Origin of the sequence: Novosphingobium sp., from assembly GCF_965229225.1 — a bacterium.
GTDB lineage: Bacteria > Pseudomonadota > Alphaproteobacteria > Sphingomonadales > Sphingomonadaceae > Novosphingobium.
On sequence record NZ_OZ245867.1, the window covers coordinates 4,242,568 to 4,298,711 of the forward strand.

Annotated in this window: 51 protein-coding genes, 1 tRNA gene and 1 pseudogene (1 of these 53 running past the window's edge); 22 read left to right on the forward strand and 31 right to left on the reverse strand. The window is 66.3% G+C overall.

Features of this window, described 5'->3' with window-relative positions; genetic code table 11:
* Positions 1–43: 43 nt before the first annotated feature.
* Both infC and pdeM read right to left on the reverse strand, forming a co-directional pair.
* A complete protein-coding gene (gene infC, locus ACO06X_RS19905; protein WP_421837856.1) occupies positions 44–565 on the reverse strand; it encodes a translation initiation factor IF-3 in 522 nt (173 codons plus the stop codon).
* Positions 566–997: 432 nt separating this feature from the next.
* The gene (gene pdeM, locus ACO06X_RS19910) at positions 998–1,684 is read right to left on the reverse strand and encodes a ligase-associated DNA damage response endonuclease PdeM (RefSeq protein WP_421837857.1); all 687 of its coding nucleotides are present in this window, start codon (positions 1,682–1,684) and stop codon (positions 998–1,000) included.
* Positions 1,685–1,729: 45 nt separating this feature from the next.
* Between pdeM and hemF the strand changes: the two genes are divergently transcribed.
* Positions 1,730–2,629: an oxygen-dependent coproporphyrinogen oxidase gene (gene hemF, locus ACO06X_RS19915; protein WP_421837858.1), complete on the forward strand. Its 900-nt coding sequence runs from the start codon at positions 1,730–1,732 to the stop codon at positions 2,627–2,629.
* A gap of 113 nt (positions 2,630–2,742) precedes the next feature.
* On the opposite strand, the gene ACO06X_RS19920 is transcribed toward hemF, so the two are convergent.
* Positions 2,743–3,987, reverse strand: coding sequence for a glycosyltransferase family 87 protein (locus tag ACO06X_RS19920; RefSeq protein WP_421837859.1), 1,245 nt, complete (start codon positions 3,985–3,987; stop codon positions 2,743–2,745).
* A gap of 114 nt (positions 3,988–4,101) precedes the next feature.
* On the opposite strand from ACO06X_RS19920, the gene ACO06X_RS19925 reads away from it, so the two are divergent.
* Positions 4,102–6,192 (forward strand): RelA/SpoT family protein, encoded by a 2,091-nt coding sequence (locus tag ACO06X_RS19925; protein ID WP_421839957.1) that lies wholly within the window; start codon positions 4,102–4,104, stop codon positions 6,190–6,192.
* 10 nt (positions 6,193–6,202) lie between these two features.
* Entirely contained in the window at positions 6,203–7,729 is a 1,527-nt protein-coding gene (locus ACO06X_RS19930; protein ID WP_421837860.1) for a M28 family peptidase, read from the forward strand.
* Between the two features lie 21 nt (positions 7,730–7,750).
* On the opposite strand, the gene ACO06X_RS19935 is transcribed toward ACO06X_RS19930, so the two are convergent.
* A complete protein-coding gene (locus tag ACO06X_RS19935) occupies positions 7,751–8,866 on the reverse strand; it encodes an RcnB family protein (protein ID WP_421837861.1) in 1,116 nt (371 codons plus the stop codon).
* 144 nt (positions 8,867–9,010) lie between these two features.
* Complete coding sequence (gene ettA, locus ACO06X_RS19940) at positions 9,011–10,684, reverse strand: energy-dependent translational throttle protein EttA (RefSeq protein ID WP_421837862.1); 1,674 nt, start codon at positions 10,682–10,684, stop codon at positions 9,011–9,013.
* A 162-nt stretch (positions 10,685–10,846) separates the two neighbouring features.
* On the opposite strand from ettA, the gene ACO06X_RS19945 reads away from it, so the two are divergent.
* Complete coding sequence (locus ACO06X_RS19945) at positions 10,847–12,187, forward strand: M28 family peptidase (RefSeq protein ID WP_421837863.1); 1,341 nt, start codon at positions 10,847–10,849, stop codon at positions 12,185–12,187.
* Between the two features lie 3 nt (positions 12,188–12,190).
* On the opposite strand, the gene ACO06X_RS19950 is transcribed toward ACO06X_RS19945, so the two are convergent.
* Positions 12,191–12,982, reverse strand: a complete 792-nt coding sequence (locus ACO06X_RS19950; protein WP_421837864.1) for a dienelactone hydrolase family protein — start codon at positions 12,980–12,982, stop codon at positions 12,191–12,193.
* 56 nt (positions 12,983–13,038) lie between these two features.
* Positions 13,039–14,289 (reverse strand): acetyl-CoA C-acetyltransferase, encoded by a 1,251-nt coding sequence (locus tag ACO06X_RS19955; RefSeq protein WP_421837865.1) that lies wholly within the window; start codon positions 14,287–14,289, stop codon positions 13,039–13,041.
* Between the two features lie 126 nt (positions 14,290–14,415).
* On the opposite strand from ACO06X_RS19955, the gene ACO06X_RS19960 reads away from it, so the two are divergent.
* The 3 genes from ACO06X_RS19960 to ACO06X_RS19970 all read left to right on the forward strand — a co-directional run bounded on the left by ACO06X_RS19960 (position 14,416) and on the right by ACO06X_RS19970 (position 16,711).
* Entirely contained in the window at positions 14,416–15,615 is a 1,200-nt protein-coding gene (locus ACO06X_RS19960) for a M20 metallopeptidase family protein (RefSeq protein WP_421837866.1), read from the forward strand.
* A 62-nt stretch (positions 15,616–15,677) separates the two neighbouring features.
* On the forward strand, positions 15,678–16,460 hold the full coding sequence (locus ACO06X_RS19965; protein ID WP_421837867.1) for a tyrosine-protein phosphatase: 783 nt from the start codon (positions 15,678–15,680) through the stop codon (positions 16,458–16,460).
* Between the two features lie 8 nt (positions 16,461–16,468).
* Entirely contained in the window at positions 16,469–16,711 is a 243-nt protein-coding gene (locus ACO06X_RS19970; RefSeq protein ID WP_421837868.1) for a hypothetical protein, read from the forward strand.
* Between the two features lie 138 nt (positions 16,712–16,849).
* Here the strand turns inward: ACO06X_RS19970 and ACO06X_RS19975 are convergent, their stop codons facing one another.
* On the reverse strand, positions 16,850–18,379 hold the full coding sequence (locus ACO06X_RS19975; protein ID WP_421837869.1) for a DUF1963 domain-containing protein: 1,530 nt from the start codon (positions 18,377–18,379) through the stop codon (positions 16,850–16,852).
* 220 nt (positions 18,380–18,599) lie between these two features.
* Entirely contained in the window at positions 18,600–19,823 is a 1,224-nt protein-coding gene (locus ACO06X_RS19980) for an NADP-dependent isocitrate dehydrogenase (protein WP_421837870.1), read from the reverse strand.
* Between the two features lie 199 nt (positions 19,824–20,022).
* On the opposite strand from ACO06X_RS19980, the gene ACO06X_RS19985 reads away from it, so the two are divergent.
* The gene (locus tag ACO06X_RS19985; protein ID WP_421837871.1) at positions 20,023–20,790 is read left to right on the forward strand and encodes a crotonase/enoyl-CoA hydratase family protein; all 768 of its coding nucleotides are present in this window, start codon (positions 20,023–20,025) and stop codon (positions 20,788–20,790) included.
* Between the two features lie 174 nt (positions 20,791–20,964).
* On the opposite strand, the gene ACO06X_RS19990 is transcribed toward ACO06X_RS19985, so the two are convergent.
* Positions 20,965–21,039, reverse strand: a tRNA-Val gene (locus ACO06X_RS19990).
* Positions 21,040–21,227: 188 nt separating this feature from the next.
* The gene (gene cpdR / locus ACO06X_RS19995) at positions 21,228–21,608 is read right to left on the reverse strand and encodes a cell cycle two-component system response regulator CpdR (protein WP_421837872.1); all 381 of its coding nucleotides are present in this window, start codon (positions 21,606–21,608) and stop codon (positions 21,228–21,230) included.
* A gap of 259 nt (positions 21,609–21,867) precedes the next feature.
* Between cpdR and ACO06X_RS20000 the strand changes: the two genes are divergently transcribed.
* Complete coding sequence (locus ACO06X_RS20000) at positions 21,868–22,863, forward strand: N-formylglutamate amidohydrolase (protein WP_421837873.1); 996 nt, start codon at positions 21,868–21,870, stop codon at positions 22,861–22,863.
* 215 nt (positions 22,864–23,078) lie between these two features.
* On the opposite strand, the gene ACO06X_RS20005 is transcribed toward ACO06X_RS20000, so the two are convergent.
* Together ACO06X_RS20005 and ACO06X_RS20010 are read right to left on the reverse strand one after the other, a co-directional pair.
* Positions 23,079–23,852: a SapC family protein gene (locus tag ACO06X_RS20005; RefSeq protein ID WP_421837874.1), complete on the reverse strand. Its 774-nt coding sequence runs from the start codon at positions 23,850–23,852 to the stop codon at positions 23,079–23,081.
* A 139-nt stretch (positions 23,853–23,991) separates the two neighbouring features.
* Entirely contained in the window at positions 23,992–25,422 is a 1,431-nt protein-coding gene (locus ACO06X_RS20010) for an FAD-binding oxidoreductase (protein WP_421837875.1), read from the reverse strand.
* Positions 25,423–25,605: 183 nt separating this feature from the next.
* On the opposite strand from ACO06X_RS20010, the gene ACO06X_RS20015 reads away from it, so the two are divergent.
* Both ACO06X_RS20015 and ACO06X_RS20020 read left to right on the forward strand, forming a co-directional pair.
* Positions 25,606–26,253: a hypothetical protein gene (locus tag ACO06X_RS20015; protein ID WP_421837876.1), complete on the forward strand. Its 648-nt coding sequence runs from the start codon at positions 25,606–25,608 to the stop codon at positions 26,251–26,253.
* 149 nt (positions 26,254–26,402) lie between these two features.
* On the forward strand, positions 26,403–27,827 hold the full coding sequence (locus ACO06X_RS20020) for a DEAD/DEAH box helicase (RefSeq protein ID WP_421837877.1): 1,425 nt from the start codon (positions 26,403–26,405) through the stop codon (positions 27,825–27,827).
* Here the strand turns inward: ACO06X_RS20020 and ACO06X_RS20025 are convergent.
* Positions 27,824–28,459, reverse strand: coding sequence for a hypothetical protein (locus ACO06X_RS20025; RefSeq protein ID WP_421837878.1), 636 nt, complete (start codon positions 28,457–28,459; stop codon positions 27,824–27,826). The two genes, ACO06X_RS20020 and ACO06X_RS20025, sit on opposite strands and share 4 nt — an antisense overlap.
* Positions 28,460–28,491: 32 nt before the next feature.
* Positions 28,492–30,774, reverse strand: a complete 2,283-nt coding sequence (locus tag ACO06X_RS20030) for an ATP-dependent helicase (RefSeq protein ID WP_421837879.1) — start codon at positions 30,772–30,774, stop codon at positions 28,492–28,494.
* Between the two features lie 111 nt (positions 30,775–30,885).
* Between ACO06X_RS20030 and ACO06X_RS20035 the strand changes: the two genes are divergently transcribed.
* Positions 30,886–32,151 carry an MFS transporter gene (locus ACO06X_RS20035; RefSeq protein ID WP_421837880.1) on the forward strand — a complete coding sequence of 422 codons (1,266 nt, stop codon included), beginning with the start codon at positions 30,886–30,888 and terminating at the stop codon, positions 32,149–32,151.
* A gap of 91 nt (positions 32,152–32,242) precedes the next feature.
* Here the strand turns inward: ACO06X_RS20035 and rsmD are convergent, their stop codons facing one another.
* The 3 genes and pseudogenes from rsmD to ACO06X_RS20050 all read right to left on the reverse strand — a co-directional run bounded on the left by rsmD (position 32,243) and on the right by ACO06X_RS20050 (position 35,245).
* On the reverse strand, positions 32,243–32,794 hold the full coding sequence (gene rsmD, locus ACO06X_RS20040; RefSeq protein WP_421837881.1) for a 16S rRNA (guanine(966)-N(2))-methyltransferase RsmD: 552 nt from the start codon (positions 32,792–32,794) through the stop codon (positions 32,243–32,245).
* A 353-nt stretch (positions 32,795–33,147) separates the two neighbouring features.
* Positions 33,148–34,059 (reverse strand): annotated as a pseudogene (locus ACO06X_RS20045) (pseudouridine synthase); the annotation flags it as partial.
* A 31-nt stretch (positions 34,060–34,090) separates the two neighbouring features.
* Positions 34,091–35,245: an aromatic ring-hydroxylating oxygenase subunit alpha gene (locus tag ACO06X_RS20050; RefSeq protein ID WP_421837882.1), complete on the reverse strand. Its 1,155-nt coding sequence runs from the start codon at positions 35,243–35,245 to the stop codon at positions 34,091–34,093.
* 101 nt (positions 35,246–35,346) lie between these two features.
* On the opposite strand from ACO06X_RS20050, the gene ACO06X_RS20055 reads away from it, so the two are divergent.
* Complete coding sequence (locus ACO06X_RS20055; RefSeq protein ID WP_421837883.1) at positions 35,347–37,053, forward strand: AmpG family muropeptide MFS transporter; 1,707 nt, start codon at positions 35,347–35,349, stop codon at positions 37,051–37,053.
* Positions 37,054–37,069: 16 nt separating this feature from the next.
* On the opposite strand, the gene ACO06X_RS20060 is transcribed toward ACO06X_RS20055, so the two are convergent.
* The 13 genes from ACO06X_RS20060 to radC form a co-directional block, all read right to left on the reverse strand.
* Entirely contained in the window at positions 37,070–38,377 is a 1,308-nt protein-coding gene (locus ACO06X_RS20060; RefSeq protein ID WP_421837884.1) for a bifunctional folylpolyglutamate synthase/dihydrofolate synthase, read from the reverse strand.
* Positions 38,378–38,477: 100 nt separating this feature from the next.
* The gene (gene accD, locus ACO06X_RS20065; RefSeq protein ID WP_421837885.1) at positions 38,478–39,326 is read right to left on the reverse strand and encodes an acetyl-CoA carboxylase, carboxyltransferase subunit beta; all 849 of its coding nucleotides are present in this window, start codon (positions 39,324–39,326) and stop codon (positions 38,478–38,480) included.
* Positions 39,323–40,123 carry a tryptophan synthase subunit alpha gene (trpA, locus tag ACO06X_RS20070; RefSeq protein ID WP_421837886.1) on the reverse strand — a complete coding sequence of 267 codons (801 nt, stop codon included), beginning with the start codon at positions 40,121–40,123 and terminating at the stop codon, positions 39,323–39,325. The genes accD and trpA overlap by 4 nt, the downstream gene beginning before the upstream one ends.
* Positions 40,120–40,431, reverse strand: coding sequence for a cupin domain-containing protein (locus ACO06X_RS20075; protein WP_421837887.1), 312 nt, complete (start codon positions 40,429–40,431; stop codon positions 40,120–40,122). The genes trpA and ACO06X_RS20075 overlap by 4 nt, the downstream gene beginning before the upstream one ends.
* The gene (gene trpB / locus ACO06X_RS20080; RefSeq protein ID WP_421837888.1) at positions 40,428–41,642 is read right to left on the reverse strand and encodes a tryptophan synthase subunit beta; all 1,215 of its coding nucleotides are present in this window, start codon (positions 41,640–41,642) and stop codon (positions 40,428–40,430) included. The genes ACO06X_RS20075 and trpB overlap by 4 nt, the downstream gene beginning before the upstream one ends.
* A 59-nt stretch (positions 41,643–41,701) precedes the next feature.
* Positions 41,702–42,346, reverse strand: a complete 645-nt coding sequence (locus tag ACO06X_RS20085; protein ID WP_421837889.1) for a phosphoribosylanthranilate isomerase — start codon at positions 42,344–42,346, stop codon at positions 41,702–41,704.
* 164 nt (positions 42,347–42,510) lie between these two features.
* A complete protein-coding gene (locus tag ACO06X_RS20090) occupies positions 42,511–43,281 on the reverse strand; it encodes an SIMPL domain-containing protein (protein WP_421837890.1) in 771 nt (256 codons plus the stop codon).
* A gap of 80 nt (positions 43,282–43,361) precedes the next feature.
* Positions 43,362–43,865: a GNAT family N-acetyltransferase gene (locus ACO06X_RS20095; RefSeq protein WP_421837891.1), complete on the reverse strand. Its 504-nt coding sequence runs from the start codon at positions 43,863–43,865 to the stop codon at positions 43,362–43,364.
* An 11-nt stretch (positions 43,866–43,876) separates the two neighbouring features.
* Positions 43,877–44,551 carry an orotidine-5'-phosphate decarboxylase gene (gene pyrF, locus ACO06X_RS20100; RefSeq protein ID WP_292941178.1) on the reverse strand — a complete coding sequence of 225 codons (675 nt, stop codon included), beginning with the start codon at positions 44,549–44,551 and terminating at the stop codon, positions 43,877–43,879.
* Positions 44,548–44,844 carry a DUF1049 domain-containing protein gene (locus tag ACO06X_RS20105; protein ID WP_421837892.1) on the reverse strand — a complete coding sequence of 99 codons (297 nt, stop codon included), beginning with the start codon at positions 44,842–44,844 and terminating at the stop codon, positions 44,548–44,550. The genes pyrF and ACO06X_RS20105 overlap by 4 nt, the downstream gene beginning before the upstream one ends.
* A 72-nt stretch (positions 44,845–44,916) precedes the next feature.
* Positions 44,917–46,230: an adenylosuccinate lyase gene (gene purB / locus ACO06X_RS20110; protein ID WP_421837893.1), complete on the reverse strand. Its 1,314-nt coding sequence runs from the start codon at positions 46,228–46,230 to the stop codon at positions 44,917–44,919.
* Between the two features lie 73 nt (positions 46,231–46,303).
* A complete protein-coding gene (locus ACO06X_RS20115; RefSeq protein WP_421837894.1) occupies positions 46,304–47,008 on the reverse strand; it encodes an NRDE family protein in 705 nt (234 codons plus the stop codon).
* A complete protein-coding gene (gene radC, locus ACO06X_RS20120) occupies positions 47,008–47,751 on the reverse strand; it encodes a RadC family protein (protein WP_421837895.1) in 744 nt (247 codons plus the stop codon). Before radC ends, ACO06X_RS20115 begins: the two co-directional genes overlap by 1 nt.
* 83 nt (positions 47,752–47,834) lie before the next feature.
* Between radC and ACO06X_RS20125 the strand changes: the two genes are divergently transcribed.
* The 9 genes from ACO06X_RS20125 to ACO06X_RS20165 form a co-directional block, all read left to right on the forward strand.
* Positions 47,835–51,053, forward strand: a complete 3,219-nt coding sequence (locus tag ACO06X_RS20125) for an intermembrane phospholipid transport protein YdbH family protein (RefSeq protein ID WP_421837896.1) — start codon at positions 47,835–47,837, stop codon at positions 51,051–51,053.
* Positions 51,054–51,208: 155 nt separating this feature from the next.
* Complete coding sequence (locus ACO06X_RS20130) at positions 51,209–51,328, forward strand: YnbE family lipoprotein (RefSeq protein ID WP_421837897.1); 120 nt, start codon at positions 51,209–51,211, stop codon at positions 51,326–51,328.
* A gap of 1 nt (position 51,329) precedes the next feature.
* Complete coding sequence (locus tag ACO06X_RS20135) at positions 51,330–51,719, forward strand: YdbL family protein (RefSeq protein WP_421837898.1); 390 nt, start codon at positions 51,330–51,332, stop codon at positions 51,717–51,719.
* Positions 51,720–51,921: 202 nt separating this feature from the next.
* A complete protein-coding gene (locus ACO06X_RS20140; RefSeq protein ID WP_292941152.1) occupies positions 51,922–52,239 on the forward strand; it encodes an AtpZ/AtpI family protein in 318 nt (105 codons plus the stop codon).
* An 82-nt stretch (positions 52,240–52,321) separates the two neighbouring features.
* Positions 52,322–53,107, forward strand: a complete 786-nt coding sequence (locus ACO06X_RS20145; RefSeq protein ID WP_421837899.1) for a F0F1 ATP synthase subunit A — start codon at positions 52,322–52,324, stop codon at positions 53,105–53,107.
* Positions 53,108–53,163: 56 nt separating this feature from the next.
* Positions 53,164–53,391, forward strand: a complete 228-nt coding sequence (locus tag ACO06X_RS20150; protein ID WP_054122335.1) for a F0F1 ATP synthase subunit C — start codon at positions 53,164–53,166, stop codon at positions 53,389–53,391.
* Between the two features lie 87 nt (positions 53,392–53,478).
* Complete coding sequence (locus ACO06X_RS20155; protein ID WP_421837900.1) at positions 53,479–53,970, forward strand: ATPase; 492 nt, start codon at positions 53,479–53,481, stop codon at positions 53,968–53,970.
* Positions 53,963–54,520 carry a hypothetical protein gene (locus ACO06X_RS20160; RefSeq protein ID WP_421837901.1) on the forward strand — a complete coding sequence of 186 codons (558 nt, stop codon included), beginning with the start codon at positions 53,963–53,965 and terminating at the stop codon, positions 54,518–54,520. The genes ACO06X_RS20155 and ACO06X_RS20160 overlap by 8 nt, the downstream gene beginning before the upstream one ends.
* A 99-nt stretch (positions 54,521–54,619) precedes the next feature.
* Positions 54,620–56,144 carry the 5' portion of a hypothetical protein gene (locus ACO06X_RS20165; RefSeq protein ID WP_421837902.1) on the forward strand. Its footprint extends 338 nt past the window's final position, so the window shows 1,525 of its 1,863 coding nt (coding positions 1–1,525); the start codon lies at positions 54,620–54,622; its stop codon lies off the right edge, out of view.

Genomic DNA, 56,144 nt, shown 5'->3' on the forward strand with positions numbered 1-56,144 from the left:
CGCTCGCGGACCCTCTCCCCACGGGGGAGAGGGTTCGAAGCGTTTACTTGGGCGCGAGGACCATCAGCATCTGGCGGCCTTCCATGCGGGGGAAGGCTTCGACCTTGGCGATTTCGGCGACGTCGTCCTGCACCTTGCGCAGGAGGTTCATGCCGAGCTGCTGGTGCGAGAGTTCGCGGCCGCGGAAGCGGAGCGTGATCTTGACCTTGTCACCCTCTTCGATGAACTTCACGACATTGCGCATCTTGGTGTCGTAATCGTGGTCATCGATGTTCGGACGCATCTTGATCTCCTTGATCTCCTGCGTCTTCTGGCTCTTGCGGGCGAGGTTGGCCTTCTTCTGCGCTTCGTAGCGGAACTTGCCGACATCGAGGAACTTGCAGACCGGCGGATCGGCGTTGGGCGAGACTTCGACCAGATCGAGGCCGACTTCGGCAGCCTGATCAATCGCTTCGCGGGTGTACATGACGCCCAGATTTTCGCCGTTCTCATCAATCACGCGCACTTTGGGCACGGAAATGAGCTGGTTGTAGCGGGGGCCGGTCTTTACAGGGGGCGCCATCATGCGCCGGGGTGGGGGGGCTATAGTGCTTGCTCCTGATGTTTCAAAAATGGGGGAGGGCTTTGCGCCTGCCCCCGCGCGCTCATATCACAATGCGGCGGCAGATAAAGCGGGAAGGTTGGTTTGGGGTTAAGGTTTGCGGGCGCTGGTCTGATCGGCTTTCGCCTGGAGGATTTTGGTTCGCGCAGAGATCGCAGAGATCGCAGAGGGCTTTTGTTCGCACGGCGGCGCAGCGATACCAGGATGCGGCTTTGCGCCGGAGGTGATCCCTATCTCGACAAGCTTCGGCTGGAATTGAAGCGGCTTCGCCGCAAGGCTGGCCTCTTCGTGTTTTTGGATCTTTGCGCGAAATCGCCCACCTTCTTCTCTGCGTGCTCTGCGGTCTCTGCGCGAACCCTTCTTCTTGCAGCCCGTACCACTAGCCGAACAGGTGGCTTAAACTTGCCGCCACAAAGGGAAGCGGGCGAGTTTGCCGGCGGCGGGGACCAGAGCATCGATTGCGCGGGCGGGCTGGAGCGCGCCGAGAATGGCGGGATCGGCGGCGTTCATGCCGCCTGTCAGCGCGCCGAACGCGGGGAGGATAAGGCGGCGCTCGCTCGCGACGGCGCAGGGGCGCGAGACGCGGCGGCCGCGCGCGGTGACGGCGAACTTGGGGTGATAATGGCCGGAAAGCTCGAGGCCCGTCTCCCCCGGGCGGGCTTCGTGGCGCAGCGCAATGCCGCGCACGGTGAGTTCAGGGAGGCCGTTTGCTTCCACGCTCGTGTCCTGGCAATCGTGGTTGCCGGTGATCCATACCCAGTCCACCGCGCGCATCAGCGCATCGAGCATGCCGGCGGCGTGGGGTTCGAGCCGGGCGGGGCCGTGGCTGTCATGGAAATTGTCGCCGAGGCAGAACACGCGGCGCGCGCCGGTGGCGCGCAGGGCATCCGCGACTCGGCCAAGCGTCTCGCGGCTGTCGTAGGGCGGGAGCATCTGGCCGCGCTCGGCAAACCAGCTCGCCTTTTCGAGGTGGAGATCGGCGACGATCAGCGCGCGTTCCTCGGCCCAATAGAGCGCGCGCGAAGGGGCGAGCGCGAAGTCCTGCCCGGCAAATGGAAATGAGGCGAACGAAACGGGAACCATGGACAGGCCTTGCCGGATTGCGTTTGGCTTGGCAAGACTTGGCCTATGAGCATTGCACAAGAGGCCGGACAGGTCGTCGCCAAAGAGGATTGGAGCGCGGAGACTGGCCGCGCGCGGACCTGGTTCGAGAGCCTGCGGGATCGGATCTGCGCCGAGTTCGAGGCGATCGAGCGCGAGGCGGGGAGCGATGCCAGCTTTACCTACACGCCGTGGAAACGCGAGCATCACGGTGAGCCGGTTCCTGACGGCGGCGGCGGCGTGCAGGGCCTGATGAAGGGCAAAGTGTTCGAGAAGGTCGGCGTCAATGTTTCCACCGTGGGCGGCACGTTCAGCGCGGACTTTGCCAAGACGATGAACGGCGCGGACCCGGACAACCCGGCGTTCACCGCGACGGGGATCAGCCTGGTGGCGCATATGGCGAACCCGCATGTGCCCGCGGTCCACATGAACACGCGCTTCCTGACGACGCGCAAGGCGTGGTTCGGCGGCGGCGGCGATCTCAATCCGCCGATCCCCTACGATGAGGATACGGCGGATTTCCACGCGAGCTACAAAGCGGCGTGCGATGCGCATGATCCGGCCTATTACGACAAGTTCAAGGCCTGGGCGGACGATTACTTCTACATCCCCCACCGCAAGGTGCATCGGGGTGTGGGCGGGATCTTCTACGATCACCTCGAATGCGCGGACGATGCCGGGTTCGAGGCGAACTTCGCCTTTACCCGCGATGTGGGCGATGCCTTCCTCAACGTCTATCCGGCGCTAGTGCGGCGGCGGATGAACATGGATTGGACGCAGGACGACAAGCTGAAGCAGCTGACCTGGCGCGGGCGCTATGCCGAGTTCAACCTCGTCTATGACCGGGGTACGCTGTTTGGCCTCAAGACCGGCGGGAATATCGACGCGATCCTGATGAGCCTGCCGCCTGAGGCGGTGTGGGAATAGGATTTCGCGCAGAGAACGCAGAGATCGCAAAGTGAAGCAATGAAGGGAGGGAAGGCGGCTGCGCCGCAGGCTCTCTCCCGTCCTTTGCGATCTCTGCGTTCTCTGCGCGAAACTTATTCTGGCGCTGCGCCCACCTTGGCGGGGGCCCAAGTGCTCCAGACCAGCCAGAGCAGCGCCGCCGCCGGGATGGGCATCAGGTTGATCCCCAGCGGCAGCGCTGCGGCGCGGGTGGCTAGCGGCGAGAGCCAGATCAGCACCAGCAGGAACTTCTCCCACGGACGCCAGCCCTCGCGCTGGCCCATGCCGATGAGGAAGGCGATCGGCATGATCAGGAAGGGCAGATCGTAGCTGAAGAGATAGGGTGAGGCGAGCGCGGTGGCGGCGAGCAGCATGGCACCTGCGGCCTCGTCTGACGGGGCGCGGCGCCAGTAGAGGCAGGCCAGCGCGCCGGTGATGACCGTGATGACCGCCTGTCCATAGAGGGCGGCGGTCGTGCCGAAGAGGACGCGCAAGGCCGCATAGGGCGTGGACATGCGAAGGAAGAATTCGCCGGAGGTCTGCGCCATGAGGGTCTGGCTGACGGCAAAACTCTGCGGGTAGGCGCGCCAGGTGTCGATGCCGAAAACGAGTAGCGAGGCAAGGCACAGCGCGGCGGCCGAGGCAGCGGCGGCGGCAACGGCGGTCCACTTGCGCCCGGCGGCGAGCCAGAAGGGCACGAGGAGCGCGAGGTGCGGCTTGATCACCAGCAGGCCGAACAGTGCGCCGGACAGCGCCTGCGAGCGGCGCAGGGTCAGCACGGCGGCAATCAGCAGGGCGCCGGTGACGAAGCCGTTCTGCGCGTGGCTGGCGGCGAGGTAGGCGGCTGGGAAGGCGAGCACGACGAGGGTGCCCGCGCCGCCAGCGTTTGGCAGCGCGCGGCGGGCGACGAGGAACCACACGGCCCAGCCGGAAAGCGCCCAGACCAGCCACGCCGCCGCATAGGGCAGCAGCCCCAGCGGCGCGGCGAGGAACAGGTAGGGCGGCGGATTGACGTAGGCGACCATCTGGCCGGTCCCGGCGGCCATCTGCGCGGCATGTTCGGCCACGAGATCGTAGACGCGCGCTGCCGGCCCTGTCTGCAGGAGGCGGCCTGCCCCCCAGAAGGCGAGGAAATCGCTGCCCACGGAGCCGGTCGCCTCACGGAAGACCTTCACCATCATCGGCACGTAGGCGACGAGGATCATCGCGGCATAGACCCGCACGCGGCCGGCATCGAGCCAGGAGAGGGTGCGCAGGTTTGCCTTGAGCCGTGCTTCGAATGTTGCGCCTTCGCTCGACACGAACTTAGGTGGGCTGGGTGTGTCGGGCGTGTCGCTCATTGCACCCTTACGTGCCGCTGCGGTCTCGCATTGGCAACAGACGCGTGAAAGATTTGCCCGGTGGAGGCATTTTCCCTTGTCGGGAGCGCCGGGCCGGGGCCATCTATGGGTGAGATGCTGCGTCAATACGAACTTGTCGAACGTGTGCTCGCCTATGATCCGGATGCGGACGAGGCGATGCTGAACCGCGCCTATGTCTATACGGTGCAGAAACATGGCTCGCAGAAGCGCGCCTCGGGCGATCCGTACTTCTCGCATCCCGTTGAAGTTGCGGGCCTGATGACCGAGCTGAAGCTCGATCAGGAGACGATCATTACCGCGCTGCTCCACGATACGGTGGAGGATACGCTGGCCACCGTGGACGAGGTGGAGCGGCTGTTCGGCCCCGAAGTGGCGCGGCTGGTGGATGGGGTGACCAAGCTCTCGAAGATCGAGACGATGAGCGATACGGAGCGCGCGGCGGAGAACTTGCGCAAGTTCCTGCTCGCGATGTCCGAGGACTTGCGCGTGCTGCTGGTGAAGCTGGCGGACCGGCTGCACAACATGCGCACGCTGCACTACATCAAGAGCGAGGATAAGCGCCGGCGGATCGCGCGCGAGACGATGGAAATCTACGCGCCGCTGGCCGAGCGCGTGGGCATGTACGAATACATGCGCGAGATGCAGCTGCTGGCGTTCGAACAGCTGGAACCCGAAGCCTATGCCACGATCACCGGGCGGCTGACCGCGATCCGCACCGACGAGGGCGCGCAGGTCGATTCCATCGCGCTGGCGATCAAGCAGACGCTGGCGGAAGCGGGGCTGAAGGTGGAGGTTTCAGGGCGCGAGAAGCACCCGTTCTCGATCTGGCGCAAGATGGCCGAGCGCCATGTGAGCTTCGAGCAGATCACCGATATCATGGCGTTTCGCGTGCTGACCGATAGCGCGGAGGACTGCTACACCGCGCTGGGGTTGCTGCACCGCACCTGGCAGATGATCCCGGGGCGCTTCAAGGACTACATCTCGACGCCGAAGATGAACGGCTACAAGGGCCTGCACACCTCGCTGATCTACAACAACGCGATGCGCGTGGAAGTGCAGATCAAGACGCAGGAGATGCACCGGATCAACGAGTTCGGTCTTGCCGCGCACTGGGCCTACAAACAGGGCGCGCTGCCGGACGGGCAGGTGGGCTGGGTGCGCGATCTGGTCGAGATCCTGGAAGCGAGCCACGATCCGGACGAGCTGCTCGAAAACACGAAGATGGCGATCTATCAGGACCGCATCTTTGCCTTCACCCCCAAGGGCGCGCTGCACCAGCTGCCCAAGGGCGCGACGCCGATCGACTTTGCCTTTGCCGTGCACACCAATCTGGGCGCGCAGGCGGTGGGCGCGAAGATCAACGGGCGGCACGTGCCGCTGCGCACGCCGCTGGGCAACGGCGATGTGGTGGAGATCATCAAGAGCCGCAGCAGCGAGCCGCAACTTTCGTGGCTGGCCTTCGTCGTTACCGGCAAGGCGCGCGCCGCGATCCGCCGCGCAGTGCGTCAGAAGGAGCGCGCCGAGATCGCCGAGATCGGGCGCAAGCTCTATGACGAAATCGCCGAGCGGCTGCCGAGCAAGATCGGCAAGAAGGCACTGGCGGATGCGATCAAGCGGCTGAAATACGCCAATGAGGAAGAGCTGATGGTCGCCATCGGCAGCGCCAAGATCGATGACCGGCAGGTGATGGAAGCGCTGGTGCCGGGCAGCGCGAAGAACTTGCCCGCCAGCGAAGGCTGGCCGAGCCAGCAGCGCGCCATCGCGGTGCGCGGGCTGACCCCGGGCATGGCGTTCAAGCTGGCCGATTGCTGCCACCCGGTGCCCGGAGACCGCATCGTGGGCCTGCGGCGCGTGGGGCAGGGCGTGACCGTGCACGCCATCGATTGCATGAGCCTAGCCAATGGCATCGATGCCGACTGGATCGACCTTTCATGGGACGCGCGGACCGACGGCGCGGTGGGCCGCATCCGCGCGGAGCTTTATAACCGGCCGGGCACGCTCGCCGAAATGGCTGGCGTATTTGCCAAGAACCACGCCAATGTGGTTAATCTGGAGATGACCCAGCGCGAGAATCCGTTCCACACGTATGAAGTGGATCTGGAAGTGCGCGATCTGGCGCACCTGACGCGGATCGTCAGCGCGCTTCGCGCGAGCGACGCGGTGGCGCAGGCGGACCGGATCTAGGGAGAAGCTGATGCGGCGTGGAGGATGGCTGAACCGGCTGGCCGTTGTGGCTTGCGGCTTGCTGGCGCTATCGGGCACGGCGGTCCAAGCCGGCGAAGGGCTGCCCGATGCGCAGACACAGGCCTGGTGGGCGCTGACGCGCGAGCTTTCGTCTGATGCGATGGAGGGGCGCGATACGGGCTCGCCGGGGTATGACCGGGCGGCGGCGATTGTCGCGAAGCGCTTTGCGGCGGCGGGGCTGAAGCCGGTCGGCACCGATGGCGGCTGGTTCCAGCCGATCACGTTCGAGGACTTGCGGCTGAATGAGGCGGCATCGCGGCTCACCATCGGCGGGCAGCGGCTGCGCTTCAACCGCGAGGTGCAACTGGCACCCTCTGCGGCGACACCCAAGGCGCTGGCGGCACCCGCGACATTCCGGGGCTATTGCTCGGCGGAGGAGATCGGCGATGTGAGGGGGCAGCTGGTGGTCTGCCATGGCCGCCCGGCGCCGGCGCGGCTGAAGGGGTTCGACCGGGCGAAGGCGCTGCGCGCGGCGGGCGCGGCGGGCATGCTGCTGATCGCGGCGCCGGGGCTGCCGGGTGAGCCGATCCGCTGGCCCTTTGCCTATTCGCGCAGCGTCATGCCGCTGGAGGATGCGGTGAAGGTGAAGGCTGGGCCGCCGTGGCTTCAGGGCGTGCTCAATCCCAATGCACTGGCGCGGCTCACCACGCGGGCAGGCGATATCCTGAAGGCAGGCGCGGCGGGGGCGGAATTGCCGCGCGTGGAGCTGGGCGAGGCGAAAGCTGCGCTGGCGGTGCGGCGGCGGGTGACGCGTTCGGCCAATGTGCTGGGTCTGTTGCCGGGCACCGACCCGGCGCTTGCCGGAGAGGCCATCGTGATCGCGGCGCATCTCGACGGTTACGGGCGCGGCGAGCCGGTGAACGGCGATGGGCTTTACAACGGCACGCTGGATGATGCTGCCTATGTCGCGCTGCTGGAGCAATTTGCCGCGATGCGCACCGGCAAGGGGCTGAAGCGGCCGGTCCTGTTTGCGGTGTTTACCGGAGAGGAAAAGGGGCTGTGGGGCTCGCGCTGGTTCGTGCGGCATCCGACCGTGCCGCTGGCCTCGCTGGCGGCGGTGATCAACCTCGATCAGGTGCGGCCGCTCTATCCGCTGAAGCTGATGACGGTACATGGCCTCAAGGAAAGCACGCTGGGCGCACTGGTGCGGCAGGTGGCGGAGGCGCGCGGGATTGCGGTGCAGGAGGACCCCGAGCCTGAGCGCGATCTGCTGCGCCGGTCAGACAACTGGCCGCTGATGGAAGCGGGGGTGCCGGGGACGAGCTTCGTCTTTGCGACGTATAACGAGAGCTCTCGCGCGCGGTATCGGGATTGGTACGAGCGGCGCTATCACCACCCGGCGGATGACCTTTCCACGCCGGTGGACTGGCAGGCAGCGGCCGATTTCAACCGCTTCTTCACCGGGCTGACCGAGGCGGCGGCGGATGCACCGGCGCGGTTTGTGTGGACTGCGGGAAGCAAACCCGGGGAGCGCTGAGCGCTCCCCGGGCGGGCTGGATCAGTAGAAGATGTCGTAGATCACGTCGACCACTTCGCCCGAGTAGATATCCACGAGCAACGCGTCGTCGTAGTAGCGGACCCAGCGATAGGGACCATCGACCGGCGGCAGGCGATAGGCCCAGGGATCGGCGATCCAGTAGCGCTGGTCGTAGAACGGGGCGCCGATGACCACGCCGATGCTGAAGCGGTTATAGGAATAGCCCTGCCACGGCGCCGAATAGTAGCCGAGGTTGAAAACGGAGCGGTGGCTGTTGCGCCAGCCGGACCAGTTGTAGCGGTTGTCGCGCCGCCAGCCGTTGCGGTCCCACCCGCGCCCGCCGTTGTTGTAGGCCCAGGCATTGCCGCGCCAGCCGTTGTTGCCGCGCCAGCCGTCGCGATCCCGGTCCCGGTCACGGTTCCAATCGCGCGAGGCGTTGGAACCCCAGCCGCCACGATTCCACTGGCCGTTGTTGTTGCCACCGTTGTTGTTGCGGCGCCAATCGTCATTGCGGTTGCCGTCGCGGTCGCGGTTCCAGTTGCCGCGCCCATTGTTCTGCCACTGCCCGGCCGTGTTGCCCCGTCCGGCGTTGTCCCGTCCGTCGTTACCCCGTTCGGCGTTGTCGCGTCCGGCGTTGTTGCCCTGCCAGCCGTTGTTGCCGCGATTGGGATCGACATAGGTCGGGTTGCGCGTGCCCCAGGCCGGGGCCCCGGTGCGGGGCTGCTGGGCCTGACCGCCCTGCGACCATGCCGGACGACCGAAGACGGGCTGGCCGGTGGGGTTCACGCCGTTGCCGCGATCACCGCGTTCCCGGTCTCCGTTGTTGCCCTGCCATGCCTGACGACCCTGCCAGCCACCCTGGTTGGCGGGCGGCGCGGGGCGGGCGGGCTGCTGGGCATTGCTCGGCGGTGATGCCGGACGGCTCTGCCAGCCGGAAGGCGCGGCTGCCGGAGCAGGGGCGCGGTTCTGCCATGCGGGGGCCTGGGCAGGAGCAGAGCGCTCCATGCGTCCGGCACCGCGTTCACCGCGATCGGGGCGTTCCTGCGCGCTGGCGGAGGCGGGCAACAGTGCCGCCGTGCCCAGCAGGAGGGCAAGAAGTGCGGATGCGCTGCTTTTCAAAACGGACTTCGTTGCCATGGTCCCGGCTCCGGTTACATGGGGCTCCGACTCGCTCGGGGCCTCCCATGTCTCCTGAGTATAGCACGTGGGCTGTCCTATGGCTGAACCATGACAGTGGCATCCGTTCATGTTGTAGCTTTCCAATATGAACGAATCGAGCCGTCAGCGCGTCAGCTTCTTGTAGGCGAGGCGCGTCGGGCGGTCGGCGGCGTCGCCGAGGCGGCGGCGCTTGTCTTCCTCGTAGGCCTCGAAGTTGCCTTCGAACCATTCAACATGGCTGTCACCCTCGAACGCGAGGATGTGGGTGGCGAGGCGATCGAGGAAGAAGCGGTCGTGGCTGATGACCACGGCGCAGCCGGCGAAGTTCTCGATGGCTTCTTCGAGTGCGCGCAGGGTTTCGACGTCGAGGTCGTTGGTCGGTTCGTCGAGCAGGAGGACGTTGCCGCCCTGCTTGAGCATCTTGGCGATGTGGACGCGGTTGCGTTCACCGCCGGAAAGCTTGCCGACGTTCTTCTGCTGGTCCTGGCCCTTGAAGTTGAACGCGCCGACATAAGCGCGCGTGCTCATGTCCTGCTTGTTGACCTTCATGTAGTCGAGCCCGTCGGAGATTTCCTCCCAGACGTTCTTCTTCGGATCGAGGTGATCGCGGCTCTGGTCGACATAGCCAAGGCGCACCGTCTGGCCGATCTCGATCGTGCCGCTGTCGGGCGTTTCCTGACCGGTGATGAGCTTGAACAGCGTGGACTTGCCCGCGCCGTTCGGCCCGATCACGCCGACGATGCCGCCCGGCGGGAGGAGGAACGAGAGGTTCTCGAACAAGAGCTTGTCGCCATAGGCCTTGGAGATGTTCTTGGCCTCGATCACCTTGCCGCCAAGGCGTTCTGGCACCTGGATGACGATCTGGGCCTTGTTGATCACGCGGCTTTCGGTCGATTCCACCAGCTGGTCGAACGCCTTGATGCGGGCCTTGCTCTTGGTCTGGCGGCCCTTGGTGCCGGCGCGGATCCAGTCGAGCTCGTCCTTGATCGCCTTCTGCTTGGAGGTGTCCTCGCGCTCTTCCTGTTCGAGCCGCTTGGCCTTGGCTTCGAGGTAGGTCGAGTAGTTGCCCTCGTAGGGGAAGTACTTGCCGCGATCGAGTTCGAGGATCCAGCCAACGACGTTATCGAGGAAGTAGCGGTCGTGGGTGATCATCAGCACCGCGCCGGCATATTCCTTGAGGTGGTTTTCCAGCCAGTTGACGCTTTCGGCATCGAGATGGTTGGTCGGCTCGTCCAGCAGCAGGATCGAGGGCTTCTGGATCAGCAGGCGGGTGAGCGCGATGCGGCGCTTTTCACCGCCCGAGAGGTTGTCGACCGGCCAATCGCCGGGCGGGCAGCGCAGAGCCTCCATCGCGATTTCGAGCTGGTTGTCGAGTGTCCAGCCATCGACCGCGTCGATCTTGTCCTGCAGTTCGGCCATCTCGGCGCCGAGCGCATCGAAATCAGCGTCTTCCTCGCCCATTTCCATGCCGATCTGGTTGAAGCGATCGACCATGTCGGCAATCGCGCGCGCGCCGTCCTTGACGTTTTCGAGCACGGTCTTGCTGGTGTCGAGCTGCGGCTCCTGCTCGAGATAACCGACGGTGATGTTCTCGCCCGGCCAGGCTTCGCCCGTATAGTCCTTGTCGATCCCGGCCATGATCTTGATGAGCGTCGACTTGCCCGCGCCGTTGGGGCCGACGATACCGATCTTGGCACCCTGATAGAACTGCAGGTTGATGTTGCTCAGCACCGGCTTGGGCGCGCCGGGGAAGGTCTTGGTCATGTTCTTCATGACGTAGGCGTATTGGGCGGCCATCGGAGGTCCTTGATATGCGAAACTGTTGGGTTGCGGCGCGCTCTACAGGGGTGCGGGCTGGCGGGCAAGCGGGGCGAGGGCGCCTTGTCGATCCGGGCGCGGGGTTCTGATAGGGGAGGGGCCTGCTGCGCGCCGGGCCGCGCTTTGACAAGGAGCTGAGTGATGAAGAGTTTCGCGCGCAATCTGGCACTGATGGCGTTGGCCATCCCCGGTGCGGCCATGGCGGCGCCCGCTGCCGACAAGGGCGATGCGGCGTGGGATTTCATCGCGGGGCTGACGAGCGAAGTCGGCCAGCGGCTGGCGGGCAGCGAGGCCGAGGCGCGCGGGCGTGCGTGGGCGGCGGAGAAGCTGAAGGCGCTGGGGTTCCGCAATGTGGCCATCGAGCCGGCGATGACGCGCGCCTATGTGCGCGGGACGGACGCGGCGCGGCTGGTCTCGCCGGTGCCGCAGAAGCTGGCGGTGACCGCGCTGGGCTTCAGCGGGACGACACCCGATGCCGGAATCGACGGCGATGTGGTCTATTTCGCCTCGCTCGAGGCGCTGCAGGCGGTGCCGGCGGGATCGCTGAGCGGCAAGATCGTGTTCCTCGACCACGCGATGAAGGCGGCGCAGGATGGCAGCGGCTATGGTCCCTACGGGCAGGCGCGGCGCGCGGGGCCTGCGGTGGCCGCGACCAAGGGGGCGATGGGAATCGTCATTCGCTCGATCGGGACGGACAGCCACCGCAATCCGCACACCGGCGTGACCAATTGGCCAGCGGGGGTCATGCCGATCCCGGCCGCGGCGGTATCGAACCCCGATGCGGACATGCTGGTGCGGCTGGTGGGCAAGGGCAAGGCACTGCGCCTCGCGCTGACGCTGACCGGGCGGACCGCCGAGAGCCTGCCGACGGGCAACGTGATTGGCGAACTGCCCGGGCGCGATCCTTCGCTGCCGCCGATCCTCGTCGGCTGCCATCTCGATAGCTGGGATCTGGGCACCGGTGCGCTCGATGATGGCGCGGGCTGCGCGATCGTGACGGCGGCGGCGCTGAAGGCGCAGGAAGCGGGGCCGACGCTGCGCACGATCCGCGTGCTGCTGGCGGGCGCGGAGGAAATCGGCGCGGCGGGCGGCGCAGCCTATGCCAAGGCGCATCCCGAGCGGCACGGGCTTGCCATGGAGAGCGATTCGGGCGCGGACCGGGTGTGGCGCGTGGAGATGAAGTTTGCGCCGGCCAATGCCGCGCTTTCGGACAAGGTGGCCGCAGCATTAGCGCCGCTCGGCATCGTGCGCGGCAAGGGCGAGGTCGAGGGCGGGGCGGATGTCGGCCCGGTGATCAAGGCGCAGAAACTGGCGGTGATCGACCTGACGCAGGACATGACGCACTACTTCGACATTCACCACACGCCCGATGACACGCTCGACAAGATCGACCGCGCGGCGCTGACGCAGAATGTCGACGCCTGGGCGGCGGTGCTGGGCGTGGTGGCGAATGCGGCGGAGGATATCGCGCCGGCGGAGTGAAGATCAGGCGGCGGTGCGGGCCTTGAAGAAGGCGATGACGTCTTCTTCGACCTGCTTCGTGGCGCTGCCGGGTTCGTCGATAAGGTGCCAGGTGAGCACCGAATGCGGCGCAATGGGGGCTGCCGGGTTGGCATCCGCGTCGGGAAGTTCGACCGTTACGCAGCGCTCTCCGAAGGTCTCTTTCAGCATGGCGAAGCGCGCGTCGGGGACGAAGCTGTCGCTTGGGAAGCGCAGTGCCATCAGGTGCAAGTCTTCTTCCTCGAACCGGCGCTTGGCACAGGCGATTTCATCGGCGCTCGCATCGATCCGCGCGGCGCCCTTTTTGCCCAGCGGGAGCGAGGGCTGCGAGAGGACCGGGGCCACGACCGCAGGCTCGGTCATCATCGCGAGCGCGAAGCCGCCGGTGAAGCACATGCCGACCGCGCCGACCCCGCGCCCGCCGCATGTCGCGTGGGCATGCCGCGCGAGCGCGCGAAGCCAGTCGACGATGGGGCTCGACTTGCCATTGGCCCAGACGTTGAATTCGCGGCGCACGCAGATTGCCCAGAGCATCTGGCCGACGGTGTAGGCCTTTGTGGGTTTGCGCCCATCCTCGCCGAACAGGCTGGGGCAATAGACTGTCATCCCCTGCGCCGCGACGCGGTCTGCAAAGCGCAGCACTTGCGGGTGGAGGTTGGGCATTTCGTGCATGACGATGACCGCGGGGCCGCTGCCCTTGCGCCAGACGCGGCGCGTATAGGGGCCATCGTTGAAATCGAAAGCTTCGTAACCGGCGAAGGCTTCTGGATTCTTCATGCCCGATCCCCTCTCCCAACCCTCTCCCCTGAAGGGGAGAGGGCTATTTGGCTGGATCAGAGGCGTTCGATGATGATCGCCGGGGCCATGCCGCCCGCTGCGCACATCGTGACGAGGCCGTAGCGGCCGCCCGAGCGTTCGAGTTCATCGAGCGCGGTGCCGATGAGGATCGAACCGGTCGCGCCGATCGGGTGGCCGAGCGCCATGGCGCCGCCGTTGATGTTCACCTTGGCGCGGTCGAGTTCGAGATCGCGGATGAACTTTTCGGCAACGACGGCGAACGCCTCGTTGATTTCCCAGACGTCGATGTCTTCCTTGGTCAGGCCCGCCTTGGCGAGGACCTTCTTGGCAGCGGGAACCGGCGCGTTGAGCATCAGCGTGGGATCATCGCCCTGGTTGGCATAGGCGACGATGCGCGCGCGGGGCTTCAGGCCATGCTTTTCGGCATAAGCGGGCGAGGTGATGAGGAGCGCAGCGGCGCCATCGACCACGCCCGAGGAATTGCCTGCGTGGTGGACGGGCTTGATCTCCACGTCCGGATAGCGGCGGTTGATCTGCTTGCGGAAGGTAACGCCGCCGCCGAGATCGAAGTCCATCATGCCGGCGAACGCGGGCTTGAGGCTGGCGAGGCCTTCCGCAGTCGTTTCGGGGCGGGGGAATTCCTCGTGGTCGAGAGCGACCGAGCCGTCTTCGTTGTAGACCGTGATCAGCGACTTGTTGAAGCGGCCTTCCTTGATCGCGACATCGGCGCGCTGCTGGCTGACGAGCGCGAGCGCATCGAGCGCTTCACGCGAAATGCCCTCGATCGTGGCGATGGCATCGCCGCAGATGCCCTGGTGCGATTGCGGGTGGATCTCGTCGAGCGCCTTGTTGCCCGAGCCCATCAGGCGCGGCGGGAAGCCGGCGTTGGCTTCGGCAGCGGCGTTGGCGGCGGTGAAGCTCATCATCTCGGTGCCGCCCGCGATGACGCAGTCTTCCATCCCGGACATGACGGTGGCGGCCGCGAGGTTCACCGAAGTGATGCCGCCGCCGCAGAACCGATCCAGCGTGGTGCCGCTGGCGCTGATGTTGAAGCCCGCGGCCAGCGCTGCCATGCGGCCCAGATCGCCGCCCTGCTTGCCGACCTGCGAGGAGGTGGACCAGATGATGTCGTCCACCGTGCCGGTATCGAGATTGTTGCGCTCGGCAATGGCCTTCATGACCGTGGCGGCGAGGTGCTGCGGGTGCAGGTGCGACAGCGCGCCCTTGCCCGGCTTGCCCACCCCGCGCGGGGTGCGGACGGCATCGATGATATAGGCTTCGGCCATGTCAGACTCTCCCAAGTACGTTAATCGAGCGATTAAACCGCTGCGCGCGCCTGCGCAAGGGGGAACCTCGACAGCGGTGCGGGGCGCGGCTTATGGTGGGCGCACAATCACCAATAGGAGCCCACCATGCTGCACGCCGAACTGCTGGAGCAGGCCCGGAGCCTTGAGCCGCAGATCACTGCGCTGAGGCGCGCGATCCATGCCGAGCCGGAGCTTGGGCTGCACACGCCGCTGACCGCCGGCAAGGTGCGCGCGGCGCTGGCGCATCTGCCGCTGACGTGGCGCGAGGGGCCTTCGACGACAGGGCTGGTCGCGACGCTCAAAGGCGGAGCAGGCGAGGGCCGCCGCGTGCTGCTGCGCGGGGATATGGATGCGCTGGAGATGCCCGAGGAGACCGGGCTGGAATTTGCCTCGCAGTTCGCGGGGCGGATGCATGCCTGTGGGCACGATGCGCATACGGCGATGCTGGCGGGGGCGGCGGAGCTGCTCTGCGCGCGGGCAGACAAGATTGCCGGCGAAGTGCAGTTCATGTTCCAGCCGGGCGAGGAAGGGCACCACGGCGCGCGGTTCATGATCGACGACGGACTGCTGGAACCGAAGGCAGACGCTGCCTTTGCGCTCCACATCATGCCCAACAGCCCGCACGGGATCGTGGCAGGGCGCGCCGGGCCGCTGCTGGCTTCGGCAGACCGGTTCGAGATCACGGTGAAGGGCGATGGTGGCCATGCCTCCATGCCGCACGATACACTGGATCCGCTGCCGGTGGCCTGCGAGATCGTCAGCGCGATCCAGGCGATGGTGACGCGCAAGTTTTCGGTGGCGGACCCGGTGGTGGCGACGGTTTCCAAGATCGAGGCGGGGACGGCCTACAACGTGATCCCGGATGCGGCGCATCTGCTGGGCACGATCCGCACGCTTTCGCCCGCTTCGCGCGCAAAACTGCACGAGGCGCTGCCGACGCTCGCCCGGCATATCGCTGCGGCACACGGGCTGACCGCTGAGACGGCGATCATTCCGGGCTTTCCGGTGACGATCTGCGACGCGCGCGCGGTCGATCTGGGCGCGGCAGTGGCGGAAGAAATTGCCGGTGAAGGCAGGTTCCACCGGATGGCGCACCCGATCATGGGGGCGGAGGATTTCTCCTATGTGCTGGAGCAGATGCCGGGCGCGATGTTCTTCCTTGGCGTGGCGCCGCAGGGGGCGGACTGGAAGAGCTGCTGCTCGATCCATTCGACGCGGATGATGCTGGATGAAAGCGTGATGCCGCTCGGCGCGGCGATGCTGGCGGGCTGTGCGGAGCGGTTTCTGGCGGAAGGCTTTGCGTGAGGTGCAATGTTGCCGTCTTGAAGGGCTGGCATCGCGGGCGGTGATCTGACAGGGGCTGCCACATGCAAGACCGGGTTCTGCCGCTGAGCGGCATTCACAATTTTCGCGACTATGGCGGCTACGGCGCGCGGGGCGGCATGGTGCGTAAAGGGCATCTGTGGCGTTCGGGGCATCACTTCGATGCGACGCCGGACGATCTCGATGTGGTGCACCGCATCGGCATCGCGCGGGTGATCGACTTGCGCGGGGATAGCGAGCGCGCTTCGTTTCCGTGTCTGCGGCATGAGCAATGGGCGGGGCAGGTGGTGTTTTACCCCGGCGAGACGGCCGGAGATCATGGCAGGGCGGTGCATGATGAGGCCGCTGCTGGCGTGCGGACTGCGGACGATGCGCGGGCCGCGATGGTGAAGCTTTACGACAAGCTGCCGTTCCGCCCGGTGCTGGTGGGCACGTTCCGGCTCTACCTGCAGACCCTTGCCGAGGACCATGGGCCTAGCCTGCTGCACTGCTTTGCCGGCAAGGACCGCACCGGCGTGGGCGCGGCTATCGTCCACCGGCTGCTGGGCGTGCATGCGGACGACGTGATGGCGGACTACCTCCTGACGAACACGGCCGGCAATTCCGAGGCACGGATCGCGGCGGCGGCAACCAATGTGCGCGCGAGCTTCGGCCCGATGATGACTGATGACGCGCTGCGCACGATCATGTCGGTGCAGCCGGAGTTTCTGGAGAGCGCCTTCGCCGCGATGGAGCGCGAGCACGGGACGTTCGAGGCCTATGCGGAGGCGGTGCTGGGCGCGGATGCGGCGCTGGTGGCGCGGCTTGAGGAGCGGTTGGTGGTGTGAGGGGTGGCATGACTGACGAGGAAATCGCCGTGATCGAGCAGCGGTGCGAGCGAGCGACCGCCGGGCCGTGGGTTTCGTTCGTCGAAGGACGGGATCATTTCGGGGGCGACAGTATCATTCAGACGCCTCACAGCGATCTCAATCTTCTTGGCGGCAATGCAGCGGATCAGGATTTTGTTGCCACTTCTCGCGAGTATGTACCGGCGCTGATCGCCGAGATACGCAGGTTGCGGTCGCTGCTCGGCCTATAAGTTGCAAGAAGCCAACCCCAAGTCCGCTCACCCTGAGCTTGTCGAAGGGTGCTGGCGCAGCGGTTGCGTATGATGCTTCGACAAGCTCAGCCTGAGCGGGGTTGGTGATACAGCGCCGGGAAGGGCGGCCGGTGTGCTTCAGGCGCTCGTCCTTGTCATCACCACCGCGTCAAACCGCCGGTCCGCCAAGTCCTCCGGCGTGATCCACCATTGCAGTGCGCCGCCGCCGAAGTGATGGCCGATGGCGGGGTTGGTCGGCAGTTCGAGCAGCAGCAGGTGCGTTGGGGCCAGCTCCGCTTCGCCGCTGGCAGGAGCGAGCAGACGCGCCGGGGGCGGGGCGATCACGCCTTCGGGTGTGCGCCGGGCGAGGGCGTGCCGGTATGCGACTCGGGCGGTGATCTCTTCGGGGAACTTGGCCGCTTCCTGCGGGGAGGCGTGCAGCGTCGTCTCGATCGCGGCTTCGACGGCCTCGGGAATCACCCGTTCGGCCAGGGCGCGGTGGGTGGCGAGCCAATCCCAGAAGGCCTTGCGCACGGGCGGGGCGATGGGGGCGAGCGCGGGGTTGCCGAGCGCGTGATCGAACCAGGCCTGCGCTTCCTCGCGCACGGCCTTGAGCTGGGCGGCGCGTTCGTCCGCGTCAAGGCTGGGGTAGGGATCGTGGACGACGGTGCGCGATGCGCGGTCCGCCTCGCGCACGAGGGCGGCGGAGGTGATCTGCACGGAGATCCAGTCCTGCGGATAGCCGTACCACAGCGGTTCGAAGCCCTGACCATCAGGCCCATGAAAATCCGCGTGATCCAGCGCTGGCGCGAGTTCGTTCTGCCCTTGCGCATCGAGCAGGGCGCGCGCGGTGGCGGAATTGTGCGGCCAGCGGGGTGAGTCCGATTCGGGCAGGGCGATCGACCGCGGCACGACGGGCCAGCGGGGCAGGATCTGCGTGCCGTGCTCGGGCGTGAGTGCCCAGGGCCAGACCAGCGCGGCTTCATCGCCATAGGCCATGGCGAGGCCCGGCGGCACATCGAGTGCGTGCCACGGCATTCCCGCATAGCCCTGCGCGTGGATCACCCGGAAGGCATCGCCGGGGCCCCAATTGCAATCGAGGAACACGGCCAGCGCGCCTTCGGAAGGCAGCAGGCCGAGGCCTGCCTCGTCGGGCACTTCGGCAAGATCGATCTGGAGGAGGAAATGGAGCGGCTTGCCGGTGCCTGGATGGACCGGCCATTCCGCTGTGCCAGGAAGCACCGGGGTGCCGCCAAGCCAGCTGCGGCCTTCGGGCGCGCGGTGCGGGGGGAAGTGCTGGCGCAGCACCACGGCCTGCCGCGTGGAGGCGGCGAGCGGGGCCGGTGCTTCGGGCGATGTGGCTGCCGGTTCGGGCTCGCCCGGCTCCTCAAGCTCTGCATAGGGGGCAGCGGGCAGCGCATTGGCGGCCTCGGCCTCGGCCAGCGAAGCGGCTGAAATCATGCGGCTGCGGCCGACTTTTTGCGGCAGGGCTTCGGGTTCGGGTTCGGGCTCGGCGGCATCATCCGCGGCCTTCCGGCGCTTTGCCTGTTTCGGCTTGCGCGGCTTTGGTTCCTGCAGCGCGCGTTGGCGCAGCCAGTACCAGATCAGCGCGATGAGCCCCAGCGCGCTGGCAATGAAGATGGCGAAGATTGCGACTAGGGCGAGCACGCGTTCACCTTTCCGGTGTTACGCTGCGGCATTAGGCCCAAACCTGCAACAAATGGTTATTTTGGGGTGAAGGGGCCGGTTCGGCGTTTTTCAGTCTGGCGCTGCGCGTTGGCGCTCTGGCTTTCCGCCTGCGCAGGGATGACGAAGGGGGAGGCGGGGACGCCCAACAAAAAAGGGGCGGGAGATCGTCCCGCCCCTCTTCAACTCGGTTTGATGCCAATCAGGCTTCGACGGCCATGGCCGTTTCGAGGTTTTCGACGATGGCCTCGAAGAACTTCTCGGTGGTCATCCACGGCTGGTTGGGGCCGATGAGGATGGCGAGGTCCTTGGTCATCTTGCCGCTCTCGACCGTTTCGATGCACACGCGCTCGAGCGTTTCGGCGAATGTCACCACTTCGGGGGTCTCGTCGAACTTGCCGCGATAGATCAGGCCGCGCGTCCACGCGAAGATCGAGGCGATCGGGTTCGTCGACGTGGCCTTGCCCTGCTGGTGCTGGCGGTAGTGGCGCGTGACGGTGCCGTGCGCGGCTTCGGCTTCGATCGTCTTGCCATCGGGCGACATGAGGACCGAGGTCATCAGGCCGAGCGAGCCGAAGCCCTGCGCCACGGTGTCCGACTGCACGTCGCCATCGTAGTTCTTGCAGGCCCAGACGAACTTGCCCGACCACTTGAGCGCCGAGGCGACCATGTCGTCGATCAGGCGGTGTTCGTAGACGATATCGGCGGCGGCGAACTTTTCCTTGAAGCCTTCGGTTTCGAACACTTCCTGGAACAGATCCTTGAAGCGGCCGTCATAGGCCTTGAGAATCGTGTTCTTGGTCGAGAGGTAGACCGGCCAGCCGAGGCCGAGGCCATAGTTGAACGAGGCGCGGGCGAAATCGCGGATCGAATCGTCGAGGTTGTACATCGCCATGGCGACGCCCGCGCTCGGGAAGTCGAACACGTCGAGATCGATCTTCTGGCCGTCATCGCCGTCCCACACGAGGCGCAGCTTACCGGGGCCGGGGATGAGGGTGTCGGTCGCCTTGTACTGATCGCCGAACGCGTGGCGGCCGACGACGATGGGATCGGTCCAGCCCGGCACGAGGCGCGGCACGTTCTGGATCACGATGGGCTCGCGGAACACGACGCCGCCGAGGATGTTGCGGATCGTGCCGTTGGGCGACTTCCACATCTTCTTGAGCTTGAATTCCTCGACCCGCTGCTCGTCCGGCGTGATCGTGGCGCACTTCACGCCGACGCCATATTCCTTGATCGCGTTGGCCGAATCGATGGTGATCTGGTCGTTCGTCTCGTCACGCTTCTCGACCGAGAGATCGTAGTACTTCAGATCGATATCGAGATAGGGAAGGATCAGGCGTTCGCGGATCCACTGCCAGATGATCCGCGTCATTTCGTCGCCATCAAGCTCGACGACAGGATTCTTCACCTTGATCTTTGCCATGGTTTTGTATGCCTTCCCCGGGGAGGTGATCTAAAGAAATTTGGCGTTCCTTAGCAGGCGCTTGGCGGCGCGCAAGCGGTCCAATCTCACCAAAGGGCAAGGCGCGTCAGGATTCGCGCGGTTTGGGTCTGGACAGCAGCGGGGGGGCGGCTCTAGACATTTAACCAAGCGATTAAGCGCCGATCAAAGGAGAGATGCCGTGAGCGATGCACCCGAAGTCCTGACCGAAGTGGACGGCAACGTCCTGATCGTCACCATCAACCGGCCCGAAGCCAAGAATGCGATGACCAAGGCGGCTGCCGAAGGAATCGCTGCGGCGATGGATCGCTTCGACGCCGATGTGGACCTGCGCTGCGCGATCCTGACCGGCGCGGGCGGCACGTTCTGCTCCGGCATGGACCTCAAGGGCTTCCTGCGCGGCGAGCGGCCGAGCGTGCCGGGTCGCGGGTTTGGCGCGCTTTCGCAGTGGACGCCAAAGAAGCCGATCATCGCCGCGGTCGACGGCTATGCGCTGGCGGGCGGCATGGAGCTGGCGCTCTCGTGCGATCTGATCGTGGCAAACCGCGCGTCCAAGTTCGGCATCCCCGAAGCGAAGCGCGGCCTTGCGGCGGCGGCTGGCGGCCTGATCAAGCTGCCGCGCCAGATCCCGCCGCGCATCGCGATGGAACTCGCGCTGACCGGCGATTTCATCGATGCGGAACGCGCCTATGCGCTGGGCTTCATCAACGAGATCACCGATGGCCCCTCGCTGGAAGCCGCCAAGGCGCTGGCCGCTCGCGTCGCAGCCAATGGCCCGCTGGCGCTGATCGCGTCGAAGGCCATCGTGCGCGATTCGCACGAGTGGACCGAGGAGAACATGTGGGACAAGCAGGAGGCCTATATCGCGCCTGTATTCACCTCGTCCGATGCGCGCGAGGGCAGCCTTGCGTTCGCCGAGAAGCGCAAGCCCAACTGGCAGGGCAAGTAAGCCCGCTGGATCACCCATGACCCGCTCATGCTGAGCTTGTCGAAGCATCAGGCGCACAGGTCGCGCCTGCACCTTTCGACAGGCTCAGGGTGAGCGGTCTTGTAAGCGGGCAGCTTGGTTCACGCTGCCTGCAACCCAACAAAAAACCCCGCCGAGGCGGGGTTTTCGAAGCGATGGTGGGCGTAGCAAGGATTGAACTTGCGACCCCTACGATGTCAACATAGTGCTCTACCACTGAGCTATACGCCCGCACCATCACGCTTCCGCTGCGCCGGAGCGCTTCGGAGAGGCAGCCCATTAGCCTTGGGCGGCTGGACTGGCAAGGGGGGTTTTTCTGACTCCTCCGACCGTGCGATTGGAAGAAGTTACCCCTCCGTCAGTCCTGCGGACTGCCACCTCCCCAAATGTGCCGCGCAAAGATGGAAAGGATCAGGACGTCAGCGCAGATTGCCGGTCATCGGCGAATCGGCGAAGACGCGTTCCACTTCCATCACGAGATCGCGCAAGTGGAAGGGTTTCGACAGCACGCGCGCGCTTGGTGCCTCGCGGTTGGCCTTGAGCGTGACGGCAGCAAAGCCGGTGATGAACATGACCTTGGTGGCCGGGCTGATCTCCGCGCAGCGTTGCGCGAGTTCGATCCCGTCCATTTCGGGCATGACGATGTCCGACAGCAGCAGGTCGAAATGCTGGTGTTCCAGCAGGGGCACCGCCTCGGTGCCGCGATCGACCGACACCACTTCGTAGCCCGCGTTCTCGAGCGCGCGTGCGAGGTAGGTGCGCATCGCTTCTTCGTCTTCGGCGAGGAGGATTCGAATCATGGTCACCTTCAATCGTCTTGCCAGTCTGCCTGGACCCGGTCAGCCTGGGCTTCTGTGCCCGCGAGCCGTAGCTGACGGCATTCCTTATCCGAATGCCTAAACCCGTGCAGGTTAAGATTCCGTCCAGATCGGCTCCCGGGACTTAATCGCAATCGCAAAAGGGCAAACTCCGAACCCGCGCCGGGGATGGGCGATTTCCGGCCTGCAAAGCACCATGGAGCACTTTGACATACGCGCCAAACCCCTGCAGCTTTTGGTCATGGATCGACTTTTTGCGTCGCCGGGCGAATCGCCTGCGCACGACAGTGCCGCAAGCTTCAACGGGGCCACCGCCTCGAGTGGAGGAAGTGTCCCCGGTCTGGAGGGTTCACCTGCCTTCACCGTGTGGCAGAGCGATCCTTCGCCGGTGCCGGTGGTGATCGCGGTGCCGCATGCCGGACGCAGCTATCCGCCTGAACTGGTTTCGCGGATGCGCCAGCCTGCCTATAGCGCGCCGCGGTTGGAGGACCGGCTGGTCGATCTGGTCGGCCGCGCGGTGGCGGACCGCACCGGCGCGGCGCTGCTGGTGGCGCATGCGCCGCGCGCGATGATCGATCTCAACCGCGCCAGCGACGATATCGATTGGGACATGGTCGGCGGCGGGGCACCGGATGCCAGCTCCCTGCCGGTCGCTTCTTCAACCTGGCGCCGCGCGCGCAGCGGGCTCGGCCTCGTGCCGCGGCGGCTGCCGGGGCTGGGTGAACTGTGGAAATGGCCGATCGCGCACGATGACCTCGCCGCGCGGATCGAAGGGGTACACCAGCCTTATCACACCACGCTGGCGGCCCTGCTCGAAAACGTGCGGGGACGCTGGGGGGCGGCGCTGCTGATCGACCTGCATTCGATGCCGCCGTTGCCGGCGCGCGCGGGTGAACCGGCGGCGGAGTTCGTGGTGGGCGACCGGTTCGGCGCGGCCTGCGACGGCGTGCTGGTGGCGGAGGCCTTTGCCGCGCTGGGGCAGGCGCGGCGGCTGACGGCGCACAACCGCCCATACGCGGGCGGTTATGTACTGGAGCGGCATGCCCGCCGGCAGGCCGGTGTGCATTGCCTGCAGCTGGAAATCGACCGGCGGACCTACCTCGACGCCGCTCTGGCCGAACCGGGGCCGGGGCTCGATGAAACGATCGAGGTGGTTGCAGCGCTCGTCCAGCGCATGGCGATTGCGGTCGCCGATCTGGGCCGCGAGCGCGGCTTCTGGCGCGCGGCGGCAGAATAAATCCTTGAATCCAAGAAAAAACCGCCTGGAGCATTGCTCCAGGCGGCCAAGGTTCAGGGAGGAGGTGCACCAGGTGCACCCGCCGCGCCGAGCCATGAGGGGAGCCCGCCGCGACTTACGGAAGATAGGTTGCGTACTGCGACAGTGCAAGCAGTTTTGCCGCTTGCATTGTAGCGAATGGTAACAGCAACCGATCTGATCTGTAATACTGGCGATCAGAACGCCGGCAGCGGCGGCGTGGGGCCGACGCCCTGCTCAACCTGCTTGCCGAAAATCGTGCTCATCAGATCGAGCGAGAAGATGTGCGCATAGACCAGCGGCAGCAGACCGCTCTGCGCCCAGCCGCGCAGGACATCGCCGCGCATGTCGCGCAGCTTTTCCTGATTCACCATCTGGAAGCCGCGGTAGACGAAAGGCTGCTCGACACCGGGCTGCTGGATCGCGGCTTCGCCGTCCATCAGCAGATCATGCTTGGTGAGTTCCTCGACAAAGGCCTGCGTGCGCTGGCCGGCCTGCTCGAACTGCTCGCAGAACTGCAGGACGTTGCGGGTGGCTTCCGAAGGCTCCTCACCGCTGAACAGGGGTTCGCCTTCGGGGAAATCGCCGAGCAGGCCCGAGGAGGGATCGAAGCACAGCGAAAGATCGGTGGTTTCCTGCGTCAGCTTCGCGAGGAGGAAGGGATAACGGCGGGCATAGGCCGGCACGTAGGCACCGGGAGCCACGTTGCCTTCGGCATCGACAAACACGTTGATGCCTTCGTTGAGACCCATCAGCGCCAGCGGCACCGGATTGTCGCCCGCAGCGAAGATGATCGGGAAGTGGCGCGCGGCCTGCGGAAATTCCTCGACCGTCAGCGGCACGGCATGCTGGCCGACCATCCATGTTGCGGTCTGCGAGGCACGGGCCTTCCAGTTCGCATGATCGCGCAGGTTGAGCGGCGTGAGATCGTTGTAGAACAGGGGCAGGGATGCTTGCGGCGCGCTCGCCATGAAATTCTCTCCGTCAGACTGGTTGCCATGCACGCGCCAGAGCCGGCGGGATTGCGGCGGGAATTGGCCGTTTAGGGATTGTCCTTAGCCTGCGCAAGAGTGCCTGAAACAGCGTTGTCACACGCCGGGACTGGCCCATTCAAATCAGCTTGCCGGGATTGAGCAGTCCGTGCGGATCCAGCGCGGCCTTGATCTGGCGCAGCAGCGCCAGCGCGACCGGATCGCCAAGCCGCGCAAGCTCGTCGCGCTTGAGCTGGCCGATGCCGTGCTCGGCCGAAATCGAGCCGCCCCACTGGGTGACGAGATCGTGGACTTCGGCGCTGATCGCCTTGCCATCGCCCTGCTGCCAGGTGGCCGGATCGACCCCGGCAGGCGCGATGACATGGAAGTGGATGTTGCCATCGCCCAGGTGGCCGAAACCGACCGCGCGCGTGCCGGGCCACGCCGCCTCGACCTGCGGAACCGCCTGCTCGACGAAATCGGGCATCAGGTGCGTGGGCACGCTGATATCGTGCTGGACGGCGGGGCCCAGTGCCCGCTCTGCCGGGGCGATGCTGTCGCGCAAGGTCCAGAAGGCTTCGGCCTGCGCTTCGCTGGCGGCGATCGTGGCATCGGCGATCAGACCGGCCTCGAAGGCGGAGGCCAGCAAGGCCTCGGCGCGTTCGGGCAGGGTGGCGGCAGCGGCGTCGTCTGTCGCGACGAGTTCGATGAGCGCGTGCCAGGCGTGGGGCTCTGCCAGCGGAGGGCGGGCTGAAGGGAGGTAGGCGCAGACCGCTTCGAGCGAATGGCGCGGCATGACCTCGAACCCCTCGAGCGCGGCGCCGGCGTGGCGTTCGGCATGGAGCAGCAGCGCGCGGGCGGCGTGGAGCGAGGCAAGGCCGGCCCAGAGCACGGCGCGCCCCGCGATGCGCGGCTCGAGCCGCAGCGTGGCGGCGGTGACGATGCCCATGGTGCCTTCCGAGCCGATCAGCACCTGCTTCAGGTCAAACCCGCGGTTGTCCTTCTTGAGCGGGGTGAGGGTATCGAGCACCGAGCCATCGGCCATGACCGCCTCGAGCCCGAGCACCATCGCGCGCATCGTGCCGTGGCGCAGCACTTGCGTGCCGCCGGCATTTGTGGACACGAGGCCGCCGATGGTGGCCGAACCCTTGCCGCCGAGGGTGAGGGCAAAGCGCAGACCGGCGGTGTCCGCCGCTTCGTGGAGCGTTTGCAGGACGACCCCCGCATCGGCGGTGACCATGCGGTTTTCGGTATCGAGCACGCGGATCGTGTTCATCCGGCGCAGGCTGAGGAGCAGGGCGTGGCCGCCGCTATCGGGCGTGGCGCCGCCCGACATCCCGCTATTGCCGCCCTGCGGCACCAGGGCCACGCGGTGCTGGGCGCAAAGCTTCACCAGCGCGGCGACTTCGGCGGTGGAGGCGGGCGAGGCCATGGCGATCGCGCGGCCGGTGAAGCGCCCGCGCCAATCGGTGAGCCAGGGAGCCATGAGATCGGCATCGGCCGTGAAGCCGCGCGGGCCAAGCAGCGCGGCTGCTGCCGCAAGGAACGGGGTGTGATCGATATCAGCCATCGCCTGCCGGGCTAATCCCGCCAGGGCGTTGTGGGCAATTCATTTTTTCTGACAGGCGAGTTAAGCCGGGGTTCAATCAAAAGTGCTAACGGGGACAGGCGATTCTCCGGTGGCTTTCAGGGCCTGAAAAAGAGTCGGGGCGGGAAAAGAGTTTCGAGGGACCACACTGCTGTTGCAGTCATCATGACAACGTTATTCGATCTTTTTGCGAGCATCGCCCTGACCTTGCCGGGATTCCCGGCAGGCGAGAGCGCGTTTGCGCCGATCGATGACGCGGCGGTGGCGCAGGATGTGTGGGACGTGGCGGCGTTGCCGGCGGGCACGCTCCTGCTGGTCAACCCGCCTGCCTCCGCGCCGACTACAAGCGCTGCGGGGATCAACCCGATCGCGCCCGACGTGTGGGATCAGGTCCGCATCGAACAGCGCGTGATCATCCGCGTGACCCCGCGCGATGCCGGGCGCGATGCAGTGGCGCCGCAGATCATGCCGCTCCAGCCGATGCAGCCGATCATGCAGCCGATGCTGCCGCAGGCGCGCTCCAACGCCGTGCGCTTCCGCGAGCGCAAGACGGGCAAGTGCATGCCCGCAATGGGAATCGCCGCAGTTCAGCCGATCACCGATGGGCGGCTGATGTTCTACATGCGCGATCGGCGGATGCTGGCGGCGGGCCTCGAAAAGGCCTGCAGCGCGCGCGATTTCTACCTTGGCTTCTACATGTCGAAGACAACGGACGGCCAGCTTTGCGTGGGCCGCGATGCCATCCATTCGCGCGCAGGGACGACCTGTAAGCTCAAGGATGTGCGCGAATACGTTCCGGTTGACGGAAACTGACGTTCGGGCGGCGGCCTCCGTAACCACTTTCCTTGACTTTCTAGGCCGTTTGGGACTAGGCGCGGGGCCACGATGGCGAGCCGCGAGGCCCGGCCTTCCGCGCGCCGGACAATCTGGCACGCATCTGCTTTTCGGAAAAACCACCACCCATGAAATTTGCCGATCTCGGCCTGTCTGACGAATTGCTCCAGTCGGTTCTCGACGCGGGCTACGATACCCCGACCGCGATCCAGGCGCAGGCCATCCCCTCGGTGCTGATGATGCGCGATATCATCGGCATTGCGCAGACGGGGACGGGCAAGACGGCGAGCTTCGTGCTGCCGATGATCGACATTCTGGCGCATGGCCGCCGCCGCGCGCTGATGCCGCGCTCCTTGATCCTTGAGCCGACGCGCGAGCTTGCCGCGCAGGTGGCCGAGAACTTCGAGAAGTACGGCAAGAACCACGACCTGAAGATGGCGCTGCTGATCGGCGGCGTGCAGATGGGCGATCAGGTGAAAGCGCTGCAGGACGGCGTGGACGTGCTGATCGCGACCCCGGGCCGGCTGATGGACTTGTTCGAGCGCGGCAAGATCATGCTCAACGGTTGCAGCCTGCTGGTGATCGACGAGGCGGACCGCATGCTCGACATGGGGTTCATCCCGGACATCGAGACGATCTGTTCGAAGCTGCCCCCGCAGCGCCAGACGCTGCTGTTTTCGGCGACGATGCCGCCGGTGATCAAGAAGCTGGCGGACAAGTTCCTCAGCAATCCGAAAAGCATCGAGGTGGCGCGGCCCGCATCGAACAACACCAATATCGCCCAGCACAAGGTGCATGTCTCCACGCGCGGCAAGCGTGAAGCGCTGCGGCACTTGCTGCGTACCGACAATGTCGGCACCGCGATCATCTTTGCCAACCGCAAGACGACGGTGCGCGAGTTGGCCAAGAGCCTGCAGCAGAGCGGTTTCTCGGCCGGCGAGATCCATGGCGACATGGACCAGAACGCGCGCAATGCCGAGCTGCAGAAGTTCAAGGACGGGGTGATCTCGATCCTCGTCGCGTCCGACGTCGCCGCGCGCGGGCTCGACGTGAAGGGCGTGAGCCACGTGTTCAACTATGACACGCCGTGGCATCCCGATGACTATGTCCACCGCATCGGCCGCACGGGCCGCGCAGGCGCGACGGGCCGGGCGTTTACGTTCGTGACCGACGACGATGCCGAAGCGATCGCCAATGTCGAGAAGCTGACGGGGATGAAGATCCCGGTGTTTGCGCTCGATGGCGCGGACGCGGCGGCTGCGCCTGCGCGTGAAGAAGCTGCGCCGCGTGAGAGCGGTCGGCGCGAGCGGGCACCGCGCGGCGAGCGCGCGCCGCGCAAGGAACGCGCGCCCAAGGTTGCGGCGCCGGTGGCCGAGATCGAGGTTTCGCCGGAAGTGGTGGAGGAACCGGCAGCGGCAGCAACTCCTGCGCGGGCACCCCGCGCACGGCGCGACGAGCCGCGTCCGCCCAAGGATGTGCTGACCGAGCTGCCTTCGCAGCCGGGCGAGTGGAACGGTCCGGTTCCGGGGTTCCTGAGCGTTTCGGCGCTTTAGAGCGTTGGCTTGATCTCGAGGTCGGTGAACAGAAACTCACCGGTTGAGCAGATCACCCGAACTACCGGCTCTGCCGTCTTGAGCGGAAATCTCCGTGTTTCCTCACCGAGCGTGACTGTGACTTCGCTGCCAGAGTAGGTCAGTTTGAACGACTGGACCGTGCCTGGCTTGCTAAGCATGGAAAACGGCAGCATCTCGTCCTCCGCGCCCCGGTTGGTGAATTTCAGAGCCTGGACAACCTCCTCGCCGGTTGGCGACTTGCGCTTGTCTATTGGCAGGGCAATCATCGAGAAACCGGCGAAAGCTTCAGGGGAAGCACCGGGCTGGAAAGCAGAGCCGATATCAACGCGGCCAAGCGGGGCCCATTTCTTGACCTCTGCGATTGTGCGCAGCTGAAGATTGCCGGTGACCGTGAAGGGGCTGGACGGTGCAGGGAGTACGAGTTCGGAAAAGTGCTGGCTGGCCGTATCGCAATCGTATGTGATCCCTGCAGCTCTTGCCGATACTGGGAAGGCAGCGCCGGCAAGAGCCGCAACTGCGAGTAAGGGAAGCGCTCTCATTCCAGACTCTCCGTTTGTGCCGGCCTCGGTGCGCCGGAGGCGAACGATGGTGGGGTCGGTCTCGTTGGACAAGGGGAATTGCAGCCGGATCAGTGTTATTGGTCTCAAGCAGCCTTCACAAAACTATCAATCACCCGCTTCCGATCCCCGGTCTCGAAATCGATCTCCAGCTTGTTGCCTTCCTGCGCGGCGACGGTGCCGTAGCCGAACTTGTCGTGGAACACGCGGGTGCCCACGGTGATGTCGGTGCGGGGTTTGGCGGCGAAGCTGGCGGCGCTGCGGCTGGGTTCGGCGATGCGTTTGGGGGCGGGGTCGTAGGTGGTCGCGGCAGCGCGTTGCCAGCCGGGGCCGCGCGTGAGGTTGCGCGCGGGGTTGGCGCTTGCGACATGCGCGAAGGGGTCCGAGTGTTCGGACCACTGCGCGCGCCAGAGCGAGGCGCCGCCGCTCATCGTGGTTTCTTCCTCGATGTGGTCTGCGGGCAGTTCGCCGACGAAGCGGCTGGGGATCGAGCTGGTCCACTGGCCGTAGATGCGGCGGTTGGCGGCGTGGAGGATGGTGCAGCGTTTGCGGGCGCGGGTGATCGCGACGTAGGCGAGGCGGCGTTCTTCCTCCAGGCTCGCGAGCCCGCCTTCATCGAGCGCGCGCTGCGAGGGGAACACGCCTTCTTCCCAGCCGGGGAGGAACACGTTGTCGAACTCCAGCCCCTTGGCTGCGTGGATGGTCATCACGGTGACCTTCTCGGTGTCCGCCGCCGCGTCGTTGTCCATCACAAGGCTGACGTGCTCGAGGAAATCGCCGAGCGTCTCGTACTCCTCCATCGCGCGGGCGAGTTCGGTGAGGTTTTCTAGGCGGCCTGAGGCTTCGGTGCTCTTCTCGGCCTGAAGTGCGGCGGTGTAGCCAGATTCATCGAGCACGGTGCGCATCAGTTCTGCGGGGGTGAGCGTCGCGATCCCGTCGCGCCAGCCGATGAAGCTGCGCATCAAGCTGGATAGCGTGGCGCGGGCGCGGGCGGGGAGTTCGTCCGTATCGCACAGCTCGATGGCGGCGGCGGCCAGCGGAATGCCGCGCGCGCGGGCGTGGCGATGAAGCTTCTCCAGCGTCTTGTCACCCAGCCCGCGCTTGGGGGCGTTGTAGATGCGCTCGAAGGCGAGGTCGTCCTGCGGGGAGGCGATGACGCGCAAGTAGGCGAGCGCGTCGCGCACTTCGGCGCGTTCGTAGAAGCGGAAGCCGCCGACGATCTTGTAGGACAGGCCGATCTGGATGAAGCGGTCTTCGAACTCGCGCGTCTGGAACGAGGCGCGCACGAGGATGGCGATGCGGTTGAGCGGGGCGCCTTCGCGTTCGAGGCGCTCGATGTCTTCGCCGACACGGCGGGCTTCCTCCGGGCCATCCCACACGCCGATGACGCGGACCTTGTCGCCGCCGCCCACTTCGGTCCACAGCGTCTTGCCGAGGCGCTGGCTGTTTTCCGCGATGACCCCGCCGGCGGCCGCGAGGATGTGCGGGGTGGAGCGGTAGTTCTGCTCCAGCCGGATCACCTTGGCGCCGGGAAAATCCTTTTCGAAGCGCAGGATATTGGCGACTTCTGCGCCGCGCCATGAGTAGATCGACTGGTCGTCATCGCCCACCACGCAGATGTTCTTGCGGGTTTGCGCGAGGAGGCGGAGCCAGAGGTATTGGACGGCGTTGGTGTCCTGATACTCGTCGACCATCACGTATTTGAAGCGGGCCTGCCAGCTTTCGAGCACTTCGCGGTGCTGCTTGAAGATGGTGAGCATATGGAGCGTGAGATCGCCGAAATCGCAGGCGTTGAGCGCGCGCAGGCGGTCCTGATAGAGGGCGTAGAATTTTGCGCCTTTGCCGTTAGCGTAAGCCTCGTTGTCGAGCGCGTCCAAGTCCTTGGGGCCGAGGCCGCGGTTCTTCCAGCGGTCGATCAGGCCGGCGAGCTGGCGCGGGGGCCAGCGCTTGTCGTCGATCCCTTCGGCCTGGATGAGCTGTTTCAGCAGGCGTAGCTGGTCATCCGTGTCGATGATCGTGAAGGTGCTTTGCAGGCCGACCAGTTCGGCATGGCGACGCAGCATCTTGGCGGCGACCGAGTGGAACGTGCCGAGCCACGGCATACCTTCGACCGAAGGCCCGATCAGCTGACCGACACGCTCGCGCATTTCGCGCGCGGCCTTGTTGGTGAAGGTGACGCAGAGAATCTCGGACGGCCAAGCCAGCCGCGAGCGCAGCAAGTGCGCAAGGCGCGCGGTGAGCGCGGCGGTCTTGCCGGTGCCCGCGCCCGCGAGCATGAGCACGGGGCCCTCCGTCGTCAGCACGGCCTCGCGCTGCGGGGGATTGAGGCCTTCGAGCCAGTTTGAATCAGGTGCGGTTACAAGCGTCACACCGGAACAAGTAGGGAACTTCGCCGGCGCGTGCAAGTCTGCGGGGAGGAGGCTGGTTGCGCCAACCGAAGCGAGCGGGCATGGCACCCATGAAGCCGGGGTAGGGGATATATGAACACTGCAAATCCGTTCGTGGTCCACGCGCGTGTGCTTATGGCCAGCCTCGTCGGCACGGCGGTCGAGTTCTACGATTTCTACATCTTCGGCACCGCCGCTGCGCTGGTAATCGGGCCGCTGTTCTTCCCCGCCGAGAGCCAGGCCGCGCAGACACTGCTGGCGCTGATGACCTTCGGGATCGCATTCTTTGCCCGTCCGGTGGGCGCGGTGGCGTTCGGCCATTTCGGCGACCGGATCGGGCGCAAGTCGACGCTGGTCGTCTCGCTGCTGCTGATGGGCGTTTCCACCTTTCTGGTGGCCTTCCTGCCCGGTTATGCGGTGGCGGGCTGGTTGGCGCCGGCGCTGCTGTGCCTTTTGCGCTTTGGCCAGGGGTTCGGCCTTGGCGGTGAATGGGGCGGAGCATCGCTGCTCGCGGTCGAGAATGCGCCAAAGGGCATGGAGGCGCGGTTCGGCATTGCCGCGCCGCTCGGGGCGCCGCTGGGGTTCCTGTTTGCCAATGGGCTGTTCCTGCTGCTGGGGCTCTTCCTGTCCGAATCGGACTTCCTCAGCTGGGGTTGGCGCGTGCCCTTTCTGGCGAGTTCGCTGCTGGTGATCCTGGGGCTGTGGATCCGGCTGCGTATCGGCGAGACGCCCGCGTTCAAGGCTTCGCTCGAAGCCGCGCCGCCGCCGCGCGTGCCGCTGGGCAAGCTGCTGGCCGACCATCCCGGCGCGGTGCTGGCGGGCACGATGGGCGTGATCGCGTGCTTTTCGCTGTTCTATCTTGCGACGACCTTCGCGCTTTCATTCGCGACGACCAAGCTTGGTTACCCGCGCGAGACGGTGCTGGCGATCCAGCTGGGCGCGGACGTGGTGTTTGCGATCGGCATCGTGGTTTCGGGCTGGTGGTCCGATGCGGCCTCGCCGCGCCTGGTGATGGCGGTGGGCGCGGCGCTGACCGGGCTGGTGGGCCTTGGCTTTGGCAGCGGGCTTGCGGCGGGATCGCTGCCGGTGCTGTTTCTGACGCTCTCGGCCACGCTGTTCGTGATGGGGCTGTGCTATGGCCCGATCGGCGCGTGGCTGCCTTCGCTCTATCCGGTGGATGTGCGCTATACGGGCATTTCGTTGGCGTTCAATCTGGGCGGGATCGTCGGCGGAGCGCTGGCGCCGCTGGGCGCGGCATGGCTGGCGACCAATGGCGGCGTGGTTTGGACGGGACTTGTGCTGACAGCGGCAGGGGTGGTGACGCTGGTGGGCGTTCTGATGGCGCCGCGTGCGGGTTAAAATGGGGACAGTCCCCTTTTTTCAGGCGTCGCGGTCCGGGGTGAGCGGGGACCACCTGTGCGGGGAGGGGACAGTCCCCATCTAACCCCCCTTAACCCTGCGCCAAACGCATCAGCGTCAGCCTTGCCTTGCCGACCTTGCGCTCTGCATCGATTTCCAGCGCGCGCACGCCGGCGGGTTCGTCCGCGTGGGTTTCAAGGCTGACCCAGGTGCCGGGGCCGATCCAGCCGAGACGCAGCAGGCGATCGATGGCCACAGCGCCCGCGCCCGAGCCGTAGGGCGGATCGAGCATCACCACATCGAGCGGGGCGGGCACGGGTCCGAGCGCGAGGACCGAGGCGGCGCGCACGTCGCACTGTGCCTGTGCGTGAAGTGCGGCGATATTGGCGCGCATCGCACGGATCGCGGCGGCGTCCTGCTCCACGAACACGGCCTTGGCCGCGCCGCGCGAAAGCGCTTCTAGGCCGAGCGCGCCCGAGCCTGCGAAGAGGTCCGCAACCGTGAGCTCCTCGAAGCTGCCGAGGCGGCTGGTGAGCATCGAGAACAGCGTTTCGCGCGTACGGTCCGCGGTCGGCCGCGTGGTGTCGCCCGCCGGGGCCGAGAGTTTGCGGCCGCGCCAGGTGCCGGCAATGATCCGCAGCATCAGCGCTTGGCTCCGGGCCGCCCGCCGGGCTTTCTGGGCGAACTGCGCAGCGTCCTGCTCGGCGCGCGTTGATCGGGGCCGGGTGACGGCGCCTCGGCGGGAGCCTTGGCATAGGGCCGGTTGGGATAGGTTTTCGCGGGCTGCTTGGGTGCGGAAGGCTTGGCGACAAACTGACCAGCATCGGCGGAAGGCCGCACACGTTCGGCGCGCGCGCGCGAAGGCCGTTCGGGCTCGCGCAGCGGGCGAGCCGGCCTTGCAGGCTTGGCGGCTTCCTCAACCGGTTTCGGCGCGCGCGGCGCATAGGCCTTTCCGGCGTGGACGGCCTGCTGCACGCGGGTGGCGTGATCGCCGGCGAGGCCCTTGCGGAAGCGCTCGACCACGACCTGCGGCACTTCCTCAGCGCCGCCGCGCGGCAGTTCGCCGAGATCGAACGGGCCGTAGCGCAGGCGCAGCAGGCGCGAGACTTCGAGGCCGAGATGTTCGAGCACGCGGCGGACTTCGCGGTTTTTGCCTTCGGTGAGGGTCAGCTCGATCCACTTGTTGCGGCCGGCGCTGCGTTCGAGATTGGCGTTGATCGGGCCGTAGTGAATGCCCTCGATCTCGATCCCCTGCATGAGATCGTCGAGCTGGATCTGCGAGACATCGCCGAAGGTGCGCGCGCGGTAGGTGCGCGGCACGGCGTTGGCGGGCAGTTCCATCGCGCGCTTCAATTCGCCGTCGTTGGTGAGGAGGAGCAGCCCTTCGGTGTTGATGTCGAGCCGGCCGACCGGCATCACGCGGCCAGCGCCTTCGGGCAGGGCATTGCGCAGCGCGGTGTAGATCGTCGGGCGGCCGGTGGGATCGCGCTCGGCAGTGATCAGGCCCGAGGGCTTGTGGAACATGAACAGGCGCGGCGGTTCGGGCGCGGCGACGGGATTGCCGTCTACCGTTACACCGCGCAGGTTCTTGAGGATCGTGGCGGGGGTGGTGATCACCTCGCCGTCGAGCGCGATGCGGCCTTCGGCGACATAGCGCTCTATCTCGCGGCGGCTGGCGACGCCGGCGCGGGCGAGAAGCTTCGCGATCCGGTCGCCTTCGCGCGGGGTGCCATCTTCCGCAAGGGCCCGGGTCTGCGGCACGGCGGCGGCCTTGGGCAGGCGCGGCTTGGGGATCTTGTAGGGGGCAGGGGCTGCCGGGTTGCGGCGTGAGCCGGTGCCTTTACCAGAACCGGTAGGAGCCGCGGGCCGTCCCGGTCGGCCGCTCCTGTCTTTGGGGGGGAATGCCATCGTTTGCCCTTACGCCCGCGCGTGCGGCTCGTCACCCTTCTTCGTGTGCAGCAATTTCGCGCTGGCAGATTTCGTGGAAACGGCGGATGCCGCCTTCGAGCGTGCCGAGGGTGAGCTGGGGCACCGCGCCGGTGGCGAGGCCCTGCTGGCCGAGTTCGGCAGCGCGGAAGTCTTCGGAGCCGAAGACCTGCCCATCGAGCAGTTCCCAGCTGCGACGCCAGTGATCCTCGGCCTTTGGGGTGGCCGGGGCTTCGGCAATCAGCATGAAGTCCTCGACGAGGGTGAGATCGTGCGCCTGCGGCATGATCGTCATCAGGTTCACGTAGTCCGGGCTGATCACGATGACGGTGGCGGGGAAGAGCTGGTAGGCAAACGTGGCGACACGGCGCAACGCGGGCCAGTCGGCCAGATCCAGGCCTTCGAGTTCGGTCATGCGGCCGACCAGCGAGCGCATGTGGGGGCCGACCTCGTCGCCCGCCGTCACGCCATCCTTGAAATAGGGGCCGATGGTGCGGGCGTGGAGGCGCTGCACGTGGTAGCTTTCGAGGAACGCGTCCATGATCAGCTTCCAGTTGGAGGCGACCCGGTGCGTGCGGCGGGCGTAGAGATGGTGCGCGCCAAGGTCTGCGGCGGCGAAATCGGCGCTGATCTCGGTCGCCTGCGCGAAATCTGTCTGTTGGGGCGCGAACCAGATCAGGCCGCCGGCTTCGAGGCTGGGCAGTTCGATCAGGCCCAATGCGGGCTGGTCGAGGCCGGGGAATGTATCAGGGCGCGGGAGCGCGAGGAGCTTGCCATCGGTGCCGTAGGTCCAGGCGTGATAGGGGCAGACGAGCCGCTTGGCGCATTGCACCTCACCGCCTTCGACCAGCCGCGTGCCGCGGTGGCGGCAGACGTTCATGAACACATGGAGCTTGCCGGCGGTATCGCGGGTGAGGAGCAGCGGGCGGCCGGTGGCATCGTGGGGCACGGCCATGCCCGGCTCGGGCAGCAGGGCAGATGGCGCGAGGACTTGCGGGAAGCGATCAAACAGCGCCGCTTTCTCACGCGCCCAGTGCGCGGGATCGGTATAGACTCTGGCGGGCACGTGGCTGATTGCCGTGCCCTTGCGGCCCGCGCCTGCCGCGACAAGGCGGGCCAGTTCCAGCTGGCCATCGGTGGGCCGCTTCGCTCGTTCAGTGGTGGCCATTTCGCGGCTCTCCCCGGATTTCATCACTCTCCGCCGCTAGGCATAGCGCAATTTGCCGCTTAGCATGCAGGGTAAATTGAAAGCGGGGACAAGGGTTTCGCATGGCTTCGACCGGGGCATCGACAACAGCAGAAGCGGAGAAGCCGCCGCGCCCCAAGGGCTTTCGGCTGCTGATGATCGCGCTGGCGACGCGCAAATCCGCCACGATGCTGGGCTTCGGGTTTTCGTCCGGCCTGCCTTACGCGCTCCTGATCGGCACGCTCAATGCCTGGCTGGGCGAGGTGAAGATCGATCTGGCGACCATCGGCGTGCTTTCATGGATCGGTCTTTCCTATTCCTTCAAGTTCCTGTGGTCGCCGCTGGTGGACCGCATGGCGCTGCCGGGGCTGGAGGCGTTGGGACGGCGCAAGAGCTGGATCCTGCTGTGCCAGATCACGATGGTGTTGGGCTTTTCGGGCCTCGCCGCGACCGATCCGGCGCATGCCATCGGCACCTTTGCGTTGTTCGCCTTCCTCGCCGCGCTGGCTTCGGCGACGCAGGACGTGGCGGTGGATGCCTGGCGGATCGATGTGGCGGACGCGGATACGCCGGTCGAGCTGCTCTCTTCGATCTACCAGTTCGGCTACCGGATTGCCTCGATTGTCGGCGGTGCGCTGGCGCTCGTGCTGGCAGGGCGCATGTCGTGGCCGCTGGTCTATTGCCTGATGGCGGGGCTGATCGGGCTGATCTGCATCGTGACCCTGCGCGCGCCCGATACCCCGCGGCCGGAGCAGGGCACCTTGCACGAGGCACTGGCGCAGCCGGGTGAACTGGAACCACGCGCGCGGTGGCTGGCGCTGCTGATTGTCGGCACGAGCTGGGCCTGGGCCATCGGCACGATCATCCGCTTCATGGTGACGATGCTGAGCCCGCTGGGGCCGGGCGAGAAGCACCCTTCGGTGGGCGATTTCACGCGCGAATATGCCCCGCTGATCGTGCTGGCGACGGTGGCCGTGCCGCTGCTGGTGGCCGCGACCACCAATGTGCTGAAGCGGAATGGCCGCGCGGTGCTGACCGAACCTGACCGCAGCGTGTCCCCTGCGCGGACGGCTGCGAACCATCTCTATGTTGCTCTGATTTCGCCGCTGGCCGAACTGGTGGCGCGGCTCGGCTGGGGGGTGCTGGTGGTGATCGGCATGATCCTGACCTACACGTTGTGCTACAACGTGTGGTCGAGCTTCGCCTTCCCGTTCTACCTCGATTTCCTGCACTATTCGAAGGACGAGGTGGCCTTCGCCTCCAAGCTCTTTGGTATTTTCATGACGATCGCGGGGATCAGCCTGGGCGGCTATCTGTTCCTGCGGCTGGGGCGGATGCCGACGATCCTGATCGGCGCGATCCTGCCGATGCTGGGCAATTTCGTCTATGCCGATCTGGCCCAGGGCGCGGTGCATATCGATGCAGTGGGGCAGACGCTGGGGCTGCATTGGCTGTTCGCGCTGTTCGGCTTCGATCCGCGTATGGTGCGGCTGCTGCTGGCGATTTCGTTCGAGAACATCTCGACCGGCATCGCAGGGGCGGCCTTCGTGGCCTATCTCTCGGGCATCGTCTCGAAGCGCTACACGGCGGTGCAATATGCGCTGATGTCGTCGCTGACGTTCCTGATCGGCTCATTGGGGCGCGGGATCGCGGGGGAGGCGTTCGATCTCTACGGCTATGCGACGGTGTTCCGCTGGACGGCGGCGGCGGGGCTGGTGGCGGTGCTGTTCGTGTGCGCGGAATGGATGCGGGTGGCGCGGGAGAAGGCGGCGCCCGAACCGGAAAAATAGGGACAGTCCCCTTTTTTCAGTCCGGCGCTTCGTCGTTGCGCTTCAGCACATCGCCCGCGAGGTAGAGCGAACCCGCGATCAGTACGTCGCCTTCAGGCGGCAGCGCGGCGAGGGCTTCGGCCACATTGGCGAAACTTGCCACGGGAAGCGCAGTGAAAGGCGCGAAATCCTCCGGCGTGTGTGCTTCGTGGCCGGGGGCGGGGATGATGGAGACCGAAGCCAAGCGGCCTTCGAGCGGGCGAAGGATGGCGCTGGGGTCTTTGCTGGTGAGCATGCCCATCACGAGGTGGAGCGGCGCTGAGTCCGTGAAGTGGCGGGCGATGGCCTGGCCTGCATCGGGATTGTGCCCGCCGTCTAGCCAGACGGTGCGCTGACCGGCGAGCGCGGTGAGCGGTCCTGAGCCAAGGCGCTGGAGGCGGGCGGGCCAGCGGGCGGCGCGGATGCCTTGGGCCATGGCTTCGGGGGTGACCGGTACGACGCTCTGGTGGCGCAGCATGGCGATAGCGAGCGCGGCGTTATCGGCCTGATGCGCACCTGCGAGGGTGGGAAGCGGCAGCTCGAGCGTACCATGCGCGTCGCGGTAATTGATCGCCTCGCCCACTTGAGCCCACCAGTCGCGGCCGCGTAGTTGGACGGGCGCCCCGATCTGGCGCGCGGTGGCGAGGACGCTGGCGAGTGGGCTGGCGGCATAGCTTTGCACCACCAAGGGTGCGCCGGGCTTGGCGATGCTGGCTTTTTCGAAAGCGATGCGGGCAAGGGGCTCTGCGGGGGTGCCTTCCTCCGGCACCAGCAGGAAGGACTCGTGGTCGATGCCCAAGGTGGCGATGCCGCAGACGGCGGGGTTTTCGAGGACGTTGGTTGCGTCCAGCCTGCCGCCGAGGCCGGTTTCGATGACGCAGGCGTCTGCCGGTGTCTCGGCGAAGGCGAGGAAGGTGGCGACGGTGGTGACTTCGAAGAAGCTGGGGCCAAGGTCTTCGGCGGCATCGAGAACGCGTTCGAGGAGATCGGCGAGGCTTTCGTCGCTGATGAGTTTTCCGGCGATGCGGATGCGTTCGTTGTAGCGCACGAGGTGGGGCTTGGTGGCGGTGTGGACCACGAGGCCCTGCGCTTCGAGGATGGCGCGCAAGTAGGCGCAGGTCGAGCCTTTGCCGTTGGTTCCCGCGACGTGGAGCACCGGCGGCAGGCGGCGCTGCGGACTGCCGAGGCGGGCGCAGATTTCGCGGACGGTATCGAGGCCGAGGCGGCCCTGGGGCAGGGACAGTGCGCCGAGACGGTCGAGCTGCGCCTGCACGCGCTGGTTTTCAGAAATGGCGAAGTCGCGCAATTACCCCTCCGTCAGCCCTTCGGGCTGCCACCTCCCCATTTGCACTTCGTGAAAATGGGGAGGACCTTTCTTGATCCGCTTTAGCGGGTGGTGGAGGGGTCTACGCCGCCTGCGCCGCCATCAGGTAGCCGATGGTGCGCGCAAGGGTGGCCTTCAGCATGTGGCGGCTGACGACCATGTCGATCATGCCGTGCGCGTGGAGGTATTCGGCGCGCTGGAAGCCTTCGGGGAGCTTTTCGCGGATCGTGTCCTGGATCACGCGCTGGCCGGCAAACCCGATAAGCGCGCCGGGTTCGGCGATCTGGATATCGCCGAGCATGGCGTAGCTGGCCGTTACGCCGCCGGTCGTTGGGTCGGTGAGGACGACGATATAGGGCAGGCCCGCGGCGCGCATGCGATTGATGGCCACGGTGGTGCGCGGCATCTGCATGAGGCTGAGGATGCCTTCCTGCATGCGCGCGCCGCCTGCCGCCGTTACAGCGATGAAGGGGCACTTGCCCGCAATCGCGGCTTCGGTCGCGGCGATGAAGGCATCGCCCACGGCCATGCCCATCGAGCCGCCCATGAAGCCGAAATCCTGCACGCCGACGACGGCCTTGTGGCCATCGATCTTGCCGACCGCTGCGGTCAGCGCATCGGGCAGCGGGTTGGCGGCGCGGGCGGCCTTGAGGCGATCGGTGTAGCGCTTGGTATCGCGGAACTTGAGCGGATCCTCGCGCACCTTGGGGGCGGGCAGGATCTCGAACCCGGCGTCGAGCAGCTGGGTGAGGCGCTCGGTGGCGCCGATGCGGCCGTGGTGATCGCAGCGTGGGCAGACCGAGAGGTTTTCCTCGTACTCCTTGGTGAACAGCATTTCGCTGCACGAAGGGCACTTGATCCAGAGGTTGTCCGGCGTGTCGCGCTTGGGCGAGAACGGCAGCGAATTGCGGACGCGGGTTAGCCAGCTCATGCATCAACCTTTCGCGCATTGTGGACGGCATTGGCAAGCGCGGAAACGAGATCGCGTACAGGTCCGGCTGCGTTTTCGCCATGTTCGGCGATGAGGTCGATCAGGGCCGAACCGACGACCACACCGTCCGCCACGCGGGCAATGGGGCCGGCCTGTTCGGGCGTGCGTACGCCGAAGCCGACGGCGACGGGGATCTCTGCCGTCTGCTTGATCCGGGTCACGGCCTCTTCGATCGAGGCGAGCGCGGCGGACTGCTTGCCGGTGATGCCCGCGACCGAGACGTAATAGAGAAAGCCGGAGGAGCCTTCGAGCACAGCGGGGAGCCGCGCGGCGTCGGTGGTGGGGGTGGCGAGGCGGATCGGCGAGATACCGTGGGCGCGCAGGTTCGGGCCGAGTTCGCTGTCTTCCTCGGGCGGGATATCGACGCAGATCACGCCGTCGACCCCGGCCTTGGCGGCCTCGGCGGCGAACCATTCCGGCCCGCGCGTGATCATCGGGTTGGCATAGCCCATGAGGACCAGCGGCACATCGGGGTGGCGCGCGCGGAAATCGGTGGCCATCTGCAGGATGTCGGCGGTCTTGGTGCCGGCGGCGAGGCTGCGCAGGTTTGCGCGCTGGATCGCCGGGCCATCGGCCATCGGATCGGTGAAGGGCATGCCAAGCTCGATCACGTCGGCACCGCCTGCGACGAGCGCATCGAGGATCGCGGGCGTGGCGGCTGGTGTCGGATCACCAGCGGTTACGAAGCAGACGAGGGCGGGGTGGCCTTTTGAGAAGGCTGAGGCGAGGCGTGTCATTCGGAATCCTTGCGTTCGACCACGAGTATGCGCGCGGCACCGACAGGGCGCGCGACATGCTCGTCCCCGGATTCCACGCTCACGCCCTGACCTGCGGCGAGCCGGATGATGTGTTCTCCCGCCGCGTCTCGGTAATGCATGTCCACCTCACCGTCGAGGACGACGAAGACTTCCGGACCGGTATTGCGGTGCCAGCGATAGGGCTGATCGGTCCAGTGCAGCCGCACGGTCACGTCGCCGAAATCGCTGAGCAACTGGCTAGCCCATGCGCGTTCGCCAACAAAATCCTTAGCTGCGAATTGCTTCACAGCTTCACCCCCAGGTGCTCCGCGACCGAGAAGATGTCCTTGTCGCCGCGGCCGCAGAGGTTGGCGAGGATGATCGCGTCCTTGTCCATGGTCGGCGCGATCTTCTTGACCGCCGCAATCGCGTGGGCGGGTTCCAGCGCGGGGATGATGCCTTCGGTGCGGCAGAGCAGCTGGAAGCCGTCGAGCGCTTCGGTGTCCGTCACCGAGGTGTACTCGACGCGGCCGGTTTCCTTGAGCCAGGCGTGCTCGGGGCCGATGCCGGGATAATCGAGGCCCGCCGAGATCGAGTGGCCTTCGAGGATCTGGCCGTCCTCGTCCTGCAGCAGGTAGGTCTTGTTGCCATGGAGCACGCCGGGGCGGCCGCCGGCAAGGCTGGCGGCGTGGAGCTGGTCGAGCCCGTGACCTGCCGCTTCGACGCCCATCATCTTGACGCTGGGATCATCGAGGAAGGGGTGGAACAGGCCGATGGCATTGCTGCCGCCGCCGATGGCCGCGACGAGGAGATCGGGGAGGCGGCCGACGCGGGCGAGCATCTGGGCGCGCGCTTCCTTGCCGATCACGCTCTGGAAATCGCGGACGAGCTCCGGATAGGGGTGCGGGCCAGCGGCGGTGCCGATGATGTAGAAGGTGTTTTGGACGTTGGCGACCCAATCGCGCAGCGCCTCGTTCATTGCGTCCTTGAGCGTCGCGGCCCCGGCGGTGACGGGGACGACTTCGGCGCCGAGGAGCTTCATGCGGAACACGTTGGGTGCCTGGCGGGCCACGTCGGTCGCGCCCATGAAGATCACGCAAGGCAGGCCAAAGCGCGCGCAGACGGTTGCGGTGGCGACGCCGTGCTGGCCCGCGCCGGTCTCGGCGATGATCCGCGTCTTGCCCATGCGGATGGCGAGCAGGATCTGGCCGATGCAGTTGTTGATCTTGTGCGCACCGGTGTGGTTGAGCTCGTCGCGCTTGAACCAGACTTGCGCGCCGCCGAGTTCTTCCGTCAGCCGGGGCGCGAAATAAAGCGGGCTGGGGCGGCCGACGTAGTGTTCGAGGAGATCATCGAACTCGGCATGGAAGGCGGGATCGGCCTTCGCCTTGCGGTACTCTGCTTCCAGATCGAGGATCAGCGGCATCAGCGTTTCGGCGACGTAGCGGCCGCCGAACTGGCCGAAATGGCCCTGAGCGTCGGGCTGGGTGCGGAAGCTGTTGGGGATGGGCGCGTTCATGCGGCTTCGCTTGGCAGAGGGGCGCGCGCTTGTCCAGATTCGCGGGGCTAAAGGGAAGGTCAAGCGGCGCGGGCGGCCTCGCAGAAGGCACGGATGAGGGCTTCGTCCTTCACGCCCGGCGCGGATTCGACGCCGGAGGAGACGTCGACCAGAGGCGCCTTGGTCGCGCGGACGGCTTCAGCGACGTTGGCGGGGGAGAGACCGCCGGCGAGGCCCCAGGGCAGCGGGCCCTTGTGTGCCGCAAGCAGCGTCCAATCGAACACGAGGCCGAGGCCGCCGGGCATCGCGGCGCCCTTCGGGGCTTTGGCATCGAAGAGGACGAGATCGGCGGCGCCGTTGAAAGCTTGCGCGCGCGTCACGTCGGCGCGGGTTGCGACGGGCAGGGCTTTCCAGACGGGGATGCCGAAGGCCGCGCGCACGGCGGCGACGCGGGCGGGGTCTTCCTCGCCGTGGAGCTGGATCACATCGAGCTTCGCGGCGGCAACGAGTTCGGCGAGCAGGGCGTCGGCTGGATCGACGAAGAGGCCGACGACCTTGGCGCGGCCTTTGGCCCGCGCGGCGAGCGTGGCCGCATCGGCGGGCGCGAGGTGACGCGGCGAGCGCGGGAAGGAGACAAGGCCGATGTAGTCCGCACGCGCGGCAAGCGCGGCGTCGACGGCGGCGGGGGTGGTGAGGCCGCAGATCTTGATTTTAGGGGCGGGCATGACGGTGCGGATAGGGGGTGAAGGTACGGCCTGTCCACCTTCGTCATTGCGAGCGCAGCGAAGCAATCCAGTGTGGTTGTGTGCGACCGTTCTGGATTGCTTCGTCGCTGCGCTCCTCGCAATGACGAGAGCTAGGTAATTCGGGTCGGGTTGGGGCCTCTGCCTTACTGCCCCAGTTCGAACGTGACCGTCACGTTTGCGGCGACCTGCACTTCGCCAGCGGCAACCGGGCTGGGGGCCTTGGCCATCATCGCATCGGCGCGGGCGTACATGACCATCGGCTGCGGGGCATAGCCGCCGCTTTCGCTGATGGTGAGGATGCGCTTGACGGTGAGGCCAGCCGCCTTGGCGTAGAGCTCAGCGCGGGCGCGGGCCTTCTTCATCGCTTCAAGGCGGGCTTCGTCGCTGGCGGCATCGGGGTTGTCGAGCTGGAACGAAGGGCCGCTGACCTGATTGGCCCCGGCGTTCACCAACGTGTCGATGGTCTTGCCGTAATTGCCGATCTTGCGCTGCTTGACCTCAACCTGGTTGTTGGCCTGGTAGCCGATGATCACCGGATCGCCGGAAACGTTGCCGTTCGCATCGGCGCGCGGTTGGCCGTAGACCGGGTTCACCGAGAGGTTGCTGGTCTGGATGTCGCGCTCGGCAATGCCTGAGGCCTTGAGCGCGATGATCACCGCGTTCATGCGGTCGGCGTTTTCGGAGAGCGCAGCGGCGGCGGTCTTGGCCTGCGTGGTGACGCCTGCGCTGAAGACGGCGAGGTCCGGCGTGCGGCTCGACTTGCCATCCGCGCTGAGCGTGAGCACGGCATTGCCGGGGGCAACCACGGGGGCGGGTGAAACGGCCTGCGCCATGGCGGGCGAGGCGGCCCCGGAAACGGCGAACCCAGCGGCAAGTGCGGCGGCCATCAGGAGCGAGGTGGAGGTAGTCGTCATCGGTTGGTCCCCTTGAGAATGTGCCGCCCATGTGGGGCGAGGGGGCTTTCGCGGGGCTGAACCGCGATGACAGGAGCGCTTCAGGCGATAAGGCGTTCGAGCACGACCATCTGGAAGGGTACATCCATCGGCAGCGGGAAGGGGCGCAGCTCTCCGGTGCGGGTGTAGCCGCGCCGTTCGTACCACGCGATCAGTTCCTCGCGCACGTCGACGACAATGAGTTCCATGCGGGTGGCTGCGAATTCGCGGACGGCAAGCCGTTCGACTTCGCTGACGAGAGCGCGGCCAAGGCCGCCGGCCTGGCGCTCGGGATCGATGCAGAGGAGGCCCATGTACGCCAGGCCCTGCCCGAGATCGGTGATCGTGACGGTGCCGACAAGCGCGCCGTCCTGTTCGGCAAGCAGCACGCGCTTTTCGGGTGCGGCGACCATCGCGGCGACTTCTGCGGGCGTGGTGCGGTCGCCGCCGAGGAGGTCCGCTTCGTTGGTCCAGCCCTTGCGAGCGCTGTCGCCGCGGTAGCCGCTCTCGATCAGGGCGCGTAACGCGGGCGCGTCGGCAAGCTGCGCAATACGGTAGGTCGTCATGGCAGCAGGGCTCAGAGCGTGGCTTCGATAGCGCGGGCGGCGGCGACGGGATCTTCGGCGCGGCTGATCGGGCGGCCGATGACGAGCACGCTGGCACCATCGCGGCGGGCGGCGCCGGGGGTGACGATGCGCTTCTGGTCCGCGGTATGGCCCGTATCGGGCCGGAGGCCGGGGACGACGAAGAAGCCGTTCTTCCAGCGCTTGTGGATCGCGCCGACTTCGTGGCCCGAGCAGACGATGCCATCGAGCCCGGCTTCCTGCGCCAGATCGGCAAGCCGCAGCGCCTGATCATGCGCGCCGCCGGGGACGCCGACGCCGGCGAGGTCATCGTCATCAAGGCTGGTGAGAACGGTGACGGCGACGACCTTGCAGTGCTCGCCCGCAGCGGCCTTGGCGTCTTCCATCATCGCGCGGCCGCCGGCGGCGTGGATGGTGACGATGGCGGGTTCGAGCACGTGGATCGACTGCATCGCGGCGGCGACGGTGTTGGGAATGTCGTGCAGCTTGAGGTCGAGGAAGATCGGCAGGCCGAGCTTGGCCACTTCATGCACGCCGTGGTGGCCATGCGCGCAGAAGAATTCGAGGCCGAGCTTCACCCCGCCGATATGGCCCTTGACCTTCTGCGCGAGTGCAATGGCGGCATCGAGGCGGGGCAGATCGAGCGCGAGATAGACGGGATTGCTCATGAGGCTTCGCTTGCTTTCCGGGCTTCGAGCTGGGTGGAGGAGAGCGAGGCGCTCCCGGCCAGCGTGGTTTCAAGATTGGTGATGCGGCGCTGCAGCCGCCAGCGGGTAGTGCGGTGGATCAGCCACATCGGCACGAGCCCGAGCAGGAACGCTGCTATGATGATCGCGGGCAGCTTGGTATCGAGCACGAGGCCCTGCCACACCACGAGTTCGATCGGCTGCCAGTTGGCGGCGGAGAATGCGGCCAGCGCGGCCACGATCACGAGCCACAGGATCGAACGAAACACTTTCATCAGGCTTTGTCCCCAGCCTCCCCCGCGTTGGCCCATGCTAGGGCGCTTTGGCGGGGAAGGCCAGTCCCTGACTTAGCTGCCGAACACCCGCGCGAAGATCGTGTCGACGGCCTTGAAGTGGTAATCGAGGTTGAACTTGTCCTCGAGTTCCTGCGCGCTCATCACCGCGCTGACTTCGGGATCGGCTTTCAGCAGTTCGAGCAGCGAGAGCTGGCCGTCCGACTGCCAGACCTGCATCGCATTGCGCTGGACGAGCCGGTACGAATCATCGCGCGTCAGGCCAGCCTGCGTGAGCGCGAGAAGCACGCGCTGCGAGTGGACGAGGCCGCCCATGCGGTCGAGGTTCTTCTGCATGCGCTCGGGGTAGACGAGCAGCTTGTCGATCACCGAAGTGAGCCGGGCGAGCGCGAAATCGAGGGTGATCGTGGCGTCAGGCCCGATGTAACGCTCGACCGAGGAGTGCGAGATATCGCGCTCGTGCCACAGCGCGACGTTTTCGAGCGCGGGGGTGACGGCGGAGCGGACGACGCGAGCTAGGCCGGTGAGATTCTCGGTGAGCACCGGGTTGCGCTTGTGCGGCATGGCCGAAGAACCCTTCTGGCCGGGCGAGAAGTATTCCTCCGCTTCCAGCACTTCGGTGCGCTGCAAGTGGCGCACTTCGGTAGCGAGGCGTTCGATGCTGCTGGCCACGACGCCGAGGACGGCGAAAAACATCGCGTGGCGATCGCGCGGGATGACCTGCGTGGAGACGGGTTCGACCGCGAGGCCCAGCTTTTCGGCGACATGGGCTTCGACCGCCGGGTCGATATTGGCAAAGGTGCCGACCGCGCCGGAGATGGCGCAGGTGGCGACTTCGGCGCGCGCGGCAACGAGGCGCGCGCGGCAGCGGGCGAATTCGGCATAGGCCTGCGCCAGCTTGAGGCCGAAAGTGGTCGGCTCGGCATGGATGCCGTGGCTGCGGCCGATGGTGGGGGTGTACTTGTGCTCCACCGCGCGGCGCTTGATCGCCTCCAGCAGCGCATCGATGTCCGCGATGAGGATATCGGCGGCCTGCGTGAGCTGGACGTTGAGGGTGGTATCGAGCACGTCGGAACTGGTCATGCCCTGATGCATGAAGCGCGCCTCGGGGCCGACTTCCTTGGCCACCCAATCGAGGAAGGCGATGACGTCGTGCTTGGTCACGGCCTCGATCGCGTCGATCGCGGCGACGTCGATCTTCGGGTTCGTCGCCCACCAGTCCCACAGCGCCTTGGCGGCGGAGGGCGGCACCACGCCGAGCTCGCCCAGCTTCTCGGTCGCGTGGGCCTCGATCTCGAACCAGATGCGATAGCGCGCCTCCGGTTCCCAGATCGCGGTCATCGCGGGGCGGGCATAACGGGGGACCATGGACGACTCCTCAAGCGCGGTTAGTTGGGGTTGCCGCTAGGAGGGAGGGTGGCGGAAGGCAAGAGGGCGCGGGTCAGGCGGTGAAGCTGAGGTCGGTCTCGCCCGTGGTCTGGCCTGCGGCATCGAATCGGCGCTCGATGATGCGCGCGGCTCCGTTTGCCGCGATGGTGAGCACGGTCGAGCAGCGGGTGCCGTAGAGCGGATTGCGGATGAACACACCGGAGAAGCGCGGGTCCGGGCCTTCGCCGGCCAGTTCGGTGCGATCCGCGAGCGCGGCGAAGAGCGCGGCGGGATCGTCTTCGCCCATCTCCAGCCATGCGCCCAGTGCGGCTTCGAGCGCGCGGGTCTTGGCCCAGGGCGCGTGGTGCGGGCCGTTGGAGAGGCCGTGGATGCCGGGCGCAAGCGCGCGGCGCTGCGGCCGGGGGTGGTTGGTGAGATGCCACGCGCTCTCAGGTTCGGCCATGAACAGGTTGAACGGGTTCATGGTTTCGGGCGCGGCGGGTTCGCGGCCCGCCAGCCAGTCCGTCACCAGTGCGCCGCGCGAGGCGAGGTGGGGCTGCGGATAACCCTCGACGCGCAAGTTCGTGACGAGCGCGGCGCGCCCGGCGGCGTTCACGCCGAGCCAGGTGCCGCCGGCCTGCAGATCGCGCCCGGCGATGACGCCGCTTTCCCATTCCGCCAGGGGTGCGGTGGGGCGCTCATGAAACTCGTCGCGATTGCCGATCACGACGAGGCGCCAGCGCGGATGCGCGCGGAAGGCGGCAGCGGCAACGCACATCAGATCAGACCCTTCGCCTTCAGGCTGACATGGCCCTGCCGCCCGATGATCACATGATCGTGGACGGTGATACCGAGCAGGCGCCCGGCTTCGATGATCTTGTGGGTGATCTGGATGTCGGCGCGGCTGGGCTCCGGGCTGCCGGAGGGGTGATTGTGGACAAGGATCAGTGCGGCGGCGCCGATGGCCATGGCCTTGGCGATGATTTCGCGCGTGTAGATGGCAGATTCGTCGAGTGTCCCGTCGCTGACGATCTGATCGAGGATCAGGCGGTTTTGCGTGTTGAGATAAAGCACGCGGACGCGTTCGTGGTTGAGGTGCGCCATATCGATGTGGAGATAATCGAGCAGTGCCTGCCAGCTGGAAAGGACCGGCTCCTCGCGGACGGTCTGCCGGGCAAGGCGGCGCGCGGAAATGCCGACGATTTTGAGGGCGGCGGCGGCGGCGTCCTTGACACCGGGCACACCCATGAGCGTCGGCGCATCGGCGTTGAGCACGGCGGCAAGGCTGCCGAATCGCTGTATCAACACGCGGGCGGTCGGCTTCATGTCTTGCCGGGGGATCGCGATCATCAGCAGGTATTCGATCACTTCATGATCGGCCAGCGCATCGTCGCCGCCTTCGAGCAGGCGCTTCCTCAGGCGAGCACGGTGGCCGGAGGGATCGAACCCGGCCTCGCGCACCCGGTCCTTCTCCGACTTGTCGCGACCGGGCTGGGGAAAGAGGCTGGGCGGTTCGTCCATCACGCGCAGACTTTGCCCGCGCGGGCGGCAGGGCGCAAGCGGCGGCATTGCGTCCGCCCGCCTGCTGGGCAACAAGGCGGGCAATGCCGGACGAGACCGCGCCTCTGAACGAATCGCCGGATGGCAAGCCTGGGGCACCGCGCAGCGCCAAGCGCCGCAGGATTGCGCTGGTCTCCGCCGGGGCTCTCGCGGCGCTGGCCATCGGGCTGTGGTCTGCGCGCGAGCAGATTGCAGGCGGCCTGATCGACCGGCAGCTGGCGCAGATGGGCCTGCCCGGTCGCTATGCGATCGAGGGCATCGGCGCGGATCGGCAAATCCTGAAGAACATCGTGATCGGCGATCCGGCGCATCCCGACCTCACCATCGCGCGCGCCGAAGTGCGGATGGCCTATGGTCTGCTGGGGCCACGCATCGGGCAGATCATTCTCGAGCAGCCAAGGCTTTACGGGGCATATCGGCAAGGCCACCTGAGCTTCGGCGCGCTCGACAAGCTGGTGCTGGCCAATGCGCCCTCCGGCACGGCGCCGGGGCTGCCAGATCTCGATCTCCGGATCGTTGATGGCCGCGCATTGCTGGAAACCGACTTTGGCCGCCTTGCCGTGAAGGCTGATGGCGCGGGCAATCTGGCGGACGGTTTCAAGGGGACGATGGCCGCGATCATGCCCGCTGTGGCGGCGGGCGGGTGCAGCGGCGAGCGGCTGTCGGGCTATGGCACGGTTTCGGTGGCGGACGGTCGGCCTCGCTTTGCGGGGCCCGTGCGGCTTGCCGGGCTGACCTGCGGGAAGGCCCTGGCCGCCGGGCCATCGGCACTCGCGCTCGACGTGGCGGGGGACAAGGACCTCGGCGGCGCGACGATCAAGGGCAAGCTGGAAGCGGGCGCGCTGACGGCGCCGGGACTTGCTGCCGCGCGCCTCACGCTGGGCGGTGCGCTGGCCTTCAAGCTGGGCGAACTGCGCGGCCATCTGCTGAGCGAGGCGCAAGGCGTGCGCACGGCGAGCCTGACGGCGGGCTCGCTCGGGATCGACGGCGATCTCGACATGAGAGGAGGCGGGGAGAGCCTCGTCTTCCGGGGGGCGGTTTCCGGCCGCAACCTTGCGCGCGGGGCCGCGAGCGAAAAGGCGCTGGCAGGGGCGCAAGCGGCGGCGGAAGGCACGCTGGCCGCGCCGCTGCTCGCCCGCCTGCGCAGCGCGCTGGGCCGTGAGGAACGCGGCAGCCGGCTGGCCGGCGATATCGCGCTGCGCCGCGATGGGGCGCGCTTCAGCCTTGTTGCGCCGAGCGCAGTGCTGCGCGGCGGGAGCGGCGCGGCGCTGCTTTCGGTCTCGCGCCTGCAGGTCGCCTCGGAACCCGAAAAGCTGCCCACGCTTACCGGCAACTTCGTGATGGCGGGCGAAGGCTTGCCGCCGATCACCGGGCGCATGGAGCCTGGCGCGGGCGGACGCCCAGCGCTCAAGCTGCGCATGGCCGAATATCGCGCCGGGGCAGACATGATGGCGCTGCCCCTGCTCGAAATCGCGCAAGGGCCGGGCGGATCGCTCAGCTTTGCCGGCACGGCGCTGGCTTCAGGTGGCATCCCGGGCGGCGCGGTGAGGGGGCTGACCCTGCCGATTGCGGGCTCGATCGGGCCTCGCGGCGATCTTGCGCTGTGGCCGCGCTGCGTAACGCCCTCGTTCGCCAGCCTGCAAGTGAGCGCGCTTATGCTCGACAAGCGGCAGCTGACGATTTGTCCAGCGGGCGGACAGGCTATCGTGCGCTATGGTCCGCAGGGGCTGAAGGCCGCGCTAGGCATCAATGCGCTCGCGCTGAGCGGGCGGCTGGGTGAGACCCCGCTGCTGCTGAACACGGGGCCGGTAGGCCTTGCATGGCCCGGCACGCTGACGGTGCGCGGCGCGGATGTCGTGCTGGGGCCGGGTGATACGGCGACGCGCCTGCGCCTCGTCAATCTGGTGGCGCGGCTGGGCCGGGACTTTACGGGCACGTTTGATGGCGTGGACGCCAAGCTCGCCGCCGTTCCGATCGACATGAGCAATGCCGCAGGCGACTGGCGCTATGCGGACGGGGTGCTGACGCTGAGCGGCGTGCGCTTCGTCGCTGCTGACCGGTTTGCGCCTGCGCGGTTCAAGACGCTGGCCGGCGAGAACGCGGTTCTGACGCTAAAGGACAACCGCATCACAGCGCAGGCCCTGCTGCGCGAGCCGGATTCGCGGCGCGAGGTGCTGCGGGTGGCCGTCCGCCACGATCTCGCCACCGCGCGCGGCCATGCCGATCTCGCGGTAGATGGGCTGGTGTTCGACAAGGGCAAGATCGTGCCCGGCAAAGTCGGCGGGCTGCAACTGCGCGATCTGGCGCCGCAGTTCCGGGGCGTGGTCGCCGATGCCGAGGGGACGGTGCGCGGGAAGGGCGTGATCGACTGGACCGCCGAACGCTTGACAAGTTCTGGCAGCTTCGGCACCGAAGATCTTGATTTTTCTGCTGCGTTCGGCCCGGTAAAGGGCATTTCGGGCACGCTGGTCTTCACCGATCTGATCGGCATGGTCACCGCGCCGCACCAGACCCTGCACGTGGCTTCGGCCAATCCGGGGATCGAAGTGACCGACGGCGTCGTCGATATCGAACTGCTGCCCGAGCAGGTCGTGCGCATCAATAGCGGGATATGGCCGTTCCTTGGCGGCAAGCTGAAGCTGGCGCCGGGCGACCTGCGCATGACGGTGAACGAGCCGCGCCGCTTCCGGATCGAGATGGAAGGGATCGATGCGGCCAAGTTCCTTGAACGCATGGAACTGGCGAACCTTTCCGCAACGGGTGTCTTCGATGGCCACCTGCCGCTCGAATTCGATGCCAATGGCGGGCGCATCACGGGCGGACAGCTGGTCTCGCGGCCACCGGGCGGCACCGTGTCCTATGTCGGCGCGCTATCCTACAAGGACCTCTCGACCATGGCGAACTTCGCGTTCGATGCGCTGAAATCGCTTGATTATTCGAGCATGACGATCGGGATGGACGGCAACCTCGCGGGCGATGTCATCACGCGGGTCGAGTTCTCCGGGATCAAGCAGGGCAAGGACACCAAGCAGAACTTCATCACCCGGCAGGTCTCGCGCGTGCCAATCCAGTTCAACGTCAACATTCACGCGCCGTTCTACAGCCTGATCAGTTCGATGAACCCGCAGCCGCCGCCAGGGGCGTTTCGTGGCCTCCCGGGAACCTTGGCGCCGGGAACCTTGGCGCCGGGAACCTTGCAGCCACCTGCCAGCGGCGTTCAGCCCCAAGTCAGCAGCCCCAAGCCAAAAGGACCCAGCAATTGACGTTGGTCAGCAACCCTGCAACCAAGTGGCCCATCCAAGGTGAGGGGCATAACAGAATGGCTGGGACAGGCAGACGACTGCGGCAATTGTGCCTCGCGGCCGTGATGGTGGCAGGCTCGATGCTGAGTTGTTTGCTTTTGGGGGGCTGCATTACCGTGAAAGCGCCCGACAAGCCGATCGTCATCGAGCTCAACATCAACATCAAGCAGGAAGTGGTCTATCGCCTGGCCGGGGATGCCAGCCAGACGATCGACAAGAACAAGGACATTTTCTGAGATGGCACGCACATTTGGAAACTTCAGGATTGCGCTTGCCGCGCTGGCCGTGGCGGGCATGATCCCCGCCGCCGCGCTGGCCCAGCGTGATCCTGCCTATGCCGCCGCGCGCGCCGCCGGGCAGGTGGGCGAGAAGGTCGATGGCTACCTCGGCTATGTCGTGCCGCCGCCGCCCTCGTTGAAGGCGGTGATCGACGAGCTCAATATCAAGCGCAAGGCAGTTTATGCCGAGAAGGCCGCCGCCGCCCACGCGACGGTGGAGGAATATGCGCTGACGTCTGGCTGCCTGCTGATCTCGCAGACCCAGCCAGGCGAGAAGTACCAGGGCCCCGATGGCAGCTGGCAGACGCGCACCTCCGCGCCCCCCTTGCGCGATTCGCGCTGCCCCTGAGGCAAAAATGCGGCAAATTCGGGCGCGCGCCGGGTCGATGATCCGGCGCGCGTCTTCGCACATGCCGCAAATCTGCGGTTTACAGCTGCTTCCGCCGCGGTTGACTTGATAAGCCGCCCTTCCTAAAGGGCCGGTGCCCTTGACGGGGGACCGTTTCCCGCGCCAGGCCCCTTGCGCTGTTTCAGGCGAAAAGAAGGCTGGCATGGTTGACGACCCTGACCGTGAGGACCCTATCGGCGCGGATGCCCGGATCGCATCGCTTGAGGCGCGGCTTGCCGCGGCAAAGGCCATCGAGGCGGAGCGGACGCGCAGCGGCCAGCAAGGTGCCGATGCGGGATACCGCCTCGGCAATCGTGTTCTGGCCGAACTGCTGGGGGGAATGATCGGGGGTGCAGCGGTTGGCGTGGCCATTGACTGGTTCGTCGGACGCGGCCACTGGGGCCTGATGGTGATGCTGTTCCTCGGGATCGCAGTCGCCTTCAGAAACATTATCCGGATTGCGAACCGGCGTTCCGATTGACCCCCTGGACCGAGGGGGCCGCATTGGAAGGCCGTTTTGGCATAAGTTTTTTGTGGTTTTCTGGGAAACGGGATTTTCGCGCGTGGCAACCGAAGCCAAAGTTGATCCGATGCACCAGTTCACGATCGAGCCGCTGTTCGGCACCGATCACTGGGCCCTTGGCGGCTTCAACATTGCGTTCACCAATTCTGCGCTGTGGATGCTGATTTCCGCAGTGGTGCTCTATGCCTTCATGCTGGGCGGGATGAAGCGCGAGCTCGTCCCCGGCCGCTGGCAGATGATGGTCGAGAGCATGACCGGCTTCATCGAGAACATGCTTTCGGCGAACGTCGGCAAGGAAGGGCGCAAGTACCTGCCTTACGTGTTCTCGCTGTTCATGTTCATCCTGTTCGCCAACCTGCTCGGCCTGCTGCCGCTGGGTCTTGTCGGCATTCACCCCTTCACCTTCACCAGCCACTTCACCGCGACGGGCGTGCTCGCCATCCTGTCGTTCTCGATCGTGCTGGTGGTGGGGTTCTGGAAGCACGGCTTCCACTTCTTCTCGCTCTTCGTGCCGCATGGCACGCCGCTGCCGATGATTCCGCTGATCTTCGTGATCGAGCTGGTCTCGTTCCTCGTGCGCCCGTTCAGCCTTGGCCTGCGTCTCTTCGTGGCGATGATGGCCGGGCACGTGCTGCTCGAAGTGCTGTCGAGCTTCGTGATCGGCGGCGCCAATGCCGGCGCGTTCTTCATGGGGCTCGTCTCGATCCCCAGCTTCATCCTGATGGTTGCCATCTGCGCGCTCGAAATCCTCGTCGCCGGCATCCAGGCCTACGTCTTTGCGCTGCTCACGTCGCTCTACATCAACGACGCCGAGCATCTGCACTGAGTTTTCTTCGTACAGTATCCATCCATCTGATTTTGAGAGAAAAGGGAGTTTAAGTCATGGAACCTGCAAGCGCCAAGCTCATCGGTGCGGGTCTCGCTGCGATCGGCGCCGGCATGGCCGCCATCGGCGTGGGTAACGTCTTCGGTTCGTTCCTCGAGAGCGCGCTGCGCAACCCGGGTGCGGCTGATGGCCAGCAGGGCCGTCTGTTCATCGGCTTCGCGGCCGCCGAACTTCTCGGTCTGCTCTCGTTCGTCGTGGCGATGATCCTGATCTTCGTCGCCTGAACCATGCGCAAGGGCGGCGCTCCGGGCACGGGTCCGGAGTGCCGGCCCTTCCCTTGTTTTTCAGCGTTTTGATCGCCGGGAACCCCAATGCCCCAGATTTCGCAGCTAGCCGCGACCTATTCCAGCCAGGTTTTCTGGATGCTGGTCATTTTCGGCGCCGTCTTCTTCCTCGTCGGCCGGGGCATGACGCCCAAGGTTCTCGAGACCATGGAAGGCCGCGACCAGAAGATTGCCGCGGATCTCGCCGCTGCTGAAGCCGCGCGCCACGAGGCGCAGGCGCAGGACGATGCGTGGAAGGCGGCAGCTGCCAAGCAGCGCGGGGAAGCCCAGGCGCTGATCGCTGCAGCCAAGGCCGAAGGGGCCAAGGCTACCGAAGCCCGGCTCGCCACGGCGAGTGCTGGTGCCGAAGCCCGCGTGGCCGAAGCGGAGGCGCGGATTGCCGCGGCTCGCGAAGGTGCGCTGGCCGAAATCGAAACCGTGGCGGCCGAAGCCGCTGCCGATATCGCTGCCCGTGTTGCGGGTCTGACGGTTGCGGCCGATGCCGCACGCGCGGCGGTGAAGGACGTTCTCCATGGTTAAGCTCGCTCTGCTCGCTCATGCGGCAAACGCAGTCGCTGAACATGGGGCCGAGCATGCCGAACCGGTTGCGTTCGGGTTCGTGACCCCGGGCATGTGGGTCGCGCTCTCGATGACCGCATTCATTGCCATCGTGATCTGGAAGAAGGTTCCGGGGGCGATTGCTGGCGGGCTCGATGCCAAGATTGTCGCGATCCGCGCACAGCTTGATGCTGCCACGGCCCTGCGTGCCGAAGCCGAGGCGCTGCGCGCCGAATATGCGAAGAAGATCGCCGGCGCCGAGGCAGATGCCGCCGCGATGGTCGAGCATGCCCGCCATGAAGCCCAGGCGATCATCGCCAAGGCCGAAGCGGATACGACCGCAATGATCGCGCGCCGCGAGAAGATGGCGACCGACAAGATCGCCGCAGCGGAACGCGCTGCGGTCGAGGAACTGCGCGCCCGCGCTGCTGCGGCGGCGGCGGCGGCGGCCGGCCAGCTCATCGCCCAGCACCACGGCGCCAGCGCGGACAAGGCGCTTGTCGACAGTGCCATCGCTGGCCTCGCCAACTGATTCCATGCCCTGCCTGCGGGGCGGGGCATGGTTAACTTTACCCTAAGGGTTTTCGCCTAGGTCCGCTCTCATGAAGAGGATTGGGACTGGGTGCGAGGCATGAGCCGCGGACAAATCCGGCAGTTTGCGGCATTGCTTCTGGCGCTGCTGATGCTGAGCTTTGGCGCCGGGCGCGCCGAGGCGGCGAGCTGCTTTTACGCCACATCGCAAGGGTCAACCGGCCCGACCAACTGGAACTCCTACTGTTGGCTCGATTTCACCGGCTATAACGACACGGCCGCGCGCTCGACCGCCGGGCAGGCCATGTCCTACACGCTGCCCGACGGCACCGTGATGTCCTTCACGCTCAAGATCAGCGGCGCTGCTATCACGGGTGCTGCGGCGCCTTCCTGGACCGGCGCGGCGATCGGCAATACCGCGTTCCTCGGCATCGGCGGCCGCCCGATCCTATACCAGAGCGCGGGCGGCACGACGACGGCCGCGATTTCCAACATCGTGCTGACCCCGCCCGCCGGCGTCTCGCAGATCACCAGCTACATGTTTGTGGCTGCGGACGGCGAATCCTCCAACGAAGGCGAATCGCTCAGCTTTCAGACCAATGGCGGCAATTGGGTCGCGCTCGACAATGCCGGGCCGATCAGCGGCTCGACTTATCCCACGAGCTCGGGGCTTGGCACAGCGACCTTCAACATCGGGGGTGTGGCCGGCACCGTCGGCGCGAACATCGTGGGCTCGAGCACGCCGACCTCGCTCACGACCACGATCGTCGGCGGCGGCCTGCAGGGCGTGATGTTTGCGGTGCGGTTCGCATCGATCCGGCTCAACCTGCAACTGACCGGCGCGCGCGCGGCGGCGGCAGACCAGTTCAGCTTTGCCATCAATGCGACTTCGGGCGGTGCGACGCTGGCAAGCGGTACGTCGAGCGGGACTGGAAATGGGCCGTTCACGGCAGCCACGCTCACGACTGCATCGGCGCTGCCGCTCACGCTGACGCAAGCGATGGCATCGGGCAGCGTGAACCCGCTCACAGACTATCGCTCGAGCCTGACCTGCACCAATTCGGTAAGTTCGAGCACACCGCTGCCGAGCGGCGTGATCACCACCAATTTCAGCTTCGGCGCATTGCAGTTCGGCGATCTTGTCACCTGCACGTTTACCAACACGGTGTTCCCGCATCTCCAGCTGACCAAGGTGCTGGGAACCGGCGGGCGGCGGTTCAGCACCGACCAATTCATCATGCAGATCAACCAGGATGCGACCACCGTAGCGACGACGACCACCACTGGGACCAGTGCCACTGTAAACAACGGGACGACACCGCAAGTGCTGGTCTCGGCGGGGACGGCCTATGCCTTCACCGAGGTGGGCGCGGGCACCACGAGCCTCACTCAGTACAACTCGGCGATGACGTGCACCAATGCCTTCACCGGCTCCTCGACCACGCTGCCCGGTGCGGTGGGCGGTACGGTCACGCCGCAAATGGGCGATGTGATCTCGTGCACGATCACGAACACGCGCCGCGCGTCGAACGCGACCCTGACGCTGGTGAAGACATCGAGCGTGCTGTCGGACCCGATCAACGGCTCAACCAATCCCAAGATGATCCCCGGCTCGATTGTCGAGT

Coding starts and splice junctions, on each gene's coding strand:
- ACO06X_RS20000 (WP_421837873.1), top strand. CDS start 21,868: ATGGATCGACTTTTTGCGTCGCCGGGCGAATCGCCTGCGCACGACAGT.
- ACO06X_RS20095 (WP_421837891.1), bottom strand. CDS start 43,865: ATGACGACCTACCGTATTGCGCAGCTTGCCGACGCGCCCGCGTTACGC.
- ACO06X_RS20090 (WP_421837890.1), bottom strand. CDS start 43,281: ATGACGACTACCTCCACCTCGCTCCTGATGGCCGCCGCACTTGCCGCT.
- ACO06X_RS19930 (WP_421837860.1), top strand. CDS start 6,203: ATGCGGCGTGGAGGATGGCTGAACCGGCTGGCCGTTGTGGCTTGCGGC.
- ACO06X_RS20140 (WP_292941152.1), top strand. CDS start 51,922: ATGGTTGACGACCCTGACCGTGAGGACCCTATCGGCGCGGATGCCCGG.
- ACO06X_RS19965 (WP_421837867.1), top strand. CDS start 15,678: ATGCAAGACCGGGTTCTGCCGCTGAGCGGCATTCACAATTTTCGCGAC.
- ACO06X_RS19960 (WP_421837866.1), top strand. CDS start 14,416: ATGCTGCACGCCGAACTGCTGGAGCAGGCCCGGAGCCTTGAGCCGCAG.
- ACO06X_RS20115 (WP_421837894.1), bottom strand. CDS start 47,008: ATGTGCGTTGCCGCTGCCGCCTTCCGCGCGCATCCGCGCTGGCGCCTC.
- ACO06X_RS19945 (WP_421837863.1), top strand. CDS start 10,847: ATGAAGAGTTTCGCGCGCAATCTGGCACTGATGGCGTTGGCCATCCCC.
- accD (WP_421837885.1), bottom strand. CDS start 39,326: ATGAGCTGGCTAACCCGCGTCCGCAATTCGCTGCCGTTCTCGCCCAAG.
- ACO06X_RS19980 (WP_421837870.1), bottom strand. CDS start 19,823: ATGGCAAAGATCAAGGTGAAGAATCCTGTCGTCGAGCTTGATGGCGAC.
- ACO06X_RS20085 (WP_421837889.1), bottom strand. CDS start 42,346: ATGCCCGCCCCTAAAATCAAGATCTGCGGCCTCACCACCCCCGCCGCC.
- pdeM (WP_421837857.1), bottom strand. CDS start 1,684: ATGGTTCCCGTTTCGTTCGCCTCATTTCCATTTGCCGGGCAGGACTTC.
- ettA (WP_421837862.1), bottom strand. CDS start 10,684: ATGGCCGCCCAATACGCCTACGTCATGAAGAACATGACCAAGACCTTC.
- ACO06X_RS20015 (WP_421837876.1), top strand. CDS start 25,606: ATGACAACGTTATTCGATCTTTTTGCGAGCATCGCCCTGACCTTGCCG.
- ACO06X_RS20055 (WP_421837883.1), top strand. CDS start 35,347: ATGGCTTCGACCGGGGCATCGACAACAGCAGAAGCGGAGAAGCCGCCG.
- ACO06X_RS19950 (WP_421837864.1), bottom strand. CDS start 12,982: ATGAAGAATCCAGAAGCCTTCGCCGGTTACGAAGCTTTCGATTTCAAC.
- ACO06X_RS19970 (WP_421837868.1), top strand. CDS start 16,469: ATGACTGACGAGGAAATCGCCGTGATCGAGCAGCGGTGCGAGCGAGCG.
- ACO06X_RS20125 (WP_421837896.1), top strand. CDS start 47,835: ATGCCGGACGAGACCGCGCCTCTGAACGAATCGCCGGATGGCAAGCCT.
- ACO06X_RS20135 (WP_421837898.1), top strand. CDS start 51,330: ATGGCACGCACATTTGGAAACTTCAGGATTGCGCTTGCCGCGCTGGCC.
- cpdR (WP_421837872.1), bottom strand. CDS start 21,608: ATGATTCGAATCCTCCTCGCCGAAGACGAAGAAGCGATGCGCACCTAC.
- pyrF (WP_292941178.1), bottom strand. CDS start 44,551: ATGAGCAATCCCGTCTATCTCGCGCTCGATCTGCCCCGCCTCGATGCC.
- ACO06X_RS20020 (WP_421837877.1), top strand. CDS start 26,403: ATGAAATTTGCCGATCTCGGCCTGTCTGACGAATTGCTCCAGTCGGTT.
- ACO06X_RS19955 (WP_421837865.1), bottom strand. CDS start 14,289: ATGGCCGAAGCCTATATCATCGATGCCGTCCGCACCCCGCGCGGGGTG.
- rsmD (WP_421837881.1), bottom strand. CDS start 32,794: ATGCTGCGGATCATTGCCGGCACCTGGCGCGGCCGCAAACTCTCGGCC.
- ACO06X_RS20050 (WP_421837882.1), bottom strand. CDS start 35,245: ATGGCCACCACTGAACGAGCGAAGCGGCCCACCGATGGCCAGCTGGAA.
- ACO06X_RS19920 (WP_421837859.1), bottom strand. CDS start 3,987: ATGAGCGACACGCCCGACACACCCAGCCCACCTAAGTTCGTGTCGAGC.
- ACO06X_RS19935 (WP_421837861.1), bottom strand. CDS start 8,866: ATGGCAACGAAGTCCGTTTTGAAAAGCAGCGCATCCGCACTTCTTGCC.
- trpA (WP_421837886.1), bottom strand. CDS start 40,123: ATGACACGCCTCGCCTCAGCCTTCTCAAAAGGCCACCCCGCCCTCGTC.
- ACO06X_RS20010 (WP_421837875.1), bottom strand. CDS start 25,422: ATGGCTGATATCGATCACACCCCGTTCCTTGCGGCAGCAGCCGCGCTG.
- ACO06X_RS20005 (WP_421837874.1), bottom strand. CDS start 23,852: ATGGCGAGCGCGCCGCAAGCATCCCTGCCCCTGTTCTACAACGATCTC.
- ACO06X_RS19925 (WP_421839957.1), top strand. CDS start 4,102: ATGCTGCGTCAATACGAACTTGTCGAACGTGTGCTCGCCTATGATCCG.
- ACO06X_RS20155 (WP_421837900.1), top strand. CDS start 53,479: ATGCCCCAGATTTCGCAGCTAGCCGCGACCTATTCCAGCCAGGTTTTC.
- ACO06X_RS20105 (WP_421837892.1), bottom strand. CDS start 44,844: ATGAAAGTGTTTCGTTCGATCCTGTGGCTCGTGATCGTGGCCGCGCTG.
- ACO06X_RS20160 (WP_421837901.1), top strand. CDS start 53,963: ATGGTTAAGCTCGCTCTGCTCGCTCATGCGGCAAACGCAGTCGCTGAA.
- radC (WP_421837895.1), bottom strand. CDS start 47,751: ATGGACGAACCGCCCAGCCTCTTTCCCCAGCCCGGTCGCGACAAGTCG.
- hemF (WP_421837858.1), top strand. CDS start 1,730: ATGAGCATTGCACAAGAGGCCGGACAGGTCGTCGCCAAAGAGGATTGG.
- ACO06X_RS20035 (WP_421837880.1), top strand. CDS start 30,886: ATGAACACTGCAAATCCGTTCGTGGTCCACGCGCGTGTGCTTATGGCC.
- trpB (WP_421837888.1), bottom strand. CDS start 41,642: ATGAACGCGCCCATCCCCAACAGCTTCCGCACCCAGCCCGACGCTCAG.
- purB (WP_421837893.1), bottom strand. CDS start 46,230: ATGGTCCCCCGTTATGCCCGCCCCGCGATGACCGCGATCTGGGAACCG.
- ACO06X_RS20150 (WP_054122335.1), top strand. CDS start 53,164: ATGGAACCTGCAAGCGCCAAGCTCATCGGTGCGGGTCTCGCTGCGATC.
- infC (WP_421837856.1), bottom strand. CDS start 565: ATGATGGCGCCCCCTGTAAAGACCGGCCCCCGCTACAACCAGCTCATT.